Annotated in this window: 36 protein-coding genes, 1 tRNA gene, 1 pseudogene and 1 riboswitch; of the genes and pseudogenes, 30 read left to right on the top strand and 8 right to left on the bottom strand. The window is 62.3% G+C overall.

The genetic code is table 11. The annotated features are described in order from the left end of the window. Positions 1-145, top strand: a pseudogene (locus IFO71_RS13825) (ISL3 family transposase); the annotation flags it as partial. Between the two features lie 220 nt (positions 146-365). On the opposite strand, the gene IFO71_RS13820 reads toward IFO71_RS13825, so the two are convergent. Further along, positions 366-1379, bottom strand: coding sequence for a LacI family DNA-binding transcriptional regulator (locus IFO71_RS13820; protein ID WP_192030228.1), 1014 nt, complete (start codon positions 1377-1379; stop codon positions 366-368). Positions 1380-1526: 147 nt separating this feature from the next. Between IFO71_RS13820 and IFO71_RS13815 the strand changes: the two genes are divergently transcribed. The 3 genes from IFO71_RS13815 (at position 1527) to IFO71_RS13805 (ending at position 4585) form a co-directional block, all read left to right on the top strand. Continuing rightward, positions 1527-2825 (top strand): sugar MFS transporter, encoded by a 1299-nt coding sequence (locus tag IFO71_RS13815; protein WP_225444639.1) that lies wholly within the window; start codon positions 1527-1529, stop codon positions 2823-2825. Positions 2826-2835: 10 nt separating this feature from the next. Continuing rightward, positions 2836-4164 carry a glycoside hydrolase family 2 TIM barrel-domain containing protein gene (locus IFO71_RS13810; protein ID WP_192030227.1) on the top strand — a complete coding sequence of 443 codons (1329 nt, stop codon included), beginning with the start codon at positions 2836-2838 and terminating at the stop codon, positions 4162-4164. A 106-nt stretch (positions 4165-4270) separates the two neighbouring features. Then, the gene (locus tag IFO71_RS13805; RefSeq protein ID WP_192030226.1) at positions 4271-4585 is read left to right on the top strand and encodes a hypothetical protein; all 315 of its coding nucleotides are present in this window, start codon (positions 4271-4273) and stop codon (positions 4583-4585) included. Positions 4586-4842: 257 nt separating this feature from the next. On the opposite strand, the gene glk is transcribed toward IFO71_RS13805, so the two are convergent. Beyond that, complete coding sequence (gene glk / locus IFO71_RS13800; protein ID WP_192030225.1) at positions 4843-5865, bottom strand: glucokinase; 1023 nt, start codon at positions 5863-5865, stop codon at positions 4843-4845. 143 nt (positions 5866-6008) lie between these two features. On the opposite strand from glk, the gene IFO71_RS13795 reads away from it, so the two are divergent. The 6 genes from IFO71_RS13795 to IFO71_RS13770 all read left to right on the top strand — a co-directional run bounded on the left by IFO71_RS13795 (position 6009) and on the right by IFO71_RS13770 (position 16690). Then, positions 6009-8582: a glycoside hydrolase family 3 protein gene (locus IFO71_RS13795; protein ID WP_225444638.1), complete on the top strand. Its 2574-nt coding sequence runs from the start codon at positions 6009-6011 to the stop codon at positions 8580-8582. A gap of 176 nt (positions 8583-8758) precedes the next feature. After that, positions 8759-11749 (top strand): TonB-dependent receptor, encoded by a 2991-nt coding sequence (locus tag IFO71_RS13790; RefSeq protein ID WP_192030224.1) that lies wholly within the window; start codon positions 8759-8761, stop codon positions 11747-11749. Positions 11750-11898: 149 nt separating this feature from the next. After that, positions 11899-13431 (top strand): tryptophan halogenase family protein, encoded by a 1533-nt coding sequence (locus tag IFO71_RS13785; protein WP_192030223.1) that lies wholly within the window; start codon positions 11899-11901, stop codon positions 13429-13431. Positions 13432-13438: 7 nt separating this feature from the next. After that, positions 13439-14143: a SapC family protein gene (locus IFO71_RS13780; protein WP_192030222.1), complete on the top strand. Its 705-nt coding sequence runs from the start codon at positions 13439-13441 to the stop codon at positions 14141-14143. Positions 14144-14177: 34 nt separating this feature from the next. Next, a complete protein-coding gene (locus IFO71_RS13775) occupies positions 14178-15170 on the top strand; it encodes a cupin-like domain-containing protein (protein WP_332309378.1) in 993 nt (330 codons plus the stop codon). 8 nt (positions 15171-15178) lie between these two features. Beyond that, a complete protein-coding gene (locus tag IFO71_RS13770; protein WP_192030221.1) occupies positions 15179-16690 on the top strand; it encodes a tryptophan halogenase family protein in 1512 nt (503 codons plus the stop codon). A 232-nt stretch (positions 16691-16922) separates the two neighbouring features. Here IFO71_RS13770 and IFO71_RS13765 read toward each other — a convergent pair whose 3' ends face one another. The 3 genes from IFO71_RS13765 to IFO71_RS13755 form a co-directional block, all read right to left on the bottom strand. Next, the gene (locus IFO71_RS13765; RefSeq protein WP_192030220.1) at positions 16923-17312 is read right to left on the bottom strand and encodes a GFA family protein; all 390 of its coding nucleotides are present in this window, start codon (positions 17310-17312) and stop codon (positions 16923-16925) included. A gap of 146 nt (positions 17313-17458) precedes the next feature. Beyond that, positions 17459-20332, bottom strand: coding sequence for an aminomethyl-transferring glycine dehydrogenase (gene gcvP, locus IFO71_RS13760; protein WP_192030219.1), 2874 nt, complete (start codon positions 20330-20332; stop codon positions 17459-17461). Positions 20333-20369: 37 nt separating this feature from the next. Beyond that, positions 20370-20471, bottom strand: a riboswitch (glycine riboswitch). Between the two features lie 128 nt (positions 20472-20599). Then, positions 20600-21832, bottom strand: a complete 1233-nt coding sequence (locus IFO71_RS13755; RefSeq protein ID WP_192030234.1) for an MFS transporter — start codon at positions 21830-21832, stop codon at positions 20600-20602. Positions 21833-22088: 256 nt separating this feature from the next. On the opposite strand from IFO71_RS13755, the gene pgi reads away from it, so the two are divergent. Together pgi and IFO71_RS13745 are read left to right on the top strand one after the other, a co-directional pair. Then, positions 22089-23615 (top strand): glucose-6-phosphate isomerase, encoded by a 1527-nt coding sequence (gene pgi / locus IFO71_RS13750; RefSeq protein WP_192030218.1) that lies wholly within the window; start codon positions 22089-22091, stop codon positions 23613-23615. Positions 23616-24140: 525 nt separating this feature from the next. Beyond that, on the top strand, positions 24141-24452 hold the full coding sequence (locus IFO71_RS13745; protein ID WP_192030217.1) for a hypothetical protein: 312 nt from the start codon (positions 24141-24143) through the stop codon (positions 24450-24452). A gap of 516 nt (positions 24453-24968) precedes the next feature. Here the strand turns inward: IFO71_RS13745 and IFO71_RS13740 are convergent. Both IFO71_RS13740 and queG read right to left on the bottom strand, forming a co-directional pair. Then, positions 24969-27533, bottom strand: a complete 2565-nt coding sequence (locus IFO71_RS13740; RefSeq protein ID WP_192030216.1) for an FG-GAP repeat protein — start codon at positions 27531-27533, stop codon at positions 24969-24971. 171 nt (positions 27534-27704) lie between these two features. Next, a complete protein-coding gene (gene queG / locus IFO71_RS13735) occupies positions 27705-28811 on the bottom strand; it encodes a tRNA epoxyqueuosine(34) reductase QueG (RefSeq protein WP_425502897.1) in 1107 nt (368 codons plus the stop codon). A 69-nt stretch (positions 28812-28880) separates the two neighbouring features. Here queG and IFO71_RS13730 point away from each other — a divergent pair, with 69 nt between their 5' ends. From IFO71_RS13730 to IFO71_RS13700, 7 genes are all read left to right on the top strand, one after another. Beyond that, on the top strand, positions 28881-30359 hold the full coding sequence (locus IFO71_RS13730) for an NAD(P)H-hydrate dehydratase (protein ID WP_192030215.1): 1479 nt from the start codon (positions 28881-28883) through the stop codon (positions 30357-30359). Continuing rightward, a complete protein-coding gene (tsaE, locus tag IFO71_RS13725) occupies positions 30356-30841 on the top strand; it encodes a tRNA (adenosine(37)-N6)-threonylcarbamoyltransferase complex ATPase subunit type 1 TsaE (protein WP_192030214.1) in 486 nt (161 codons plus the stop codon). The genes IFO71_RS13730 and tsaE overlap by 4 nt, the downstream gene beginning before the upstream one ends. Positions 30842-31016: 175 nt before the next feature. Further along, entirely contained in the window at positions 31017-32342 is a 1326-nt protein-coding gene (locus tag IFO71_RS13720; RefSeq protein WP_192030213.1) for an N-acetylmuramoyl-L-alanine amidase, read from the top strand. Positions 32343-32679: 337 nt separating this feature from the next. Beyond that, positions 32680-34491 (top strand): DNA mismatch repair endonuclease MutL, encoded by a 1812-nt coding sequence (gene mutL, locus IFO71_RS13715; protein ID WP_192030212.1) that lies wholly within the window; start codon positions 32680-32682, stop codon positions 34489-34491. A gap of 44 nt (positions 34492-34535) precedes the next feature. Then, entirely contained in the window at positions 34536-35435 is a 900-nt protein-coding gene (locus tag IFO71_RS13710) for a DUF1684 domain-containing protein (protein WP_225444637.1), read from the top strand. A 100-nt stretch (positions 35436-35535) separates the two neighbouring features. Then, on the top strand, positions 35536-36993 hold the full coding sequence (locus tag IFO71_RS13705; protein WP_225444636.1) for a right-handed parallel beta-helix repeat-containing protein: 1458 nt from the start codon (positions 35536-35538) through the stop codon (positions 36991-36993). A 90-nt stretch (positions 36994-37083) separates the two neighbouring features. Continuing rightward, entirely contained in the window at positions 37084-37992 is a 909-nt protein-coding gene (locus tag IFO71_RS13700) for a DUF2785 domain-containing protein (protein WP_192030210.1), read from the top strand. Positions 37993-38010: 18 nt separating this feature from the next. Here IFO71_RS13700 and IFO71_RS13695 read toward each other — a convergent pair whose 3' ends face one another. Then, positions 38011-38535, bottom strand: coding sequence for a GspH/FimT family pseudopilin (locus IFO71_RS13695; protein WP_192030209.1), 525 nt, complete (start codon positions 38533-38535; stop codon positions 38011-38013). A gap of 175 nt (positions 38536-38710) precedes the next feature. Between IFO71_RS13695 and uvrB the strand changes: the two genes are divergently transcribed. From uvrB to IFO71_RS13640, 11 genes are all read left to right on the top strand, one after another. Then, positions 38711-40744: an excinuclease ABC subunit UvrB gene (gene uvrB, locus IFO71_RS13690; protein WP_192030231.1), complete on the top strand. Its 2034-nt coding sequence runs from the start codon at positions 38711-38713 to the stop codon at positions 40742-40744. A 483-nt stretch (positions 40745-41227) separates the two neighbouring features. Beyond that, the gene (locus IFO71_RS13685) at positions 41228-41962 is read left to right on the top strand and encodes a hypothetical protein (protein WP_192030208.1); all 735 of its coding nucleotides are present in this window, start codon (positions 41228-41230) and stop codon (positions 41960-41962) included. Positions 41963-42052: 90 nt separating this feature from the next. Beyond that, positions 42053-42127: transfer RNA gene (locus tag IFO71_RS13680), tRNA-Val, on the top strand. A 305-nt stretch (positions 42128-42432) separates the two neighbouring features. Next, a complete protein-coding gene (gene thrS, locus IFO71_RS13675; protein WP_192030207.1) occupies positions 42433-44340 on the top strand; it encodes a threonine--tRNA ligase in 1908 nt (635 codons plus the stop codon). A 43-nt stretch (positions 44341-44383) separates the two neighbouring features. Next, a complete protein-coding gene (gene infC / locus IFO71_RS13670; protein WP_192030230.1) occupies positions 44384-44902 on the top strand; it encodes a translation initiation factor IF-3 in 519 nt (172 codons plus the stop codon). 305 nt (positions 44903-45207) lie between these two features. Further along, positions 45208-45405, top strand: a complete 198-nt coding sequence (gene rpmI / locus IFO71_RS13665) for a 50S ribosomal protein L35 (protein WP_192030206.1) — start codon at positions 45208-45210, stop codon at positions 45403-45405. 13 nt (positions 45406-45418) lie between these two features. Beyond that, positions 45419-45778: a 50S ribosomal protein L20 gene (rplT, locus tag IFO71_RS13660; RefSeq protein ID WP_192030205.1), complete on the top strand. Its 360-nt coding sequence runs from the start codon at positions 45419-45421 to the stop codon at positions 45776-45778. Between the two features lie 272 nt (positions 45779-46050). After that, positions 46051-47049, top strand: coding sequence for a phenylalanine--tRNA ligase subunit alpha (pheS, locus tag IFO71_RS13655; RefSeq protein ID WP_192030204.1), 999 nt, complete (start codon positions 46051-46053; stop codon positions 47047-47049). A gap of 165 nt (positions 47050-47214) precedes the next feature. Next, the gene (gene pheT / locus IFO71_RS13650) at positions 47215-49608 is read left to right on the top strand and encodes a phenylalanine--tRNA ligase subunit beta (RefSeq protein WP_192030203.1); all 2394 of its coding nucleotides are present in this window, start codon (positions 47215-47217) and stop codon (positions 49606-49608) included. Positions 49609-49634: 26 nt separating this feature from the next. Then, positions 49635-49934 (top strand): integration host factor subunit alpha, encoded by a 300-nt coding sequence (locus IFO71_RS13645; protein ID WP_192030202.1) that lies wholly within the window; start codon positions 49635-49637, stop codon positions 49932-49934. Continuing rightward, positions 49915-50271: a MerR family transcriptional regulator gene (locus IFO71_RS13640; protein WP_192030201.1), complete on the top strand. Its 357-nt coding sequence runs from the start codon at positions 49915-49917 to the stop codon at positions 50269-50271. Before IFO71_RS13645 ends, IFO71_RS13640 begins: the two co-directional genes overlap by 20 nt. Positions 50272-50532: the final 261 nt, after the last annotated feature.

Below are 50532 nucleotides of genomic sequence, written 5' to 3'. Positions count from 1 at the left end.
CGGCTTTCTCGAAGCCCTCAACGGACTCTTCCAAGCTGCCAAACGCCGGGCTCGCGGATTCTCTCGTTTCGACACGATCCGCACCGTCATCTTCTTGATCGCGGGCAAGCTCAACTTCCGAGCTGTTAACCCGCATGCTACCTAACTTACCCACTCAGAATTCAACAGAGCCTGAAATATCCGGGTTAGGCCTGTGCCGCCTCTTCCTTGAAGGCATCAACTGGGACGCGGTTGCAGAACACGTTCTTGTCATCGCAGCGAGTTCTTGGCAATTGATCAGCATCTGTACCCTCAAGCATGAGGGGGATGATCCGGCACGACCCTTCAGGCAAAGGCCGGCGACCGCGGGCCACGTGTGTCGAAGGTTAACCCGGAACCGGACCGCTCGATTGCCTGAGCCGCAGGGTGTGCGGCACACGCAACGAAGCGGGCGGCTCGCTATGGCGGAGCGAGGAGAGCAGGGCGATCGTTGCCAGGCGCCCCATTTCATCGGTGGGCTGATGAATCGTGGTCATCGATGGAAACACCTGTTCAGACATTGGGGTGTCGTCAAAGCCGCATACCGACAGGTCTTGAGGGATGCGCAGACCGCGCTGCAGAGCGACTTGAATGACACCCGCCGCCATGTCGTCGTTGGCGGCAAAGATTGCCGTTGGCGGCGTCGGCAGGTCCAGCAGTGTTCGCGCGGCTGCCACTCCCGACTCGAAGGAGAACTCGCCTGGTACGGCGAGTTCAGGGTCGACGGCGATACCGGCTTCTTCCAGGCCCCGTCGATAGCCTTGCAGGCGCCAGTCGCTGGCACCGTGGGCAGGGTGGCCGATGATGTGGGCAATCCGCCGGTGACCCAGCTGTACCAGATGGCGCACCATTTCCTGTGCCGCCAGTGGCTCGTCCATCGCCACGCAGATGCAGTCCTGCTGATTGCGCGGCGATATGCTGGCATAAGGGATGTCGAGCTGTTTCAAGCGCTCAAGCAAGGCCGGACTGTCGGTCAGCGGAGGGGTCAGGATGACGCCGTCTGGCTGCGACCGGGCGACCAGTGACTCGACGCCGCGCAGCAGGCGGTCATCCTCCAATTCTGCTGGGCACAGCAGCATGTTGTATTGCTGAGTTTCGCAGCCTGCCAACACGCCGGAGATAACCCCCATCATGTAGTTGGCCGAAGGGTTGTTGTATAGCAGGGCGATCAGGTAGGTGCGATTGCCGGCCAGGCTGCGGGCGAACATGTGTGGCGAATAGTTCAAGGCCTCGACCGCCTGCATCACGCGGTCGCGCGTCTGCTCGCGCACATTCGGCTCGCAATTCAGCACGCGAGAGACGGTCTTCATCGATACCCCAGCCGCCTCGGCGACGTCCTCAATCCGTACCCGCGGTGCCATGGCGCTCCCGTGCAAAGGCGGTGGTGTCCCTGGGGGCAAATTATTTCACAAACTCAGACTCGTGTGACAACGCTGTCATTTGACTCTGGCTTGGCGCAGAATGGAGCGCCAGTCAGGCTTGAACACCGCAACAGAGGGAGGCAGTGCATGGCGCAGTTCTCGGCAGCCGCACCCACGGGCATGGCCCAGGGGGCGGATCAAAGCAATGTCCGATCGCTGGTGATCGTGACCATTCTGTTCTTCATGTGGGGGATGCTCACCTCGCTGAATGACATTCTGATTCCACATCTAAAGAGCGTCTACACACTGAGTTACGTGCAGGCGATGCTGGTGCAGTTCTGCTTTTTTGGCGCCTATTTCGTCGTGTCGGTGCCGGCCGGTGGCCTGGTCAAACGGATCGGCTACCAGAGCGGCGCGGTTACCGGCCTGCTGATCGCCGCCAGCGGCTGTGGCATGTTCTACTTCGCCGCGACCAGTGGCTATGCGGTGTTCCTGCTGGCCTTCTTCGTGCTGGCTGCGGGCATCACCATCCTGCAGGTCGCCGCCAATCCGTTCGTTACCTTGCTGGGCAATCCAAGCACGGCATCGAGTCGACTGACACTGACGCAGGCCTTCAATTCCCTGGGAACCACGGTGGGGCCGCTGTTTGGCGGGCTGCTGATTCTAGGCGGCACCGCTGTTGTTACCCATGAACAACTCCAGCTGATGACTGAAGCCGAGCGCCTGACGCACCGTGCAGCTGAAGCCGCCGCCGTGCAGGGCCCTTATTTGCTGCTGGCCGGTACGCTGCTGATTCTGGCGCTGTTGTTTGCATTCGCCCGCCTGCCGAAAGTCGAACATGCCGCCGAATCGGCGCTGACCGCACCCACCGGCTCGATCTTCGCCCATCGAAACCTGCTGTTGGGTGCGATAGCGATCTTCCTCTATGTCGGCGGCGAAGTGTCGATCGGCAGCTTCCTGGTCAATTTCATTGAAGAGCCGCACATCGGTGCGATGCCGGCGGCGCAGGCGGCCACCTATGTCAGCTACTACTGGGGCTTGGCGATGGTCGGCCGCTTCATCGGCTTTGCGGTGATGCGCTATGCCTCGCCGGGTAAGATTCTGGCCTTCAATGCCAGTGGTGCCATCGCCCTGATCCTGCTCACCGTGCTCTCCGAAGGCAAGGTGGCGATGTGGGCGATCCTGTTTGTTGGCCTGTTCAACTCGATCATGTTTCCAACCATCTTCTCGATGGCCGTGCATGGCCTGGGCGTGCGCACCGGGCAGGGGTCGGGCGTGTTGTGCATGGCGATCGTCGGCGGCGCGATCGTGCCGTTTGCACAGGGCGCACTGGCGGACCGGTTCGGCGTGCAGATGTCGTTCTATCTGCCGATCGTCTGCTATGCCTTCATTCTCTATTTTGGCTACACCTACCGCCGTCTGTTCCTGAAAGACCCGGCGACCTGAGCATCCGGTGATGAGCAAGGTCTACCCAGGCTGGTGGTCGGCCGCTGCGGCGATGTTGGCAAGCTTGTGCGGCGCGCTCGCGGCGCAGGCCGGCGCTCGTCAGCAAGACACTGCGGGCCCGTCGAAGGTCGAGATTCGGCAAGTTGACGGGCGTTCTCGCCTTTGGGTCAACGGCGTGCCATTCCATGTTCAAGGCGCCGGGCTTGAGCACGGTGACGTCGGGGCGCTGGCCGCCCGGGGTGGAAACGCGTTTCGCACCTGGCGAGTCGACAACGGTCGCGAGCGCGGCGAGGCAGTTCTCGATCGCGCGCAACGAAACGGCCTGTTCGTGGCGATGGGAATCGACGTTGCACGTGAACGCCACGGATTCGACTACGATGACGCGAAGGCGGTGGCTCGGCAGAAGGCGCGGGTTCGACGCGAGGTTGAGCGACTGAAGCATCACCCGGCGCTGCTGCTGTGGCTGGTTGGCAACGAGCTCAACCTCGAAGCCACCAACCCGCGAGTATGGAACGCGGTCGACGAGATCGCTCAGATGATCCACGAGCTTGATCCGCATCATCCGGTGCTCACGCCATTGGCCGGTTTTGACGCAACGCTGATAGAGCAGCTGAAAACGCGGGCGCCGCATCTCGATGCGATCGCGGTGCAGTTGTATGGCGATATCGAAGCGATGCCGGATTCGCTGCGTCAGGCAGGCTGGACTGGGCCGTATCTCATCACCGAGTGGGGCACTACGGGGCATTGGGAAGTGCCGAAGACCGCGTGGGGCGCGCCGATTGAGCCCGATAGCTCGGTCAAGGCGGCCCTGCTGCGATCACGCTACATCCGCAATATTCTGGCCGATAGCCGAAATGGCTTGGGCTCGTTCGTATTCCTGTGGGGGCAGAAGCAGGAACGAACGCCGAGTTGGTACGGCCTCTTCACGCCGGATGGCGAGGCCACCGAGGCCGTGGACGTGATGCAGATGCTGTGGACCGGGGCGCCGGCCAGCAATCTCAGCCCAACGATTGCCGACCTGCGGGTCAACGGCGGAACGGCTGGCAACAGCGTTCGCCTGCGGTCGAGTGAGACCTATCCGGTCAGCGTGCGGGCGGTCGATCCGGAACGCGGCGACCTGACCTTCAAGTGGGAGTTGCGGCACGAAAGTCAGGCACGCTCGACCGGCGGCGATCGGGAAACTCAGCCTGCGCCGGTGCGCGGCGCAGTACGTGCCACAACGCCGGGTTCCGCCTCCTTGCGCGCACCGAAGCGTGGAGGGCCGTATCGGCTGTTCGTTTGGGTGGTCGACGGAAACCGGAACGCCGCTCACGCCAACATTCCGTTGTGGGTTGAATAGGTAGGGAGGGCTTTCTTGAGCAGAACCCTTCGGCGCCTTGCTGGCGCCGGTTTGGCTGTTTACCCAATTCTCCGATGTGCTGTGGATCGGTCTGTTGCTTTGCCTGTTGCTGCTGCTCGCCTATCGCGGCGGATGGAGCACGATGTTCAGGGGTACCTCGGCGGTGGTGAAGGCGGGTGTCCTGACGGTCGTGACTGCCGCGCTGCTCAGCCAGGTGTTCAACCTGTCGCAGTGGGCATCGCCGGTTCGGTGTGCCGGCAGCATTGCGGGCGATGGCGTGATCACCATGGCGTTCACCCTGTTCGCGCTGGGCGCGACCTTCCTGCTGATCTTGATCATTGGGGTGATCGTCTTGATCGTGCTGGCAATCATGCTGAAGCGCCAGCTGCTCGGTGAGCGAGCCTCGTCGGCAGGCGACTGAGATGACCGAATCCGGCGTGTGACGCCGCATTTTTGCGCGCTAGTGTCCTGTCGCAGAAATACGTTTCGCAAGGCGCGCGATCTTTTGCAAGATTGAGTCGGCGGTGGCGATCCACTGGAAAGGGGTTGCGTCAGCGTTGTATCGGGTTACGAAGAGCTCAATCTCACCATCCGCGCGCAATCGGCCCATCAGCGTTTCCCGCAACCAAGCCCGGAAAAGTATACGTCATTTATGAATGTAATTTATGCGACATTACACTAGGCGCTGGCAGCTGTCGTGTGCATCGCTACCGATTCGTCACGAATCGCCCAGCCTGCGGCGCCCAACAAGCCTGCTTGAGGATGCAGCACGGCAAGGGTCGGAACTCTGGCGAGTGATTCAGAAAAACGGCCCTTGGCCTCGAATGCAGTGCGAAAGTCTGGTTCGCACAGCTCTTCAAGCAGCTTTGGAACTAAGCCGCCCGTTAAGTACACGCCATCCCAGGCGCCGAGCGTCAGCACCAGATCGCCGGCAAACGCGCCGAACACTGAGCAGAACACCTGCACGGCGCGCGAAGCGAGGGCGTTGCCATCCCGTGACGCGAGGCGAATCTGTCGCGGCTCCTCAAGGCTGCCAGTTGGGCGGCCATGAAGCTGCGACAAGGCTTGGTAGATGTTCACGAGGCCGCTGCCGCTCAACAGTCGCTCATAGGACACTCGCCCAAAGCGCTCGGCGAGCAGGTCGCGAATGGCCACTTCTTCGGCGTTGGACGGGGCAAAGGCCGCATGCCCACCCTCTGTTACCAGCGGAAGGCTGACCCCGTGGCGACGCAGCAGCGCGCTCACGCCCAGTCCCGTGCCGGGCCCAAGCACGGCAAACGTGGCGTTGGGCTCACGCGTTGCCACGCCCGGCGGTTGACCCACCTGGGCAAGGTCCGAGGCTTGCATCCATTCCACGGCAAGGGCTTGGGCGCTGAAATCATTGATCAGCTGCACCGAGCGCAGGCTCAGGTCAGAGGCGAACGCGCGCCCATCGATGCGCCAGCGGTGATTGGTCATCTGCGCGATGTCGCCCTCGACGCGCCCGGCCACCGCAAGGACGGCCGTGCCAGGGCGCTCAGAAATGCCCAGTCCCGTTTCGGCGAAGTAAAACTCGGCGGCCTGCGACAGCGATTCGAAGTTGCCGATGGTGAGCTGACGAACGCTGTCGGCCAACAGCGGCGGCCTCGCGCCAGCCTGGGTCAACCCGAAGCGGACGTAGGTTCCGCCAATGTCTGCAACCAGGGCGAGAGGTGAGCGCATTCGAATGCACCTTCGATCGGGCCAAGTGGGAGCAGAGTAGGCCTGACAATTGACAACGCTGTCAATATGGGTGCAATAATCCACTCCGGCCGGTGCAACTGCACCGACCAGGTACGAATCCAACACGCTTGGGAGAGGGCACAATGCGGTTTTGGAACCAGTCGTGCGGCGCCAATGCATTGAATTCATTGGGATCGAACCGGGTACGTTCGGCCGCGCTGGTGGCTTGCACCGCATTCGTGGTTTGCACCGGCGCCCAGGCGGCCGATCAGGGGCCGCGCCCCGAGTCGACCGCCAATCCAGAGGCGTGGCCAGCATTGAAGTCGCCGATTGCGGCCGATGCGGCACTGGAAGCACGCATTGACTCGCTGCTGCAACGGATGTCCTTGGAAGACAAAGTGGGGCAGGTGGTGCAGGGCGACCTGGACAGCCTGAGCCCTGCTGATCTGCAGCTCTACCGGCTCGGTTCGGTGTTGGCCGGTGGCAACTCCGAGCCGGGCAAGCGTTACAACGCGTCGGCCAAAGAATGGCTGGATCTGGCCGATGCGCTGTACCAGGCGTCGGTGAACCGCAACGACGGCGGCCCGGTGATTCCGGTGCTGCTCGGAATCGATGCCGTGCATGGCCACAACAACGTGGTGGGCGCGACCCTGTTTCCGCATAACATCGGTCTTGGCGCGATCAATGACGCCGAGCTGGTTGGGAGAATCGCCGCAGCCACGGCCGAAGAGCTGCGCAGCACCGGATTCGAATGGACCTTTGCGCCGACCGTGACCGTGCCACGGGATGATCGCTGGGGCCGGACCTACGAGGGCTATTCCGAAGACGGCGCGTTGGTCGCGCGCTACGCCACAGCGGTAGTGCAGGGATTGCAGGGCAGCATCGGCGACGATGGGTTCCTGGATCAAAAACACGTCATTGCGTCGTCCAAGCACTTCATCGGCGATGGCGGCACGTTCGAAGGCCATGACAAGGGCGATACCCGCGTCAGCGAAGCGGAGCTGCGCGATATCCACGGCGCCGGCCACATCGCTGCGCTGCAGGCCGGCACTCAAACCGTGATGGCCTCGTTTTCCAGTTGGAACGGCCAGAAGATGCATGGCAACTACAGCCTGCTGACTGAGGTGCTGAAGCAGCGGCTGGGCTTCGATGGCTTCGTCGTGGGGGACTGGAACGGCCATGGAGAGGTCAAAGGCTGCAGCAATCAAAGCTGCGCTGCTTCGTTCAATGCAGGCGTTGACATGTTCATGGCGCCGGACAGCTGGCGCGACGTCTATGACAACACGCTTTCCCAGGTGCGTTCCGGGGCGATTGCGATAGCGCGGCTGGATGACGCCGTGCGGCGTATTCTGCGTGTTAAGTTGCGCCTCGGTCTGTTCGAGGCCGGGGCGCCCTCGTCGCGCGCGCTGGGCGGCAAGTTTGATTTGCTGGGCAGCGACAAGAACCGCGCGCTGGCTCGCGAGGCGGTTCGACGCTCGCTGGTGCTGTTGAAGAACAACGGCGGACTGCTGCCGGTGTCGCCAAGGCAGCGCGTGCTGGTCGCCGGTGACGGTGCTGACAACATCGGCAAGCAGTCCGGTGGTTGGACGCTGACCTGGCAAGGCACCGGCACCAAGACCGAAGATTTTCCGAATGCCGAGTCGATCTGGCAGGGCATTCGCTCCGCGGTCAAAGCGGCCGGCGGCGAGGCCGAGCTGTCGGTCGAGGGGCGCTACGAGCAACGCCCGGACGTCGCCGTGGTGGTGTTTGGCGAAGACCCCTATGCCGAGTTCATCGGCGATGTGCCGCATCTTGGTTATCAGCTCGATGCGCCAAAAGATCTGCAGTTGCTGCGGTCGCTGAAATCCGCGGGTATCCCGGTGGTGGCCGTGTTTCTCAGCGGCCGACCGATGTGGGTGAATCCGCATCTGAACGCGTCAAATGCGTTCGTGGCCGCCTGGCTGCCCGGTTCGGAAGGCGGCGGCATTGCCGATGTGCTGTTCTCCGACGGCGATGGAAAGCCACGTTATGCCTTCGAAGGCAGACTGCCGTTCTCCTGGCCGCGCAGCGCGGCGCAGTCGCCGCTCAATGCGGGTCAAGACGATTACGATCCGCTGTTCCCGCTGGGTTTCGGCCTGTCCTACGGGCAGACCGCGGACTTGCCTGAACTCAGCGAACTCCCAGGCGTCAGTGCTGCCGCCAGCCAGTCGGGCCTGTTCTTTGCGCGCGGTGCCGAGGCCGATGGATTGCGCTGGTGGCTGGCGAATTCGGAAGGCGAATCGTTGGCGGTGGCGCAGCTGCCCAGCCTCGATCTGGTCGCCGGAGTGCGCATGTTGGCGACGGATCACACCGCCCAGGAAGACGCTCGACGCTTTGTGTTTCGCTCGCAGGGCGGCAGCGCCGAACTTCGGTCCACGACGGCCATTGCCCTGTCAGCGCTCAGCAAGGAATCGCCATTTCTGGTGGTCACCCTGAAGGTGTCAGAGGCGCCGCAAGGTGCCCTGCGCGTGGGCATCGGTCAGCAAACTATCGATATCAGCGCCGAGCTGCGCGGCTTCAAGCCGAATGAGTGGCTAAGTATTGCGGTGCCCGTCCATTGCCCTGCAACGGCGCCGATCGTCGACGACGTCACCACCGTGTTTCACATTCAAAGCAGCGGCGCTACCGACCTGGCGCTGTCGCGTATCGCTCTCGGCGTCGGCGCTGACCGCGTCGTGAAGTGTCCGTCGGCGCCCTGAGTCATTGGCATGAACGGTCGAGTCTCAATCATGAGCCTTGTCGAGAGCGGTTTTTTTCAACCGCAGTTGACAACGCTGTCATCAAAGCGTGCAATGCCCCCACGCGGCGATCTTGGGTCAGGGGCTAAGTCTGCACAACCCGCATGCAGCACACGTACGCGAGGGGAGGAAATCGCATGAAGGCACGACAAACGCCACCGAAACGGCATCTGCTCACCGCAGCTCTGCTGTTTGCCATGGCACAGCCCGGCTGGGCGCAAGACCAGGCCGACAACAGCAAGTCCGATGACGAGGCCACCGAACTCGACGCGGTCGAGGTCAAGGGCATCCTCGGCAGTCTTGCGTCATCAATGAATCTGAAGCGCGATTCTCAGGGCGTGGTCGACGGCATCGTGGCTGAGGACATGGGCAAGTTCCCGGATACCAACCTCGCCGAATCGCTGCAGCGCATCAGCGGTGTGTCGATCGATCGCTCGATCGGTGAGGGTGCGCGGGTCACGGTGCGCGGTGTTGGGCCGGACTTCAACCTGGTGCTGTTGAACGGCCGGCAGATGCCGGCCTCCAGCATTCAGGAAACTGGCCCGTCCAATTCGCGTGCGTTCGATTTCGCCAACCTGGCCTCCGAGGCCATTGCCGAAATCGAGGTCTACAAGACCAGTCGCGCCAGCACACCGACCGGTGGCATTGGCGCCACGATCAATATCAAGACCGCCAAGCCGCTGGAGAACCCGGGCCTGCATGCCAACATCGGCCTGAAAGGCGTAATGGATACCTCGGTCGATAACCTGCCGGACGCCCTGCAAGGTGACACCTGGACGCCGGAAGTGTCGGGCATTTTCAGCAACACATTCGCCGACGGGCGCTTCGGTATTGCCGTAACCGGCAGCTACCAGGAGCGTGATCTTGGCTACAACCAGGCGGCTGTTCCGAACGGCTGGCGAGCCTTCCGCGGCGACGAGAACAATTGGGGCACCATTCCGCAGCCGGGCACTCCAGGTTCGGAGAACATCACCAACAGGCCGGGTCCCACCGACATCTACTCGGTGCCGCAGAACCTCGTGTATAGCGTCAACGGGCTGCAGCGCGAACGCACCAATGGTCAGTTGGTGCTGCAATACCAGCCGGTCGACAATGTGACCGCAACGCTCGACTACACCTACTCTGAGCTCAAGCTGGCGCAGCAGCGCAATGAGCTGTCGGTGTGGTTCAACTACGGGCCCTCGGCCAGTTCCTGGACCAATGGGCCGGTTGCAGCGCCCAATGTCTACTCCGAAATCATCGTGCCGGCCACCAGTGACCTGGCAATGGGGGGCGCCGATTTCGCCACCAGGAACGAGAACGACTCACTTGGATTCAACCTCGACTGGGACGTGACCGATCAGCTTAGCCTGGCGTTTGATGTTCACAAGTCGACCGCTGAGTCTGGCGCCGACAGCCCGTTCGGCAGCAATAGCGTGATCGGCACGGCCGGCTTCTTCCGCGGCACGACCACGGTCGATTTCACTCAGGACTTCCCGGTGCTGAGCGTGGATCTGCCGCCCGGTATGACCGCGATTGATCCGGCTGGCATGCTGGTCACCGGTTCCTCGTTCCGCAACAGCTATATGAAGGCGGAGGTGGAGCAGTATCAGACGCGCGGCACGTTCCAGTTCGAGGACTATTCGCGGCTCGACTTCGGCGTGTCGCTTACCGACGTCGACAATCGCTCGGCGTTCTCCAACGTGCAGCGGGACACCTGGGGGGGCGCCACCAATGCCGGCGATTACCCTGACAGCGTCTGGATTCCGGATTCGATCCGGCACTACTTCCGTAGCATGAACGGCAGTGGTAACCCCAACCTCTTCAACCAGTTCTTCACCTGGGATTTCCGTACGGTGCGTGATCTGGCGGCGCAGGCGGCCGGCGACGGTTCGCTGTATCTGGTCTCGCCGGACTTCACCACTGACCGCCGCGTCAACGAAGAGTCGAAGAGCGCCTATCTGCAGTGGAGCACCACCTGGGAAATGGCCATGCCGCTGGATATCGCGTTAGGCGTGCGCTACGAGGAGACCGACGTCACCTCGACCGCGCTGGTGCCGACGGCGACGTCGATTACCTGGGTGGCCAACAACGAGTTCTCAGTGCAATTTGCCGATCCGGACTTCACCACTCTGACCGGCAAGTATGATTACCTCCTGCCCAACCTCGACCTCGCGCTGCATCTCAATGACCAGATGCTGCTGCGCGGCAGCTATGGCGAGAGCATCGGACGTCCGGGCTGGGGTGATATCCAGGGCGGGCAGACCATCAACCAGTTGGTTCGCATCGACGGTGGCGGTGGCGCGCAGGGCAATCCTGGGCTCAAGCCGCTGGAGTCGCAGAACTTCGATCTCAGCTTTGAGTGGTACTACGCCGAGTCGAGCTATCTGGCGGTGGGTTACTTCCGCAAGAACATCGACAACTACATCGGTGTGACCACCATTGATGCCACGCCGTTCAACTTGAATACGCCGGCAGGTGGCGCCTACTTCAACGCCGCTGTTCAGTCCGGTTGCGCGACCAGCGACCTGACCTGCATTCGCAACTACATCTTCCTCAATTTCAACGGTCAGCCCGGCGTGACCCGCGGGCCGGATGATGCCAACGGCAACCAGACCGGCACGATTGTCGGTCAGCCAGGCGATCCGATTGCCAACTTCCGCATCACCGTGCCGGCCAATCAGCAGTCCGCGTCACTCGACGGCTGGGAGTTCAACATCCAGCACGCTTTCGGCGATTCGGGTTTTGGCGTCGCTGCCAATTACACCATCGTTGACTCGGGTTTGACCTACGACAACTACAGCCTGGGCGAGCAGTTTGCCCTGGAAGGCCTCAGCGACTCGGCCAACCTGGTGCTGTTCTATGACAAGGGACCGTGGCAGGCGCGTGCCGCCTACAACTGGCGCGATGAATTCCTGGCTGGCCGATTCGACGGCACCGGGCTGCCCAACCCAGTCTACGTGGAGGCCTACGGTCAGCTTGATATGAACGTCAGCTATCAGTGGAACGAAAAGCTCTCGCTGAGCCTCGAAGCGATAAACCTGACCGACGAAACGACGCGTTCGCACGGCCGGCATCCGAATCAGGTGCTGTACGCCACGCAGACCGGCCCGCGCTACATGCTGGGTTTGCGCTATCGGTTCCGTTGATCAAAGGGAAACAAGGTGCAGTGAGGGGCGACCGACGCGAAATGCGTGCCGGCGCCCCCAGCCAACAGAGCGTCGTGGGGCGGGTTACCATGGAAGGCAACCCGTCCTTTTTTTGACACCCGGCAGCGCCCGACGGCCGATTTGGGAATATGAGCGAGCAGCTTAGACAGGTTCTGATCTTAGGCGGTGGCTCGGCCGGTTGGTTGACAGCTGGACTGCTGGCGGCCGAGTTCAAGCGAAAGCGCGTTGCGGTCGAAGTCACCGTGCTGGAATCGCCTGACGTGCCGACCATAGGCGTCGGTGAGGGCACCTGGCCGACCATGCGCGATACCCTGCGCCGAATTGAGGTCAGCGAGTCCGACTTCATTCGCGAGTGCGATGCGGCATTCAAGCAGGGATCGAAATTCGTCGGCTGGGCCCGCGATGATGGCGCTGATGCCTACTATCATCCCTTCCTGTTGCCGCACGGTTTTGGCGATGCGCCGCTGGCTGCGGGCTGGCTGGCCGCAGCCGATGATCAGCCCTTCGCCGAACTTGTCTGTCCGCAGCCGCACATCTGTGAAGCCGGTCTCGCGCCCAAGCAGATCACCACACCCGAGTTCGCCGCCGTGGCGAATTACGCCTATCACCTGAATGCCGGCAAGCTGGGTGAGTTCCTGCGCCGACACTGTGTTGAGCGGCTTGGCGTGCGCCATCTGCGCGATCACATGCTGGAGATTCAATCGAAGGACAATGGCGATGTCGCTGCCTTGGTGACCCGCGAGCATGGCGCACTGGTGGCGGATCTTTTCATCGACTGCAGCGGCACGCGCTCACTGCTGCTGGGCCAGCATCTGGCTACGCCCTGGGTCGATGCATCGACGGTGCTGTTCAACGATCGAGCCATGGCGGTTCAAGCTGCGTACCCGACCCCAGAGGCGCCGATTCCGTGTCAGACGGTGTCCACCGCTCACGACAGCGGCTGGATCTGGGATATCGCATTGAGCAGTCGGCGCGGTATCGGCGTGGTCTACTCCAGTGCTCACTGCAGCGACGAGCAGGCCGAGATCGAGCTGCGCCGCTACGTGCAGCGGCAATTGCCCGACGCCGAGGTGTCGACGACCAATCGGATTGCCTTTGCGCCTGGCTACCGCCAGCGCGCCTTTGTCGGCAACTGTGTGGCCATCGGCCTGGCTGCCGGGTTTGTTGAACCGCTCGAGGCTTCGTCGCTGGTGCTGGTGGAGTTGGCGGCCACCGCCTTGGCGGAACAATGGCCGAACGATCGCAGCGAGATCGACATGCTGGCGCGGCGATTCAACGAGATGTTCAGTTATCGCTGGCAGCGGGTGATCGATTTTCTCAAGTTGCACTATCTGCTGTCCTCGCGCGCGGCCAGCCCATACTGGCGAGAGCACCGCGAGGCGGCTTCGGTGCCCGAATCCTTGGCCGAGCGAATGCGCTGGTGGCACCATCATGCGCCCTCGCGCTATGACCTCGGTCGAGTCGACGAAGTGTTTCCTTCGGCAAGCTATCAATATGTGCTGTACGGCATGGGCTTCCGCCCGTGTCTGCCGGACGCACCGGGAGGGGCTGTGGACTACTTCAAACAGAACGCCGCGCTCACCCGCCGATTGCTGGCCGGCCTCCCGCAACACCGCAGTCTGATCGAACAGATCAAGGCGCGCGGCCTGCCCACCGATTGAGGAAGTCATGACGCGAGCGGCACTGCTGAACAATATCGATCACCGCGATCTGCGGATCATCACCACCCGCAGCGCGGAGTATGGCGACGACATCAGTGTCGCGCTGACCTTTCCGGCCGAGTTTCGCAATTGTCAGGCGCACTATCCGATCGTGTTTCAGAAGACCGGCGACGCCGAGTTTCAGCCGGTGCTGCTGCTGGGGCTGCGGCCGGAAGAAAACCTGTTTCTCAAGCCGCACGGCTGGGATGCCCACTATCTGCCGCTGTCGGTCGAGCGTCAGCCGTTCATGATTGGCAGCAGCGGCGATCAGCTGGTCATGCATATCGATATTGATCATCCGCGTGTCTCCAAGCGCGAGGGAGAACCGCTATTCCGAGAGCACGGCGGTACCACCGAATACCTTGAGCGGATGAACTCGGTGCTATTGAGCCTGCATGAAGGGCTGCAGCATTCGAAGGACTTGTCCGCCGCACTGACCCGGCTGGAGCTGCTGGAGTCGTTCGTACTCGATGTGACCCTGGATGACGGTTCGGAAAATCGGCTGTCCGGTTACTACACGATCAACGAGGAGCGGCTACGGCAGCTTGCACCGCAAGCTGTCGCTGAGCTGCACGCACAGGGCTTGCTGGAGCCGGTCTACATGACGCTGGCCTCGCTATCGCAGTTCCGCGGCCTGATCGAGCGTCTGCGCCGACGCCTGCGCCGTGACTGAGCTGGCTGAGGTCATCAGGCGTCAGGCGAGGTCGGTGCGCGAGCTGAGCGGGCCGTGCGCAGACGCACTCGGAAATGAACTGCTGTTGGCGACCGAGCCGGCGGTGGTGCGCGGTTTGGTCGGCGACTGGCCGGCGGTGCAGGCCGCAGGGCAGTCTGCGGCCGCAGCCATCGATTACCTGCGCCGGTTTGATCGCGGCATGCAGGTGGTGGCGCAAGTGGCGCCGCCCGAGGCAGACGGTCGAATCTTCTATAACGCCGACTTCAGCGGGTTCAACTTTCAGCCACAGCGGGTGACGTTTGCTGCAGTGTTGGATCAGCTGCAGGCCTGGCTGGATCAATCGCCGACGCCGCTGCTGTATATGGGGTCGACCACCATCGATACCGCGCTGGCCGGCTTTCGTGTGCAAAACGATCTGGCGATTGATGGTCATACGCCGCTGGCAAGCATCTGGATCGGCAATCGCAGCCGAATCGCCGCGCATCAGGATCTGCCCGACAACATCGCCTGCGTGGTGGCGGGGCGTCGACGGGTCACCCTGTTTCCGCCCGATCAGCTGAAGAATCTGTACATCGGTCCGCTGGATTTCACGCCGGCCGGGCAGGCGATCAGTCTGGTCGACTTCGCTGCTCCCGATTTTGAGCGCTTCCCGCGCTTCGCTGAGGCGCTGCAGCAGGCGCAGGTGGCAGAGCTCGAGCCGGGCGATGCGCTGTTCATTCCCAGTCTGTGGTGGCATCACATCGAGGCCCTCGAGGCCTTCAATGTATTGGTGAACTACTGGTGGCGGAGCTCGCCGGCGTTTATGGATTCGCCGATGAACACCCTGATGCTGGCCTTGATGACGATGCGTGATCTGCCCGCCGAGCAGCGCCGGCACTGGCAGGAGATCTTCCGTCACTATGTGTTCGAGGCCAACGATGGCACCGCGGCGCATATTCCAGAACCGGCACGCCGAGTGCTCGGCCCGCTGGATGACAACATCGCGCGCGAACTGCGGGCGCGCCTACTGCAACGACTCAATCGCTGAGCCTGCTGATGAATCACACCACTGATACCTCCACCGAGGTCAAGCCCGTACGCCGAGTGGTGATCGCCGGCGGCGGCACCGCCGGCTGGATGGCCGCCGCGGCGATCTCCAAGACGCTGGGCAAGCGGCTCGAGATCACCCTGGTCGAATCGGAAGAAATCGGTACCGTTGGCGTGGGTGAGGCGACCATCCCGACCCTGGTCACCTTCCATCGCCTGATCGACCTCAACGAGCAAGCCTTCATGGCCGCGACCCAGGCCACGATCAAGCTCGGCATCCAATTCGAAAATTGGAAGGATGTCGGCCAGCACTACATCCATTCCTTCGGTACCACTGGCAAGGATCACTGGAGCGCCGGCTTCCAGCACTTCTGGTTGAAGGGCTGGGCGCGCGGTTTGGCCCGCGACTACGGCGATTACTGTCTGGAATTGCGCGCCGCAGAGGAAAGTCGCTTTGCTCATCTGCCGCGAACCGGTCTTAACTATGCCTTCCATCTCGATGCCGGCCTGTATGCGCGCTTCCTGCGCCAGTTCAGCGAGCACTATGGCACCAGGCGGGTCGAGGGCAAGATTCGCCAGGTACACACCGATCCGGCCAATGGCTTTATCAGCGCGCTGGAGCTGGAGAACGGCGAGTGCATCGAGGGCGATCTGTTTATCGACTGCACCGGCTTTCGCAGCCTGCTGCTGGGCCAGACCCTGGGTGTCGAGTTCGAGGACTGGTCGCACTGGCTGTTCAGCGACAGCGCGTTTGCGGTGCAGACCGGCTCGGTCAAGCCGGCGATCCCTTATACGCGCTCGATCGCCGGCGAGTCGGGCTGGCAGTGGCGTATCCCGCTGCAGCATCGGGTTGGCAATGGCCACGTCTTCGCCAGCCGTTTCATCGATGCCGAACAGGCCAAACAGCAGTTGCTGAGCACGCTGGAAGGCGAAGTACTGACCGAGCCGCGCTTGCTGCGTTTCACTCCGGGCCAGCGACGCAAGGTATGGGCCAAGAACTGCATTGCGCTGGGCCTAGCCAGCGGTTTTCTGGAGCCGCTGGAATCGACCAATATCCATCTGATCCAGCGCGGTATCACCCGCCTGATGCAGAGCTTCCCGGCGGTCATCAATCAGGTCGATATCGACGAGTACAACGCGCAGACCGAGTGGGAAATCACCCACATCCGCGACTTCATCATCCTGCACTACCACGTCACCAACCGTCGCGACACGCCGTTCTGGCGCGCCTGCGCCGAAATGTCGATCCCCGACTCGCTGCAGCATCGAATCGACCTGTTCAGAGAAACCGCACGGGTATTCCGGGTGCCGAATGAGCTGTTTGCAGAGAACTCCTGGATCCAGGTCATGCTCGGGCAGGGCATCGAGCCCCGAAGCTATCATCCGGTCGCCGATCTGATGGGCGACCAGGAGTTGAACGGCTTCCTGGAGGGCATTCGTGGCGGCGTCGAGCGGATGCTGCGGCAGCTGCCGCAGCACCATGCCTATCTGCAGAGCTATTGTCCGGCCAAGGCGATGTGATGGCGCGGAGCACTATGCCTGCCGATGCTGCTGGTGGCGATCTATGTCTACCGAGCCTAACCCGCAAAAGCGGTGGGCCACAGGCCCACCCTACGAGTTGATCGCGAACAACACTCAGTTCGAAGCAACGTAGGGTGGGCGTGTCGCCCACCATGAACGCCCTTGTATCGGAATTCGCGCCTTCGATGAGTCGGGCGCCGCGAAGCTGGGCTTCGGACCGATCAGCGCTGGCCTACTCGGAGCGAGATGCCTCGCCGCGATCCTTTTCATAGCGACGGCGGGTGGGAAACTCCGGTAACCAGGCCTCGCGCCGAATCGTCCATAACTCATAGCTTGGCTGCATCTGATCAATGCCGTCCAGGCTGCCGAGATTGACGTTGATCTCGTCGCCGCTGCGCGAGAACAGCGGTGAACCGCAGCGTGGGCAGAAGCAGCGACCCTGGTACTCACCGAATTCGCCCTCAATGCTCACGTTGGCTTCGGGAAACACCGCTGAGGCATGAAACAGAGCACCATGATGCTTTCGGCAGTCCAGGCAATGGCAGATGCCGACGCGACAGGGCTGGCCGGTGGCCGCGAGGCGCAGGGCGCCGCAGAGGCAGGTGGCGGTGAAAATAGACATGGTGACCCCATTGCACCGACCGGTGCGTTCGGAGCGCGTCCAGACGCGCCCTATAAGTTTCTGTGCCCGCAAACAACAACGCCCCGGCCAACACATAGGTTTGCCGGGGCGTTGGCACATCCGTGTCGTAGCAGGGAAACCTCCTGTTAGCCTGCCACCTCTTCCTTGAAAGCATCAACCGGGATGCAGCTGCAGAACACATTCTTGTCGCCGTAGACGTTGTCGACCCGGGCTACGGGCGACCAGTATTTCTGCAGTTTCAAGCTGGGCAGAGGGAAGGCGGCCAGTTCTCGGCTATACCCATGCTTCCACTGCTCGGCCATCACCATGGTGGCGGTATGGGGGGCATTCTTCAGCGGGTTGTCTTCGCGGTCGAGCTTGCCTTCTTCCACCGCGCGAATTTCGTCGCGGATCTGGATCATGGCGTCAATAAAGCGATCCAGCTCATGCAGCGATTCTGATTCGGTCGGCTCCACCATCAAGGTGCCGGCAACCGGGAAGCTCAGGGTCGGGGCGTGGAAGCCAAAATCGATCAGACGCTTGGCCACGTCTTCGGCGCTGATGCCGGTGCTGTCCTTCAGCGGCCGAAGGTCGAGGATGCACTCATGCGCGACGAGGCCATTGCGACCGGTGTACAGGGTGTCGTAGTGCTGAGCCAGACGTTTCGACACGTAGTTGGCATTCAGCAGGGCGATCTGCGTAGCGCGACGCAGACCAGCCGCGCCCATCAGGGTGATGTACATCCAGCTGATTGGCAGGATCGAGGCGCTGCCAAAGCTGGCCGCGCTGACCATACCGACCGTTCCCTCACCACCCAGCGTCTTGGGCAGGTAGGGCGCGAGGTGTGCCTTCACCGCGCAGGGGCCGACACCGGGGCCGCCGCCGCCGTGCGGAATGCAGAAGGTCTTGTGCAGATTCAGATGCGACACATCCGAACCCCACTTACCCGGTTTGGCGACGCCGACCAGGGCATTCATGTTGGCGCCGTCGGTGTACACCTGACCGCCGTGCTGATGCACGATCTCGCAGATCTTGACGATCTCTTCCTCGAACACGCCATGGGTCGAGGGGTAGGTGATCATCAGCGCGGCGAGACGATCGGAATACTTCTCGGCCTTGGCCTGAATGTCTTCGACGTCGACATTGCCATTGGCATCGCATTTGGTCACCACCACGGTCATGCCGCACATCTGCGCGCTGGCCGGGTTGGTGCCGTGCGCCGATTCCGGAATCAGACAGATATCGCGCTCGGCCTGACCGTTGGCGCGGTGATAGGCGCGAATGGCCAGCAGGCCGGCGTATTCGCCCTGGGCGCCGGAGTTCGGCTGCAGGCTGACGGCGTCATAGCCGGTGCACTCGACCAGCATGGCCTCCAATTCATTGATCAGCTGCACATAGCCAGTCGTTTGATCGGCGGGCGCCAGCGGGTGAATCAGGCTGAACTCGGGCCAGGTGACCGGAATCATCTCAGCGGTGGCATTCAACTTCATGGTGCAGGAGCCGAGCGGGATCATGCTGCGGTCGAGCGCCAGATCCTTGTCCATCAGCGCGCGCAGATAACGCAGCATCTCGTGCTCGCTGTGATGGGTATTGAACACCGGGTGGCTGAGGAAATCCGACTCGCGCAGCAGAGCGGTCGGCAGGGCATCGCCCGCCTCGGCATCGGCGGCATCGACATCGAGATCGATATCGAACAACCAGGCCAGGGCGGTGAGGTTCTCACGGGTGGTGGTCTCGTCCAGGCTGATGCCGAGCGAGCTGCCATCGATATGACGCAAATTGATCTTGGCTGCCCGCGCCTTGGCATGAATGGCCTCGGCATCGATGCCGCACACGTGCAGGGTGTCGAAGAAATCCGTGCCGACGTCGATGCCCTTGGCGCGCAGCGCGTCGGCCAGGATCGAGGCCATCCGATGCACCCGGCGGGCGATCCGGATCAGGCCGTCGCGGCCGTGATACACCGCATAGAAGCTGGCCATCACCGCCAGCAGCACCTGGGCGGTACAGATGTTCGAGGTCGCCTTCTCGCGGCGGATATGCTGCTCGCGGGTTTGCAGTGTTAAGCGATAAGCCGGCTTGCCTTCGGCATCGATCGATACGCCGATCAGGCGACCCGGCATCGAGCGCTTGTAACTATCGCGGCAGGCCATGAAGGCTGCATGCGGGCCACCAAAGCCGAACGGCACGCCAAAGCGTTGACTGTTGCCGACCACGATGTCGGCGCCCCATTCGCCCGGTGCCTTGAGCAAGGTCAAGGCCAGAAGATCGGTGGCCACCGCGACCAGACCCTGCTTGGCGTGGATGGCCTCGGCCAGAGCGGCATAGTCGCGCGCCTCACCAAAGGTGTTGGGATACTGCAGCAGCACACCGAATACATCGGCCGAACCGGCCTCACGCTCGTCGCCAATGATCAGTTCGATACCCAGCGGCTCGGCGCGGGTCTTCAGGCATTCGATGGTCTGCGGGTGGCAGCCCGAGGACACGAAGAAGCGCATGGATTTTGACTTCGACGAGCGCAGCGCCAGGGTCATCGCTTCGGCGGCGGCGGTGCCTTCGTCCAGCAGGGAGGCATTGGCGATTTCCATGGCGGTGAGATCACGCACCATGGTCTGGAAGTTGATCAGCGCTTCCATCCGGCCCTGTGAGATCTCCGCCTGGTACGGCGTGTAGGCGGTGTACCAGCCCGGATTTTCCAGCACATTGCGCAAGATCACGTTCGGCGTGTGGGTGCCGTAGTAGCCCTGGCCGATGTACGACTTGAACACCTGGTTGCGTTGCGCAATGGCGCGGATCTTGGCCAGCGCCTCTTCCTCATTGATCGCCCCGGCCATGGCCAGCGGCTCGGTGCTCTTGATCGAGCGCGGCACGATGGCGTCGGTCATCGCCTCCAGCGACGGCTGGCCGATGGCCTCGAGCATATGGGCAATCTCGGCATCATTGGGGCCGATATGACGCTCGATAAAGGCGCCGTGGTGTTCCAGATCACGCAGGGCCAGATGACGCGGGGAGGTATTCGACATGGCAGGAGTGTCCGCTGACACGTGCGGGCCGCACGCGAGGCACCCCTCTGTCCTTTTGCCTGAGAGTTTGAAGTGCAGTGTCGCTGCACCCCGTGCCCCTTCGGCGCCGGCACCGGCCGGTCTCTCCAGAGTTGCTCGCGCGTGGCGGTACGGGGGCCTGAGCGATTACGGGTATTGCGCCTTCGGCAGCGCGGCTCGGCTTGAAACCGGCGCGCTTCTCCCACCACGAGCGTAGAGCGCGGCGATTATAGCTCAAGCCGCGCGCGCTCACTCCGCTGCTTCGGGTTGTGCCTCGGGCAGCATCTCCATCGCGGTCGGTGAGGTGCGCACCATCGGCATGAAATGGCCCGGATGCACCACCCGACTGTCGCGCAGCTGCAGGCGTCGGGCGATAAAGGCGCTGAGTAGCAGCAAGGCGGCGGCGGAGAAGTACATCAGGCTGGCCGGCCCCAGCGCCTTCATACTGGCCCCGGCCAGAATCGGGCCGAGGGTGGCGCCGGCCCCGTATAGCAGCAGTACCCGGCCGCTGCCGGCCAGCAAAGTCTCGGCCTCCAGCCGATCCATCAAATGCGCCACCGAAATCGGATACAGACTGAACACGAAACCGCCGTAGACGAATAGCAGACCAAAGCGCAGCTCGCCCACATCCTGCAATAGGCCGAGCAAGCCGGCGCTGAGCGCGCCGAGAAGGGCCACCGCCGCCAGCACCCGCCGCCGATCGGCGCGATCCGACCAGCGGCCCAGCGGCCACTGCAGCAAGGCGCCCGCCGCGATCGCCGTGATCATCCAGTACGCCACGCCGCCGCTGTCGAGGCCGATGCCAGAGGCGAACAGCGGCATCAGGCCCCAGAACGCGCCCATCACGATGCCGCTGACAAAGGCGCCGGCCGCCGCCGAAGGCGCATCGCGCCACAGTTGTGCCAGCGGCAGGGGGGCGGCGCCGGTGATCTCCGGTTGCGCGACCCGGGTCCAGGTCACCGGCATCAGGGCCAGGCAGGTCAACAAGGCCACCAGGGAAAACGGCACGAAACTGTCGATCGGCGCCAGCGGCAGCAATAGTTGGCCGATCCCGATCGCCACCAGGTTTACCACCATGTAGGCGGCGAATAGCCGACCGCGTTCCTGCATGCTGGCCTGAGCCCCGAGCCAGCTCTCGATGACGGCATACAGACAGACAAAGGCCACGCCGGTGATGATGCGCAACAGGCCCCAGGCCCAGGGATCGATCAGGATCGGATGCAGCAATACCGCCGCCGCGGCCGCGGCAGCACAGAAGGCAAAGCTTCGAATATGGCCGAGCCGTCGAATCAATGGCATCGACAGATAGGTGCCAAGCACGAAGCCGAAAAAGTAGCCCGACATGATCCAGCCCAGGGTGCCGGCGTCGAAGCCCGCCAGGTCACCGCGCAAGGCCAGCAAGGTGCCGAGCAAGCCAGCACCGCATACCAGCAAGCCCACACCCAACAACAAGGCCGATGCCGAGCCGACCAGCCTTAGCATCATGCTTCACTCAAAATCTGATTCATGGGAGACACTATACGCGGCCCGACCGAACGGGGCAGGGCGGTGGCCTGCTCCGTTGGTGCGAGGCGGCAGGGGCGTTCGATACCCTCAACCCACGTGCGTTGACGCATACGTTGCCAGTCTTGCGGCGGCGCAGCATTGCACGGCTATACTCAGCAATTCCGGTTCGCAGTGTGGCGTCACCGATGGGTGGCGAAACTGCGGCCTCATCAAGCTGAACATGGAGCTCCGCATGCATACGCAGGGATGGCTACAAGGGCTGACCGAACACGCCTCGCGCCTGGTCGACGAGCCACTACGCGAGACCATTGCCCGCGAGCCGGATCGAGTCGTCCGCGACACCATCGCGGCCGGCCCCTTAACCCTGTGTCTGGCGCGACAACGCCTGGATGCCGCGGCCTGGGACGCGCTGTATCGGCTGGCGCTGCGTACCGAGAGTCAAGCCGCCCTGCGTCATATGCTGGATGGCGCCGAGGTTAACCGCTCGGAAGGCCGCCCGGCCCTGCACACGGCGCTGCGTACCGACCTCGGCCGCGGTGCGGCGGCGGTGAATGGGTTCCGGCAAGCGGGCGAGGCGAGGCGTGAGATGGCGCGTCTGGCCGAACGGCTGTGGGCCGAGGGCGTCACCGATCTGGTCAACATCGGTATCGGCGGCTCGGATTTCGGCCCGCGGCTGGCTATCGATGCATTGGCCGCGGGTCAGGCAGCGAAACTGCGCATTCACTTCCTGAGTGCGCCCGATGGTCATACGGTTGAAGCCCTGTGTCGTCAGCTCGACCCGAACAGCACCGCCTTGCTGCTGGTATCGAAGAGCTTTTCCACCGAAGAAACCCTGCTCAATGGTCGGGTGATGGTCGACTGGTTGAGCGGCCGGGGGCCGGTGCTGGCGGCAACCTCCAAGGTCGACAAGGCGGCCGAGTACGGCGTGCAGCCGGATGCCATCCTGCCCATGTGGGATTGGGTCGGCGGCCGCTACTCGCTGTGGTCGGCGGTTGGCTTTTCGATCATGGCGGCTTACGGCGTCGAGGTATTTCAGCGCTTGCTGCAAGGCGCGGCTACGCTTGATCGCCATGCGCTCGAGGTTGAGCCCGCCCTTAACCTGCCGTTGCGCCACGCGCTGGTGCAGGTCTGGAATCGCAATGCGTTGGGTTATGACTCGCTGGCCGTATTGCCTTACGACCAGCGCCTGCGCTTGCTGCCGACCTACTTGCAGCAATTGATCATGGAGAGCCTGGGCAAGTCGGTCAGCGCCGACGGCAGCCGGCTGCTCGACGTGTCGACCGCGCCGGTGATCTGGGGCGGGCCCGGCACCGACTGTCAACACAGCTATTTCCAGGCCCTGCATCAGGGTACGGACACCGTGCCAACCGAGTTCATCGGCGTGTGTCAGCCGGCCCACGGCCATCGCGCCATGCATCAAAGCCTGTGGGCCAATTTGCTGGCGCAAAGTGAAGCCTTGGCCAATGGCGTGGCCAACGACGACAAGCATCGGCGCTATGTTGGCAACCGACCAAGCTCGGTGTTAATGCTTGATGAGTTGAGCCCGGAAGCATTGGGCAGTCTGATTGCGTTTTACGAGCATTCGGTGTTCCTGCAATCCGTGTTATGGGGCATCAATGCGTTTGACCAGTGGGGCGTAGAGCTCGGCAAGGTCACCGCCAAACGCATTGCGCCCGCCGTTGCCGATCCCACCGTCAGCGCCGACGATCCGGTCACCGCCAGCCTGCTCGGGCATCTGCATAGGAAAAATACCGAATAGGCTGCGGCTGGGCCGCAACAATGCGCGGTGGATATCGCCAGCGCGGTTCGGATCGGGCCTACCGGCGGAGGTGATGAAGCGCGGTGCGGTAAACCGCACCCTATGTTATCGAAGCGACCGGCTGGGGCCGGATAGGGTGCGGCTTGGCCGCGCCAACGGGCGGTTGATCTGGGCCGACCGCGTCACGCGGGGTTGCGATGCAACGCGGTGCGGTAAACCGCACCCTATTTGGCCAAAGGCGATTACACACCGACTTTGATCGAATTGGTTGCCGTCGAAACGAGTTTTCGCTTTGGCGCGGCCTGTTCGCGTTTGATCGCAGGATTGGCTGAACGCTTCCAAACCCGACAGAAAATTGCCGCGACCACCGCCACGGGTTGAGCCGTCCTATCAATGGGAACCTGATCCCGCCGCCAGAACACGCCCTCCCCACGACGTGATCTCGGAACAGCGATAGCAGGCAACTCCGCCTGCTGCGTCCGTAGCCCTAAGGCGGCAGCCAACCAAGAACGATGGGAGTCGATCATGAAGAAGTCTGTCCTGTTTTCCGCCCTAGTCGCCATTGCCCTGAGTCCAGCTGCGTTTGCTGGCAATGACAATCTGACCGTCGATGAACTGGTCAATATCACCGGAATGAAGCGCGATGCCGTGCTGCTGATGGTCGGACCGAAATCGAACAATATTCTGTACCGTACCGCCAATATCCGCACCGAGCGCCAATGGGAAGCCGCCGTAGAGAAGCACGGCTTGCTGGTGCAGCGGGTTCGTGACGTTACCGGTCAGGAAACGCTGGTTGTTCGCCGCGTCAGCGACGAGCAAGCAGACGACCAAGCCTAGCAGTCTGCTGAAACAAGTCTCAGCAGCCTGCTAGTGGCGCCAGCTTGATGGGACGCTGCGTGATCTGACTCGCGCGGCCTAGGCCGGGTGGACTGGGGGCTCAGGAAGAGCCTCCGGCCCTCGTTGCAGTCGAGCCAGCGCCCGCTTGATATGAGTACGCAAGACATCGTCCAGTGGCTGCGAGAGCCGGTCGCGAAGCGCTGTGATGACGCTCGGGTCCGCCGGGCCATTGCCGAGTGCAATGGCGATGTTGCGTTGCCAGCGCCGCCAGCCGATGCGGCGGGTCGCCGGGCCTGCAGTCTTAGCCAGGAATTTCGCTTCGTTCCAGGAGAAAAGCAGCAGCGCGAAGGCGTCTAACTGGTGGCGAATCCGAAAATCTCACAGGCCCACTGCGTTAATGGCGAAGGCAATCTTGAGTCGATCCTGGTTTCGATCAGGCGCGGCTCTCGCCCTTGCTCTTGTTGTCATCACCTGCGGTTTCACTTCTCAAAGTAGCTGCCGCCGGCTTCATCGGTTTCAAGGTTGTTCGAATCCGTCACTAAAGATGCTGTCGCCGAGTAAGCTTGCGAAAACATAGGCTGCTCCCTGGTCGATTCCATCGGGAGCAAACTGGTCGACTAAGAGCGCGCCAATCAGGGTCGTGTTGGCTTCCATGGCTACGGAGTAGCCAAACTGATCGTTGGCCTTGCTGTTGGCTGCAGTTAGTCTGGATTGCTGACTCCAGATCCCGTCGTTGCGAACAAACAGATAGGCCGAGCCTTGGTCGAGAGCCGGGGCGTCGTCGAGATATGCGCCGACCACCGCGCGGTTGCTGTGAATCGCGACTGCGATGCCGAAGGCATCGCTCGAAGTGCCGTCGGAAGCGACCAGCTTGGCTTGCTGTGTCCAGACGCCTGCGTCACGGGTGAATACATAGGCAGCGCCCTGCGCCGTGCCGAGCGCCCCGATCACCGCATCGTCTCCAGACAGAGCTACAGAAACTCCGAAGAAATCGTCGGTCGCGCCGTCGTCCGAGGTCAGCTTGATCGGCGCAGACCAAGAGCTGCCGGCGCCAGTGAAGACGTAGGCCGAACCCTGGTTGCTCGTTGCGCCGACATCATGCGCGTATGCGCCAGCCAGGGCGGTGTCGCCATTCAGGGCGACGGAAATTCCAAAGCGGTCGTCGGTTGCGCCATCGGGCGCGGTCAGCTTGGCCTGCTGCGTCCAGGCGGAACCCGAACGGGTGAATACGTAAGCCGACCCCTGATCGACGCCGACTACATCGTCACGATTCGCCCCGACTAGGGCGGTGTCGCCATCCATGGCCACCGCGATGCCGAAACGGTCGCCAGCGGCACCGTCTGCGGAAACGAGCTTTTGTTGCTGTTCCCAAGCGTTGGATTCGCGCACAAAGACGTAGGCCGAACCCTGACTTGCGTTGGCTCCAATCTGATCCAGGTAGGCTCCCACCAGGGCGGTATCGCCCGAGACGGCCACCGCATGTCCGAAACGGTCACCTGCGGCGCCATCCAAAGCAGAGAGTTTGTCCTCGAACACCCAGCTATCACCAACACGAGCGAATACGTAGGCCGCACCCCGATCCACATCCCCATTGATGTCATCAAATAGGGCGCCGATGATCGCTGTGTCGCTTGAGATCGCAACTGCATAGCCGAACCAGTCACCTTCGGTTCCGTCGCTGGCGGTGAGCTTTTTCTGCGCAGCCCAGTTGCCCGCGCTACGTTTGAAAACGTGTGCTGACCCCTGGTTAGCCACGGTCAAGATGTCGTCGAGCGGAACGCCGGCTAATGCAATGTCTCCGTCGAGATCGACGTCACGACCAAACAGGTCGCTGGGTGCCCCATCGATAGCACTAAGCTTGGTTTGCTGGGACCAGATGCCCACGCTGCGACTGAACACGTAGGCAGAACCCGAAGAGGCGCCCACCGCATTGTCGAGGTAGGCACCGACTACGGCCGTATCGACATCGATCGCAACTGAGCGCCCGAAGCGCGCACTTGCAAGCCCATCCGAAGCGGTGAGTCTTGCCTGTTGGGACCATGTTTCGATGTTGCGAACGAACACGTAGGCCGAGCCTTGTTCAGTGTTCGCACCAACATCGTCAAAATACGCCCCGATAAGTGCGGTGTCGTCGTCGAGTGCAACGCTGAAGCCAAAGCGGTCGCCGGTCTCGCCATCCGATGCAGACAGTTTCGCTTGCTGTGACCAGGCACCCACTTCCCGGGTGAACACATAGGTTGATCCGCTGCCGTCGTCGTGAGCGCCAACCAGAGCGGTGTCGCCGTCCACAGCAACAGCGCAGCCGAATCGGTCGTTCGACGAACCGTCGGCAGCGAAGAGCCTGGCCTGTTGCGTCCACACGCCGGAACTTCGAGTGAATATGTAGGCGGATCCTTGATCCTCGCCAGGTGCAACGTCGGCAAACTCTGCCCCTACAGCCACGGTATCACCGGCAATGGCAACATCCCTGCCAAAATTGGATCCTACCGTTGCATCGGAGGCGATGAGTTTGGATTGCTGAGTCCAGATCCCAGCACTGCGCACGAAAACGTAGGCTGCGCCCTGATCTACAAGCGAACCATCATCGAACGAGGCCCCAACAACGGCGGTATCGCCATCCAGTGCCACAGAGATTCCGAACAAGTCGTTCGCCGCGCCATCATTTGCAGTGAGCTTCGCTTCGACGGACCAGGTGTCGGCGTTGCGGGTAAACACGTAGACCGAACCCTGATTCGCGTTGGCTAGGATGTCGTCTCGGTAAGCGCCGATCAGTACCGTATCGCCTGAAATCGCGACTGACTCTCCGAATTGCTGCTCCGTCTGGCCCTCTCCGGCATCGCTGCTCGGCCGCAACATGGCCTGTTGGCCCAGGGTCTTGCCCACCGCTAGACGCAAGCTTGCCCACGACGCATCGCTTATTTCGGCAGGCTCGGTGGGCGACTCGGCGCGTTGGCCTAGCACTGCGGTAGGCAGCAATAAGCAACCGAGGACCATCGCCATAGCGCCAGAGCAAGTCTCGGCACGCGGGCCGAGCGAGTAACCGCTCTTGCACCTTTTCAGCGCTGCAGATTCGTCGGGCATGGACCTGCTCCCCGCTGCTGTCTGTCAGCTCATCATCATCCGCACCAAGCGTACTCCTACAGCCCAGGTCTCGCACCATTCAGTGTTGCCGAAACGTTCCGAGAGGGGCTGAGTTGCTCGCGGCCTTGCGCTGCCCGCGAGTGTCCCCAACCGTCGGCCGAACTGCGGCGGTCAAGTGCGCGAGTCGTCGCTTTGCCGGTATCGAGCCAGCGCCCGCTCGATATGAGTACGCAAGACATCGTCCAGTGGCTGCGAGAGCCGGTCGCGAAGCGCTGTGATGACGCTCGGGTCCGCCGGGCCATTGCCGAGTGCAATGGCGATGTTGCGTTGCCAGCGCCGCCAGCCGATTCGCCGAATGGCCGAGCCCTCGGTGTGGGCGAGAAATTCCGCCTCGCTCCAGGCAAACAGGGCCAGCAGGTCGGGGCGGTCAAGTTGATGTCGAACACGAAAATCTGACTCGGCGCTGATGCGCGCGAACTTGTTCCATGGACACACCAACTGGCAGTCATCGCAGCCATAGATGCGATTGCCCATGGCGTCAGCCAGTGCTGGGTCAATGATACCGTCGTACTCAATGGTTAAATAGGAAATGCAGCGCCGCGCATCGACTTGATAAGGCGCCACGATGGCAGCCGTCGGGCAGGCACTGAGACAGCGGGTGCAGGTGCCGCAATGATTGCTTGCGGGCTGATCGATCGGCAGCTCGAGAGTGGTGTAGATCTCGCCGAGGAAGAAATACGAGCCGCTTCGCTTGTCGATCAGGTTACTGTGCTTGCCGATCCAGCCGAGCCCGGCGTTGCGGGCCAGGGCCTTTTCCAGCACCGGCGCGGAATCGGTGAACACGCGGTAGCCAAAATCGCCGATCTGCCGTTGCAGCCAATCACATAGCGCCTGCATGCGCTGGCGCAGCACCTTGTGATAGTCGCGGCCAAGGGCATAGCGAGACACGTAGGCGCTCCGCGTATCGGCCATCACAGCCCAGGGGGCGGCCGCATCATCGGGCCAGTAATCCATCCGCAAGGAAATCACCCGCAGCGTGCCGGGTACCAACTCGTCGGGCCTGAAGCGCTTGCTGCCGTGACGCGCCATATAGTCCATCTCGCCATGGCGGCCTTGTTCCAGCCAATGCAGCAGATGCTGGGCGTCTTCGCCCAACTCGATGCCGGCCACGCCCAGGGCTTGAAAGCCCTGCCGTTGCGCTTCCTGCCGCAGCGCTTCGAGCAAGGCCGTCGCTTGCTCGGCACTCAAAGCTGAGGTGGATTGGGTGGACGTGCTCACAGTGATCTGAGGGTCTAGGTGGAAACGCTGGCTGCAGCCAATCTGCGGGTGACGTACTAAGATGTGGTCATGCAAGATCACCCACTTTACCGCAGCGACAGCGTTCGAGAACTTGATCGGTTGACGATAGCCTCGGGCGTCGCTGCGATTGAGCTGATGCGGCGTGCGGGCTGGGCTGCTTTCAACTGGTTGCAGCGACGTTATCCCGAAGCACGACGAATTTGTGTGTTGTGTGGCCCCGGCAACAATGGCGGCGATGGGTATGTGGTGGCACGTCTGGCCCGGGAAGCGGGGTTGGAGGTGCAGCTGGCCGCCCTGGCTGAGCCCAGATCGGATGAAGCGCGGGCGGTGGCGGCGGAATGGCAGCGGATCGGCGGTTCATCACGGTCTCGGTTGCCCGATGATCTGGATCGAGCTGACCTGATCGTTGATGCGCTGTTTGGCATTGGTATTCAAAGCGCCTTGCGCGAGCCGGCGGCCTCCTGGGTTCGCGCCGTGAACGACAGCGGTCGGCCGGTGCTGGCGCTCGACGTTCCGTCCGGCCTGGATGCCGATCGTGGCTGCGCCGTTGGGGCGGCCGTGCAGGCGGACAGCACGATCAGCTTTGTCGGGCGTAAGCAGGGACTGTACACCGGCCGCGGGCGTGCCTTGGCCGGAGAACGGCAGTTTGACGATCTCGGCGCAGGGTCCGCTGCGCAGTCAGGCATCAGCGCTTCGGCCATCGCGATCGATCGGCGCTCGCTGTCAGCCGCGCTGCCCAAGCGTGCCGACGATGCGCACAAAGGGGCTGCTGGCCACGTGCTGGCGCTGGGCGGCGATCTCGGAATGGGCGGTGCGATCCGGCTCGCGGCCGAGGCCGCGCTGCGCTGCGGTGCCGGGCTGGTCAGTGTCGCCACGCGTCCCGAACACGTGGGCGCGCTGCTGGCCGGGCGGCCTGAGTGCATGGCACATGCTGTTCCTGAGCATGAAGTTCCGCCGGCAGACCTGCTGGCGCGCGCCACGGTGTTGGCGATCGGGCCTGGGTTGGGTCGCGGCGGCTGGGGGCTTTCGATGCTGGAAGCGGGTCTGTCTGCTGGCAAGCCGAGCGTGCTGGATGCCGATGCGCTATGGCATGTTGCTCAGGGCGCACGGCCGCCGAAGCGTGCCGTCATCACTCCGCATCCCGGGGAGGCAGCACGGCTGCTGGAGTGCAGCGTGGAGGACATTCAGTCCGATCGATTCGCGGCCTTGCGCCTGCTGGCTGAGCGATTTCGCTGCGTGGTGCTGCTCAAGGGCAATGGCAGTCTGATTGCCGATGGCAGCACCCAGGACCCAACACCCAGTTATGTGGTGGACGCGGGTAATCCCGGACTTGCCGTGGGCGGTAGCGGTGATGTGCTGACGGGTGTGATTGCCGCTTTGCTGGCGCAAGGGTTGGCGCCGCTGCAAGCGGCCCGGATCGGGGCACTGCTGCACGCGACTGCCGGTGATGTGGCGGCCGAACAGGGTCAGCGTGGCCTGTTGCCCAGCGATCTGATGTCGCCGCTGCGCCAGTTGATCAACGCATGACGGCCGCGCCCGCCGCGGCCGTGAGCAGAGCGCTGGCGGATGCCGCTGCAACCGAGGCGGTCGCAGCTGCTCTGGCCAGCTGCCTGCAGATCGATGCCCGGCCAGTGGTTTGTTACCTGCACGGTGACCTCGGCGCGGGTAAGTCGACCTTTGCCCGGGCTCTGCTGCGTGCCTTGGGGGTGGAAGGGGCAATTCGCAGCCCGACCTACACCCTGGTCGAGCGCTACTTGACGGCCGTGGGTGAATGCCTGCATCTCGATCTTTACCGCGTGGCCGATCCGGAAGAGCTCGACTATTTTGGCCTGGACGAAAACGCCGATCGCGTATCGCTATGGCTGGTGGAATGGCCCGAGCGTGGCCATGGGCGATTGCCCGCCGCTGATCTGATTGTCCATCTGGCGCATGTCGAGAAGGGTCGGCAGATGCTGGTTGACATGCTCAGTGATCGGGGCCGGCAGCTCGGCGCAGCTTGGCTTTCCTAGGTTGATGCCATATCAATCAATGGCTTGAGCTCCTTGGTCGGGACCGTCGCTGTGCGGGGCGGGATGGCGTCGGTTGCAGTTCCTTCCTGAAGTGAGTTTGAGGATCTCGCTGCAGGCGTCGGATTTATAAGGAAATTTGCTTGCATTCCTTGGCGGGCTGCGGTTCAATCGCGGTATGAGCCGCCCCCTCCGCCGCATGCTGTCTGTTTTTGCAGGCCTGAGCTTGGCCGGTGCGTTGTCGGCTGCCGAGGTGTCGGCCGTGCGGGTGTGGGACGGCCCCGAAGTTACCCGCGCCGTTTTCGATCTTAGCGGGCCGGTGGAATACACCGTATTCACCCTGGACAACCCGAACCGACTGGTACTGGATCTGCAGGCATCCAAGCTGGGCCCGGCCTTCGAGCCGGAGTCCGACAAGGGCCTGGTCCAGGGGCTTCGCAGCGGCAAGCTGGAAAAAGACGGACTGCGCCTGGTGTTCGATCTGGGAGCCAAGGTCAAGCCGCGTACCTTTCTGCTCGACCCTGCCGAAGACAAGGGGCACCGTCTGGTGGTCGACATGCAGGCGGCCGACAAGCCGGCCGAGCCGGTGCGCACCATGGCCAGTCTGAGCATGACCAGCGCGCTGGATCGCAAGATCGTGGTCGCGGTTGACGCCGGACACGGTGGTGAAGATCCGGGCGCGAAGGGGCCAAGCGGCACCTGGGAGAAGAACATCACCTTGTCCGTGGCGCGTGAACTGGCCAAGCAGATCAATGCCGAGCCCGGTTTTGAAGCGTATCTGGTGCGGGACGGCGATTACTTCATACCGCTGGCCGATCGTTACAAGAAAGCGCGCAAGGCCCAGGCCGATCTGTTCATCTCGATTCATGCCGACGCCTTCCACAAGAGCACGGTGGCCGGTGCGTCGGTGTTTATGCTGTCGCAGCGTGGTGCATCGAGTGAGGCCGCGCGCTGGTTGGCCAGCAAGGAAAACCAGTCCGATCTGGTCGGCGGCGTGAGTCTTGAGGACAAGGACAATACCCTGGCTGCTGTCCTGCTTGACCTGGCGCAGAGCGCCACCCTGAAAGCCTCGTCGGATGTAGCAAACAGTGTGTTAAGTGGTCTGAAGCGCGTGGGCAAGACCCACAAGCCGCAGGTCGAGCAGGCCAACTTCGTCGTGCTGCGCTCGCCGGATGTGCCGTCGATCCTGGTCGAGACTGCTTTCATCAGCAATCCGACCGAAGAAAAGAAGCTCAACGACCCCAACTATCGGCGCAGGCTGGCCGGTGCCATCGTCGATGGCGTGCGCGACTATTTCCAGACCCAGCCACCGCCGGGCACCTGGCTGGCCGCCAATATCAGCGCTCGCCCTCGCGAGCACGTGGTGGCGCGCGGCGAAACCCTGAGCCAGATCGCCGTCCGGCATGGTGTCGGCCTCAGCGAGTTGCGCCAGGCGAATGGCATTCGTGGCGACCTGGTGCAAGTGGGTGCGCGTTTGCGCATTCCGGGAATGGGGCCGGGTTGAGTCGCTGAGATGCGGACTTTGGCCGGCCAGGGCCCGACCCGGCCGGCGTCGGGAGATCAAACGCCCGTTGGTGCCGCGCCCTATTCGGGGCTGCGTCGGGACATCAACCGCCCGTTGGTGCGGCGCTCGGAAAGCAAACCCGTAAGTGTTTGATTTCCGGCCTGTTGAGAATCAAGATGGATCCCGTCACTTTGGCGAGCTCAGTGCATCGCTTGCGACGGGATGACGGTGTTTCCAAATCCGAGTCTCACGCGTCGGATGCTTGCCCTCGCTGCGGCACCCCCACTCCACCGCCACCCGCGCTACACTCCGGCGCTTTCCCCCGAAGCCCTGCCGCGTGCCGATTCAGCAACTGCCCGATGTCCTGGTCAATCAGATCGCCGCAGGTGAGGTGATCGAGCGTCCGGCGTCGGTGGTCAAGGAACTGGTCGAGAACGCGCTCGATGCCGGCGCCACGCGCATCGATATCGATATCGAAGAGGGCGGGGCGCGGCTGATCCGTATTCGCGATGACGGCGGCGGCATTCCGCCGAATGAACTACCGCTGGCGCTGTCGCGCCATGCCACCAGCAAGATCGCCAACCTCGACGATCTGGAAGCGGTGGCCACCTTGGGATTTCGCGGCGAGGCCTTGCCTTCGATAGCCTCGGTGAGTCGCTTCGCTCTTACTTCCAGACCCAGCGATGCTGAACATGCGGTTCGACTGGAGGTCGATGGCGGCCGCATCGGTGCGCCGACGCCAGCGGCGCATCCGGCCGGGACCTCGGTGGAAGTGCGTGACTTGTTCTTCAACGTGCCGGCGCGACGACGCTTCCTGCGCGCCGAGCGCACCGAGTTCGGCCATATCGACGACTGGCTGCGTATGCTGTCGCTGGCCCGGCCGGAATGCCAGATCAAGTTACAGCACAACGGCAAGCAGGTGCGGCTGTATCGACCGGGGCTGGATGATGCCGGGCGCATGCGCCGTCTACTCGACGCCCTCGGCGACGGCTTTGCCAGCCAATGCCTGGCCATCGATCAGGAAGCCGCAGGGCTGCGCTTGTTCGGCTGGGTCGGTCTGCCCACCGCCTCGCGCTCGCAAGCCGATCAGCAGTACTTTTTCGTCAACGGTCGGGCGGTGCGCGATCGCGTGGTCAGTCATGCGGTGAAGCAAGCCTACGCTGACGTGCTGTTTCACGGTCGTCATCCAGCCTTCGTTCTGTTTCTGGAGATCGATCCGCGCCGGGTCGATGTCAATGTGCATCCGGCCAAACACGAAGTGCGGTTTCGTGATCAGCGCCTGGTGCACGATTTTCTTTACCGCACCTTGCATCAGGTGCTGGCCGAGACACGGGCCGGCGCGGCGGCGGCCCAGTCCCTGCCAGCTGAGTTCGCAACCCAGGATGCACACGATTCCGGATCGATCGTGGCGCGGCCCAACCACGGCTATGCGCCACACCAGCCGGCGATGCGCTTGCCGGTGGCCGAGACTCTTGCTGCCTACCGCAGCTTGTATTCCACGCCCGCCAGTCAAGCCGCAAGTTCAGCGCCGTCCGGCCTGCCGACGGCCGAGGCTGCCGAAGACATGCCGCCGTTGGGCTTCGCTCTGGCCCAGCTCAAGGGTATCTACGTATTGGCCGAAAATGCCCAGGGGCTGGTGCTGGTCGATATGCACGCCGCGCATGAGCGGATCAGCTATGAGCGTTTAAAGCAGGCGATGGACAGCGAAGGTATACGCAGCACGCCCTTGCTGGTGCCGATCAGCCTGGCGGTGAGCGAGCGCGAAGCCGAATTTGTCGAGCTGAACACGGAATCTCTGGCCGCACTCGGCTTTGCTATGCTGCGCAGCGGTCCACAGTCGATCAGCTTGCGCGAAGTGCCGGCGCTGCTGGAAGGTGTGGATGTGCGGCAATTGGCCTTGGATGTGGTAGCGGATCTGCTTGAACATGGCAGTACGCGCCGCATCGAAGAGCAGCGTAACGAGCTGTTGGCCACCATGGCCTGTCATGCCTCGGTGCGCGCCAATCGCAAGCTCAGCCTGGCCGAGATGAATGCCTTGCTGCGTGATATGGAGGCGACCGAACGATCTGCTCAGTGCAATCACGGTCGTCCTACCTGGACCCAACTCAGCTTGCAGGAACTTGACCGATTGTTCCTGCGCGGTCGATGACGACGCTCTGGATCGAGCGGCGCCTGTCTGTCGAGGAGATCTGAATGAAAGTGTGGGCTGTCTTGGTGCTTGGAGCGAGTGCGATGAGTGTGGGTTGTGCCGGACCTCAACCGCAGGAAAGCGAATACCGAGCCAGCATCAAGAAATGGCACGCCCAGCGTGCCGAACGCTTGATGCGTCCGGAAGGCTGGTTGTCTTTGGTGGGGCTGCACTGGATTGAACCAGGTCGCTGGACCCTGGGCTCCGATGAAGGCAGCGACATCGTGCTGGCCACCGGCCCGGGCAAGTTGGGGGTCATCGAGCGGCAGGGCGACGAGGTGTGGTTCAGCCCCTCGCCGGATGCAGGTATCAGCATCGACGGCGGCGCCGCAGCCGAACGTATTCTGCTGGCTGCAGATGTCAGCGGTGCCCCGACGGTGGTGCGCTTCAACGATGGCGCGGCCAGCTTCGTGCTGATCGAGCGCTCGGGCAAGCTGGGCCTGCGCGTTCGTGACGCCAATGCCCCGACTCGCACCGGCTTTATCGGTATCGACCACTTTCCGGTCGATTCGGGCTGGCGCTACGAGGCGAAGTTCACTCCGCATCCGCCCGGCAAAACCATTGAGATCGCTTCGGTGATCAATACCCTGGAGCCGATGGTGAACTCCGGGGTTATTGAATTCGAGCGCGAAGGTAAGCCGTATCGGCTCGAAGTGATCGACGAAGGCGATGGCGCCTTGTTTGTCATCTTTGCCGATCGAACCAATGGCAAGTCGACCTACGGTGCCGGGCGTTTCCTGTACGCCGAGTCGATCGATCCGGGGCATGTGGTGGTCGACTTCAACAAGGCCTACAACCCGCCCTGTGCGCTCAACAGCTATTCGACCTGCCCGCTGCCGCCGCCGGAAAATCGCCTGGACTTGGCAATCGACGCCGGCGAAAAGAACTATCTCGGGCCGCATTGAGCGACTCTCTGTCGCCAGCGGGGCATGACGCCGATCGGCGGGAAGTTTCAGCGACATGGAAGTGATACAAGAGGCGAAGTGAAGCGAGGTGAACTCGGCCATGGCCTTGGCGTATCGATCTGGACTACTGTTGCTGCTGCTGTGCCTGGCGCCCGCCGTTCATGCGCAGCAGACCTGGTACGTCGCCACCAACGGGGCTGACAGCCCGGGCCGCGGCAGCGAGGCCATGCCCTTCGCCACCATAACTTACGCCCTCGATCAGTCATCGGGCGGAGACGTGATCCTGGTCGAGCCGGGTGTCTACAACGGCAGAATTCGAATCCGCGGTCAGTTCACCCCGGACGTGACGATCAGGTCACGACAGCCGTATCGCGCCCAGCTTCGCCACAGTTCCACTGTGCTGACGATCTATGACGGCAGTGTCGGTGTGTCTGGCGTGGCGATCGAAGGTTTTGACATCGCCCATAGCGGTGCCGGAGCAGAGCCTCTGGTGGTGCAGATGCAAAGCGAGTCCACGCAAGTCACTGAGCGCATTACCCTGCGCGACAACATTCTGCATGACAGCTTCAACAACGACATTCTGAAGATCAACAACGGCGCGCGGCAGATTCGCATACTCGGGAACCTGTTCTACAACCAGACCGGTAGCGATGAGCATATCGACATCAATAGCGTCGAGGATGTGCTGGTTGAGGGCAATGTGTTCTTCAACGACTTCGCGGCATCGGGGCGGGTCAACGGCAACAACACATCGAGTTACATCGTGATCAAGGATTCCAATGCCGCTGGTGACGCCTATCTTGGGGCGCGCGACATACGCGTGCGGCGCAATGTCTTCCTCAATTGGCAAGGCTCCAGTGGCAGCAACTTTCTGCTCTGTGGCGAAGATGGCACGGCCAACTTCGAGGCTTTCGATCTGCTGATCGAGAACAACCTGATGCTGGGCAACGCGCCGAACACCATGCGTGCGGCGTTTGGTGCCAAGGGCTGCCGCGATGTGGTGTTTCGAAACAATACCGTGGTCGGGGATCTACCCTCGCTGGCTTTTGCCATGCGCCTGAATCGCGAGGGCAGCAATCCACAGCTGCAGAATATCCAGTTCTACAACAACATCTGGTCCGACCCTGGCGGCAGCATGGACGACTTCAGCGACACGCCGCCCGCCGATACCCAGAGTTTCACTCTCGATAACAACCTGTACTACAACGGCGGAAACGCGATACCGATGGATGGCAGCGAACTGGTCAACGTCGACGACGATAGCGCTGCGGTGCTCGGTGATCCCGAACTGCCCTTGCAGACCGGCCTGATCACGCCGGTGTGGAATGCGACCAGTCAGACGTTCGGCGGCGGCCACACCCGTATCGCCGATGCCTTCCAACATTTGGCTGCCAACTTCGGCCGACCAGCGCCAGGTGGAGCCGCGGTAGCGGCAGGCCGTGTCGATCAAACACCCGCAGACGATATCCTGGGCCTACCCCGAGGGGCAGGTCGTACCATTGGCGCTGCCGAACCGGCTAATGCCGATCGGGTTTTTTACAGCGGATTCGAGGGTTGAAGCGCCGCCCCTGGCGTTGCGGACGTTTTCTGGTGGCTGCCCGGTGCGGGTTTGCTTTGCAATTGCCCTGAGGAGTGGGTGGCACGCGTGATGAGCATTGGGTGTTCTGGTCGACTTGCCTTGTTGCTGGGGCTGGTCTTCGCTTTACACGGCGTACAGGCATCGGACTGCCGCTATCCTGCTGACTGGCCGACCTCTCTTAGCACTGAGTTGGCGCGTAAAGAGGGCGCGGTCGAGTCAATCATTGTGGATCAAATGCTGGCTTGCTTCGATCACCCGGATCCCTCCATTCGTGATCAATGGGTGTATGAGAGCCTCAGCCAGTTGCTGCGTGCTAGGCGTATCGCTTCGGTGGACATCGAGCGCGCGATCGCTCATCTGCAGCCGGTGCTGACGCGCGCTACAGATGAAGCCGGCTATGCCCAGCCGTTCGCAGCCCTGCTGCTGTCCGAGCTGGTGCGCGCCGATCGCCTGGATCCCGATCTCGATCCACGACGGCTGGCCGGGTTGGCACAGGATGCCTCACGTTACCTGCAGGGGGTGCGCGACTACCGTGCATTCGATCAGCAGCAGGGCTGGCGGCATGGTATTGCGCATGGCGCCGATTTGCTGCTGCAACTGGGAGTGCACCCGGCCGTGGATGCCGACCTGCAGCACGCGTTACTGCAGGCGCTGGGAAGCCAGGTTCGCAATCGCGAAATCGCCTATGCCTACGGCGAACCGGAGCGGTTGGCGCGAGTCGCGTTCTTCCTGCACCAGCGCAACGAGATCGATGACACGCAGTGGCGGCTGTGGCTGCAGACTATCGGCGAACCGGCCCCCATGAAGCGCTGGAGCGATGCATTCCAGCAGGAATCTACATTGCGCTTGCGTCACAACGTAATGGGCTTTTTCCATGCCCTCGGCTTTGCCGCGCGACAGGCTGAGGGCGATCGCGCGGCTGGCCTGCACGCTCTGTGCGATGCACAGCTGGCTCGGATCATGTCCGGCGCCGAGTAGGGTGAGGGAGCGACTTTCTCAGCCGTCGCAGCCGCCGCGAGGCGACTTGTCCAGCCGCGGTCTGCCGGCGTTGTTCATCACGATTGCCGAATGCGCGGTGTTGCCATTGCACAATCGAATGCTGAGATTGCTGCCGGTGCTCATGCCATTGGCCTTGTAGCGCACCCGCGGCCGATGGATGCTGGATACCAAACGCCAGCCCGGCGGCAGATCGGCGGCTTCCTGACTGATCACGGTCTCGTTGGCGTCGCGCTGCAAGTCGCCGTCGATATCGATGAAGACCAGCCATTGCTCGCTCCAGTCGCCGCCGTTGCGGCACTGCTGGGCATCCAGTGCACTGGGGCATACGACGGTAGTGGCGCGATGCACCACGGCCTGGGTACGGGCCATAGCGAGATGCGCCAGCAAGCGGTTGTTGAGACTCACCGCCTGCTGCCGATTCATGAAGTCGCGAAAGCCAGGTGCCACGCCGGCCAGCAGCACGCCGATCAAGGACAGGGTAACCATCAGTTCCACCAGGCTGAGACCACGCTGAGTGTGCATGTTGAACGTCCGTGAAAAGGTGCGTTCAGACTCGCAGTTCCGCGCTGGCACAAAAATCAGCGCGGGCCGCAATGTGGGGTAGGACTTTTTCCCGCCTTGGTTCAGACTTCGCAGAGTACGAGTAGTGATGAGTGGCACAATGGCGCTGCCGTTGCACATTGCCGACTCCCATCCCATGAATCGAATTGCCGAAGCCGCAGCCGCCCCGTTCCGTCTGGTATCCGAGTTCGCCCCCTCGGGAGATCAGCCGGCCGCGATCCAGGCGCTGGTGGGCAATTTCGAGGCTGGGCTGGCGCATCAGACCCTGCTGGGCGTCACCGGCTCGGGTAAGACCTTCACCATTGCCAACGTCGTGGCGCAAATACAGAAGCCGACCTTGATCCTGGCGCCGAACAAGACCCTGGCGGCGCAGCTGTACGGCGAATTCAAGGAGTTCTTCCCGTACAACGCGGTCGAGTACTTCGTCAGCTACTACGACTATTACCAGCCGGAAGCCTATGTGCCGGCCAGTGACACCTTCATTGAGAAGGATGCCTCGATCAATGACCACATCGAACAGATGCGGCTGTCGGCTACCAAGGCCCTGCTGGAGCGCCGCGATGCGCTGATCGTGGCGACGGTGTCGGCGATCTATGGACTGGGTGATCCGAACGAATATTTCCAGATGGTCTTGCATCTGGTCCGCGGGGAGCGCATCGATCAGCGCGAACTGATTCGGCGTCTTACCGAGCTGCAGTACAGTCGCAATGAGTTCGAGCTGCGGCGTAGCACGTTTCGCGTGCGCGGCGAGGTGATCGATGTGCATCCGGCGGAGAGTGAGTACGAGGGGCTGCGCATCGAGCTGTTCGACGGCGAGATCGAACAACTGACCTTGTTCGATCCGCTCACCGGCGAAGTGCGGCGCAAGGTGCAGCGCTACACCATCTATCCGAAGTCGCACTATGTGACCACCCGCCGCACCGTGCTGGAGGCGATCGACACCATCAAGGATGAACTGCGTGTTCGGCTGGAGCAGCTCTATGCTGAGAACAAGCTGGTGGAAGCCCAGCGCCTGCAGCAGCGCACTACTTTCGATCTGGAGATGATGCAGGAGATTGGCTATTGCCAGGGCATCGAAAATTACTCACGTCACTTGACCGGGCGCATGGCCGGAGAGCCGCCGCCCTGTCTGTTCGACTATTTGCCGCCCGATGCCCTGCTGGTGGTGGATGAGTCGCATGTGACCGTGCCGCAGCTCGGTGCCATGTACAAGGGCGATCGCTCACGCAAGCAGACCCTGGTCGACTTTGGCTTTCGTCTGCCCTCGGCGATGGACAACCGGCCGCTGAAGTTCGAGGAGTGGGAACTGCGTGCCCCGCGCACCGTGTTTGTCTCGGCCACGCCCGGCAAGTACGAAATGGGCAAGTCGGATGGGCCGACGGTGGAGCTGGTAGTTAGGCCGACCGGGCTGGTCGACCCGGAAGTTGAGATAAGACCCGTTGCAACCCAGGTTGACGACCTGATGTCCGAGGTCAGTCAGCGGGTAGCGCAGGGCGAGCGGGTGCTGGTGACCACCTTGACCAAGCGCATGGCAGAAAACCTCACCGACTATCTTGGTGATCACAAGATCAAGGTGCGCTACCTGCACTCCGATATTGAAACCGTCGAGCGGGTGGAGATCATTCGTGATCTGAGGCTGGGGGTGTTCGATGTATTGGTTGGAATCAACCTGCTGCGCGAAGGCCTGGACATGCCCGAGGTATCCCTGGTGGCGATATTGGATGCCGACAAGGAAGGCTTCTTGCGCTCCACTCAATCGCTGATTCAAACCATCGGGCGCGCAGCCCGCAATCTGAACGGCAAGGCCATCCTGTACGCTGACCGTGTGACCGACTCGATGCAGCGGGCGCTGGACGAAACCGGCCGCCGGCGCGACAAGCAGGTCGAGTACAACGCGAAGCACGGCATCACACCCAAGTCCATCGTCAAGAAAGTGATGGACGTGATGGAGGGCGCACGCGAATCGGCCGAGAAAGGGGCGGATGCGCGCAAACGACGCATTGCCGAAGCACGCAGCGACTACAGTGCCCTGTCACCGGATAAAGCACTGCAGAAAATCAGCAAGCTCGAACAGCAGATGTACCAGCATGCCCGTGATCTGGAGTTCGAAGAGGCAGCCCGGCTGCGCGACGAGATCCAGAAGATTCGCCAGCAGGCCTTGGTGGCGTAGGGCGGGTCTTGACCCGCCAAATGGGGATTCCCACTCCATAGCAGGCACCACCCGCGAACCAGTCCTGACGGATTGGGCAACCTTGGTGACGGTTGGCAGGTGCCCGCGGCGGGTCAAGACCCGCCCTACGTCTTGACTGTCGTTGAGCGATGAAGATTGAATGCAACGAAGCGCACGGCATAGCCTGCAAGTCCATCATCAACGGTGTAGAGTGCGCAGACCGCCGGCGGTTGGGCGGACCATCAATCGCGCACTGATGCTGCACTCGAGGCCGTGCCGCCGCGAACCTCATCGCTCGAAACTAAGGCAGCGAAATGAAAGCCCCGAGGGAGCAAACCCTGTCCGTTCGTTTCGGGTTTCTCGCACTGCTGCTGAGTTGGTCGATGCCAGCGCCAGCCTCTCAGGTCGTCAATCCGATTCCCGCCGAACTGGTGCGAGCGCTGTTGGGCTGCGCGATCGGCATCTGGGTCGGGGGGGGTGGAGGTGCTGTTCCACGCCAGTCGGCGGGCTCGCTTCTGGCGCTATGCGCTGGTGCTCAGCGGGCTGATCAGCGTGGCACTGGCGGGTGCGATGCTCGCCAATCCGACGGGTTTCGGCGGGCTCGCCAGCTGGCTCGCCCTGGTATGCGCCGTTGGCATGTATCTGCCGGCGGCGCACGCGCCGATCGCGCTGCCAAACTGGCAGCGTGGGCTGATCATCGCGCTGCTGGCGTTGCCGCTGTTCTATGCCTGGCGATTGCCGAAGCCGCACTTCGCGCTGCACATCGCCGCGCCTGCCATGCTGACTTGGGGCCTGATCGCCATGCTCGCGCCGGCCAGCCGCCCCGCGAACAGGCATTGGGTCGCAGCGCTTAGCTCCCGTTTGGCGGCACTGGCCCTGTGGCTCAAGAGTTGGGCCACTGCGCTGAAACGCGGTGCCCCATCGCTGACCACGGTGGGGAAACGCCTGCGAGTATCGCCAAGTCCATTGCTGCTGGTGATCATCACTTTCGCCGCCCTGCATATCGGCGCCTACGCGGTAATTGCCGGCGAATGGCAGCCCTTGGCGGGTGTGCTGTTGAGCCTGGCGACGCTGAACCCGCTTGCTGATGGGCCCCCGGCGGGTACTGGCGAGCCGGGCGCCGTCTATTGGCTGAGTTTCGGTCTGCTGCCCAGCGCCTTGGCGGCCGGGCTGATCGGATGGGTAGGGTTGCGCGTTTGGCCCAAACCCGCGCCATAACAGCGGAAGGCTGGGTCATTGTTCTCCCTCGGCAGCAGTGCTATAGTTCGCGCCCTTCACCGACCGGGTTTCGGCGGCGGAGCAGATTTTGGGCGGTTAGCTCAGCGGTAGAGCACTACCTTGACATGGTAGGGGTCACAGGTTCGATCCCTGTACCGCCCACCACCGACAAAGCGGCCAGGCAGCAATGTCTGGCCGTTTTTGTTTTGCGCCGTCGTTGTTGACAGCGGGCCGATGCTTGCTTAGCTTTTAAAGCTCCAGATCTAGCCAGAGGAAGCCGGCCGGTAAACGGCGGACCCGTGTGCGACATGAGCACCACAACCTACGCCCATAGCTGATCTGCGCCTTAGCGAAATCGAAAGGGCGCGCTGCGCCCTTTTTTGTTTTCCGCTGCCGGAATCCCCTCCGGTCTGCATCCACAGTTTGTAAGACACCGGCGCCGGGTGGCGCCGGTGGCAAGGAGTATTCCCATGGTCGCAATTACGCTCCCCGACGGCAGCAAACGCGAGTTCGAATCTGCCGTGACGGTGGCTGACGTGGCCGCCTCGATCGGTGCCGGTCTGGCCAAGGCCGCCCTGGCCGGCAAGGTCGATGGCAGGCTGGTCGACACCAGCCACTCGATCGATCAGGACGCCAGCCTGGAAATCGTCACCGACAAGCATCCCGATGCGCTGGAAATCCTGCGCCATTCGACCGCGCACTTGTTGGCCCAGGCGACGCAGCGTCTGTTCCCCGATACCCAGGTCACCATCGGTCCGGTGGTCGACAACGGCTTTTACTACGACTTTGCCCGCAAGCAGCCGTTCACGCCTGAGGATCTGGCCAAGATCGAAGACGAAATGGCCAAGATCGTCAAGGAGGACATCAAGGTCTCACGCTCACTGATGTCGCGCGACGAGGCAGTTAAGTTCTTCCTCGACAAGGGCGAGAAGTACAAGGCCGAGATCATCGAATCGATCCCGGCCAACGAAGATCTGTCGATGTACTCGCAGGGCGATTTCATTGATCTGTGCCGTGGCCCGCATGTGCCGAGCACCGGCAAGCTGCGCGCCTTCAAGCTGATGAAGGTGGCCGGCGCCTATTGGCGCGGCGATGCCAAGAACGAAATGCTGCAGCGCGTGTACGGCACGGCGTGGCTGAATGACAAAGAGCTGAAGGCCTACCTGCTGCAGCTGGAGGAAGCCGAGAAGCGCGATCACCGCAAGATCGGCAAGGCGATGGGTCTGTTCCATCAGCAGGAAGAGGCGCCGGGCATGATCTTTTGGCATCCCAAGGGCTGGTCGCTATGGCAGGTGGTCGAGCAGTACATGCGTGGCGTGTACAAGCAGAGCGGCTACCAGGAGGTGCGCGGGCCGCAGATCCTCGATGTGTCGCTGTGGAAGAAGTCCGGCCACTGGGACAACTATCAGAACAACATGTTCTTTACCGAATCGGAGAAGCGCGACTACGCGATCAAGCCGATGAACTGCCCAGGCCACGTGCAGATCTACAACGCCGGGCTGCACAGCTATCGCGACCTGCCGATTCGCTACGGCGAGTTTGGTGGTTGCCATCGCAATGAGCCATCCGGAGCACTGCACGGCATCATGCGCGTGCGCGCGTTCACCCAGGACGATGGCCACATCTTCTGCACCGAGGATCAGGTCGAGGCCGAGGTGACGGCGTTCCATGCGCAGGCCATGAAGGTCTACTCGGACTTCGGTTTCAAGGACATTGCCTTGAAGATCGCCCTGCGTCCGGAGCCGCGCCTGGGTGACGATGCGACCTGGGACAAGGCCGAAAATGCCCTGCGTGCCGCGCTGTCCTCGGCCGGTGTGGAATGGGAAGAGCTGCCCGGTGAGGGCGCGTTCTACGGCCCGAAGATCGAATACCACATGCGCGATTCGATCGGCCGCAGCTGGCAGGTCGGCACTATGCAGGTCGATTTCATGATGCCGCAGCGACTGGGTGCCGAGTATGTCGACGAACATTCCTCACGCCGCCATCCAGTGATGTTGCATCGGGCCATCGTCGGCTCGATGGAGCGCTTCATTGGTATTCTGATCGAGAATTTCGCCGGTCTGTTCCCGCTTTGGCTGGCGCCGATCCAGGTGGTGGTAGCGAATATCACCGACGCCCAGGCCGAGTACGTCAAAGAGGTCGAGAAAGCCCTTGCAAATCAAGGTTTCCGGGTACAGAGCGACTTGAGGAACGAAAAGATAGGCTATAAGATTCGCGAGCATACGCTGCAACGGGTGCCGTACCTGCTGGTGGTAGGAGACCGCGAGAAGGAAAACGGCCAGGTGGCAGTGCGCGCTCGCTCAGGGGAAGATCTCGGTAGTATGAGTGTGGCCGAGTTCGTTGAGCGGGTAGGTAAGGAACTTGCCCCGGGGGCCTGAGAATGCGCCCAGGGATCGAATTCACCAGGAAGAGGGTTGCCGAATTAGCAACGATAAACTGAATCGGAAAAACGAAGAGATCCGGGTCCCGCGCGTGCGCGTGATCGGCGACGACGGCGAAATGCTGGGCGTACTCTCTCGTGACGAAGCACTTCGCATGGCCGAAGACGCCGGGCTTGATCTGGTCGAGATCCAACCGAACGCCGATCCGCCGGTGTGTCGCGTCATGGATTTCGGTAAGTACCGCTTCGAAATGCAGAAAAAGGCCTCCGCGGCCAAGAAGAAGCAGAAGCAGGTCGAGATCAAGGAAGTGAAGTTCCGGCCGGTCACCGACGAAGGTGACTACCAGATCAAGCTGCGCAATATGCGCCGCTTCCTCGAGGAGGGCGACAAGATCAAGATCACCATTCGGTTCAAGGGGCGTGAAATGGCCCACACCGAACTGGGCATCCAGATGATCAATCGCCTGGAGGAAGATCTGAAAGACGAAGTCGTGATCGAATCACGGCCGCGCCTGGAAGGGCGGCAGATGGTCATGATGGTGGCCCCGAAGAAGAAATAGGGCGCGCGTCTTGGCGCGCCAACGGGCCTCCGGGTCCTGCGGGGTCGAAGTTGTTCAGGTTCGGCACAGCCCATTCACCAGCGGTGCGTCCAAGACGCACCCTATGAAAGTGGCGCGTGTTTCTAGTAGAATGCTGGCCCCCGGCCTTGCGGCTGGGGGTTGCTTTGCGGAGTGCCTTGCAATTAAGGCCTTCGATGATGGACCCGCCCAGGGGCAGCCCGGGCCTACAAGCCGATTCGAGCAGGAAGGAAAGTGCGGGCAACCGCCGCTCGGTTCAGTGACATAAACATTAATGAGTAGCAGTCATGCCCAAGATGAAGACCAATCGGGCGGCCGCCAAGCGCTTCCGGAAGACCGCTTCCGGCAAGTTCAAGTGCGGACACGCCTTCAAGAGCCACATCCTCACCAAGAAGGCCACCAAGCGTAAGCGCGGCCTGCGTGCCACCAACCACGTGCGCAAAGAAGACGCTGGTCGCGTCGCGCGCATGATGCCGTACGCATAAGGAGAGATGAACCATGGCTCGTGTTAAGCGTGGCGTTGTCGCCCGTCGTCGTCACAAGAAAATCCTCAGCCGTGCGAAGGGTTATTACAATGCCCGTCGCAAGGTGTTCCGCGTTGCCAAGCAGGCAGTAACCAAGGCTGATCAATACGCCTATATCGGCCGCAAGCAGCGCAAGCGTCAGTTCCGCGCCCTGTGGATTGTCCGCATCAATGCGGCGGCCCGTCAGTTCGGTCTGTCCTATTCGCGTCTGATGAATGGCCTGAAGAAGGCCGGTATCGAGCTCGACCGCAAGGCGCTGGCCGATATTGCGGTGCATGACATCAACGCGTTTGGTGCGATCGCCGAAAAAGCGAAAGGCGCACTCGCGGCTTGAAGTCGTGATGATTCGCGGTGTGCTTAACGCCGCGATCAATCTCCGCGAACCGCAAGGTTCGACCGATGGGGAAGGGCGCAGCTCTTCCCCATTTTGTTTTGTGCGGTTGAATTCTCGAATCACCGTAGCGAATGCTGCCCCTCTCCTCTCGCGGGAGAGGGTTGGGGAGAGGGGGTGTTAAGTTCGGTTCCCCCTTTCCCCCGACCCCTCCTCCGCCAGGGGGGAGGGGAAATTGATGCGGCGCTCGCCCTGCCTGGATTGAGACAAACTCCATGAGCGAACTGGATTCCCTGCAGCAACGTGCGCTGGCCGCGGTGGAAGCGGCTAACGGGCTCGACGCCCTCGACGCCGTGCGCGTTGGCATGCTTGGCAAGAGTGGCGAGATCACCGCCCAGCTAAAAACCCTGGGCAAGTTGCCGCCGGAAGAACGCAAGGCGCACGGCGAGGCGATCAATCGCGTCAAGGACGCGGTGGCCGAGGCCTTGTCCGCGCGCAAGCAGGCGCTGGAAAGCGCCGCCCTGGCCCAGCGCCTGGCCAGCGAGCGGATCGACATCACCCTGCCCGGACGCAATGCTCAGCGCGGCGCGGTGCATCCGATCACCCGTACGCTGGAGCGCATCACGGCGATTTTCTCTGGCCTGGGTTACCAGGTAGCCGATGGCCCGGAAATCGAAGACGACTGGCACAATTTCGAAGCGCTGAACTTTCCGCCGCACCACCCGGCGCGCGCCATGCATGACACCTTCTACACCGAGCAGGGGCATGTGCTACGCACCCACACCTCGCCGGTGCAGATTCGCGCCATGCTCGGCAAGCAGCCGCCGATCCGCATCATTGCCCCAGGCAAGGTGTATCGCTCGGACAGCGATCAAACCCATACCCCGATGTTCCATCAGGTGGAAGGCCTGTTAGTCGACGAAACCAGCAGTTTCGCCGACCTCAAAGGCACCCTGAAGCAGTTCGTCGACGCCTTCTTTGAGCGCGACTTTGAAATGCGCTTCCGCCCCAGCTACTTCCCGTTCACCGAACCCTCTGCCGAAGTCGATATCCGCTGGGATCGCGGCGACGGCAGCGAGCCCGGCTGGCTGGAAGTGCTCGGCTGCGGCATGGTCCATCCCAGGGTACTGCGCAACTGCGGCATCGACCCCGAACGCTACAGCGGCTTCGCCTTCGGCCTCGGTGTCGAACGCTTCGCCATGCTGCGCTACGGCGTCAATGATCTGCGTAGCTTCTTTGACAATGATCTGCGCTTCCTCAAGCAGTTTGCTTGAGGAAGCGTGTGATTGGTGATTCGTGATTGGTGATTCGTAAAGAGCCGCTGCGCTATCGCACGCTCAATGTCGCCGTCATTAATGAGGCGCATGCGCTGGTCACAGGTCACGAAAGCCCGCTTCTAACCAATCACAAATCACCAATCACAAACCACGGCTCTTAGTATGAAATTCCCCGAATCCTGGTTGCGCGAACACGTACAAGTCGAGGCCGACTCGGCTGCGTTGGCGGCGACGCTGACGGCGATTGGTCTGGAAGTTGAGGCCGCGGAAACGTTGGGTGGTGAGCTGCCTGGCGTGGTGGTAGCGGAAATTCTCAGTGCCGAGCGACATCCTGAGGCGGATCGCCTGCAGATCTGTCAGGTGTCGCTGGGTCAGGGCGAACCGGTGCAGATTGTGTGCGGTGCGCCGAATGCGCGCGCGGGACTGAAGGCGCCGTTGGCCACGGTGGGCAGCGAACTACCGGGCGGGATGAAGATCAAGCCGGCCAAGCTGCGCGGTGTCGAAAGTTTCGGCATGCTGTGTTCGGCCAAGGAGCTGGGCGTCGATGCCGACGCCAGCGGATTGATGGAACTGCCGGCCGACGCGCCGGTTGGGCAGCCTTTGTCGGCGTTCCTCGGCCTGCCGGACACCCAGCTTGAACTCAAACTTACGCCGAACCGCGCCGACTGCTTCTCGGTGCGTGGAATCGCTTTCGACGTCGCGGCGGCCCTAAATAGTCGAGTCAATCCGTTTGAGATTCCAGCAGTGCCGGCCACGCATGACAAGACCCTGCCGGTTACGCTGTCGGCGGGAGCTGATTGCCCGCGCTATTTCGGTCGCCTGATCGAAGGCGTTGACCCGAACGTGGAATCGCCGGTGTGGATGGCCGAGCGGCTGCGCCGCTGTGGGGTGCGGCCGATCAGCTTTCTGGTCGATGTTACCCAGTACGTGATGCTGGAAATCGGCCAGCCGATGCATGCCTTCGATGCCGACAAACTGCATGGGCCCATCGGCGTTCGCCGCGCGCGCGACGGCGAGAGTCTCAAACTTCTGGACGAACGTGAGGTTAAGGTTGATCCGCAATTCCTGTTGATCACCGACGCTGACCGCCCGGTCGCTTTGGGCGGCGTGATGGGCGGTTGGGATACTCGGGTTACCGACGCCACCACGCGTGTGTTCCTTGAGGCCGCGCATTTTGCTCCCGATAGCATCATCGGGCGAGCGCGCAAGCTCGGCATGCATACCGATGCGTCGCACCGCTTTGAACGCGGCGTTGATCCGACCCTGCCGGAGCAGGCGATTGAGCGCGCGACCCAGTTGATTGTGCAGATTGCCGGTGGCGCGCCGGGCCCGCTGACCCGCACCGAGCTCGGTGAGCATCTGCCCAAGCCGACTGAAGTCAGTCTGCGCAGAGATAGGCTGAAGCGCATTCTGGGGCTGAGCGTGGCGGATGAGGAGGTCACGCGTATCCTGCAGGCGCTGGGCATGTCGGCCGAAGTCACCTCGACGGGGTGGACGGTGATGTCACCGAGCCGACGCTTCGACATCGCGATCGAAGAGGACCTGATTGAAGAAGTCGCTCGCGTGCATGGCTACGACCGCATTCCGATGAGCGCGCCGACCGGCGAGGTGCCGCCCAGCCCGCACCCGGAGAACCGCATTCCGGTGGCGGCCTACCGACAACAGCTGGCGGCGCGGGATTACTTCGAAGCCGTTTGCTTTGCCTTCGTCGACGAAGACTTGCTCAGGACCTGGGGCATGCAGCAGCCGATGGTCAAGCTGGCCAATCCGCTGGCCTCGGACATGGGCATCATGCGCCCCAGTCTGCTGCCGGGTCTGGTAGAGGCGCTGAAGCGCAATCGCCACCGACAGCAGGACCGGGTGCGTCTATTCGAGCTGGGTCGGGTTTTTGCGCCGGATACGTCCGGCGCCGCCGGGGCCTTGACGCTGGAAACACCGCGCATCGCCGCCGTTGCGTGCGGCACGGCCCTGGCCGAGCAATGGAGCCAGAGCGATCGCGAAGTCGACTTCTATGATCTGAAGGGTGACGTCGAGTCTCTGCTGGCCCTGGCTGGGCAGGTGGGCGAGGTGGAATTCCGTGTCTCCTCCACCGCCTGGCTGCATCCGGGACGGTCCGCTGAGGTTTGGCGAGATGCTGCCTGTTTGGGCGTCGTCGGTCATCTGCATCCGCAACTGGTCAAAGCATTGGATCTCGATGACGAAGTGCTGGTGTTCGAGCTCGATCTTGAGCCTGCGCGTCAGCGTGCCTTGCCCTGGGCTGGCGACATTTCGAAGTTTCCCTCCGTGCGCCGCGATCTCGCGGTCGTGGTGAAGCAGGATCTCGACTGGGCCAGCCTTGAGACCTGTCTGCGCAACACCCTGGGGGGGCTGCTGAAAGACGTGTTCGTGTTCGATCAGTATCAGGGCAAGGGTCTAGAACCAGGATGCAAGAGCCTCGCTATGGGCTTGATTTTGCAGGACCAATCCCGCACTCTTGCTGAGCAGGATATTGAAAACGAAGTGGCTCGGGCGGTCGCCGCCTTGAGCGAACAGTGCGGGGCATCTCTCCGCTCGTAAGGCGCAGGGAGGCGATAGGGGGCGCGATGGCACTGACCAAGGCTGACATGGCCGATCGTTTGTTCGAGGATGTAGGCCTCAACAAGCGCGAAGCCAAAGAATTCGTCGACGCATTCTTCGATGCGTTGCGGGAGTCTCTGGAGCGTAATCAGCAGGTCAAGCTGTCGGGCTTTGGCAACTTCGACCTGCGCAAGAAGAATCAGCGTCCTGGCCGCAACCCCAAGACTGGCGAAGAGATTCCTATCTCTGCTCGTACCGTGGTCACCTTCCGTCCGGGGCAGAAGCTGAAGGAGCGCGTGGAAGCGTATGCTGGACCCGCGCAGTAACAGCGAGCTTCCGCCGATCCCGGCCAAGCGCTACTTCACCATCGGTGAGGTCAGCGAGCTGTGTGACGTGAAACCGCATGTGTTGCGCTACTGGGAGACCGAGTTTCCCAGCCTGAAGCCGGTCAAGCGGCGCGGCAATCGGCGCTACTACCAGCGCCACGATGTGCTCACCATCCGCCAGATCCGCTCCTTGCTGTATGACGAAGGCTTCACCATTACGGGTGCGCGTCAGCGTCTGGAAGGTGAGCAGGGCAAGGCCGATACCAGCATGACCCTGCAAGTGATCCGACAGGTTCGGATGGAACTGGAAGAAGTGCTGCAGCTGCTGAAGCGGTAGGCCGTCGGCGGCACCCTTCGACAAGCTCAGGGGCCGCCCTTCGACAAGCTCAGGGACCGCCCTTCGACAAGCTCAGGGACCGCCCTTCAATGCCCTGGCCCGGATATTTCATGAGGTCGCGCCGAAAGATCCGGCGATTTCCAAGCGGGGCGAGAGTTTCGACCGATGGTGTTGAGATAACAGAGTGTTGGCGATCTTTCGGCGCTGGCACGGCCCTCATTCGGCCGCTGCGCGGCTACGCAGGGCATTCGCCCTGAGGTC

This window comes from Pseudomarimonas arenosa (assembly GCF_014841215.1).
GTDB classification, from domain to species: domain Bacteria; phylum Pseudomonadota; class Gammaproteobacteria; order Xanthomonadales; family Xanthomonadaceae; genus Pseudomarimonas; species Pseudomarimonas arenosa.
The sequence above is the reverse complement of the archived record's forward strand: the minus strand, read 5'-3'. Positions and strand labels throughout refer to the sequence as shown.

Excerpts from the sequence above, each read along its gene's own strand:
- IFO71_RS13820 (WP_192030228.1), bottom strand. The coding sequence starts at position 1,379 with ATGGCACCGCGGGTACGGATTGAGGACGTCGCCGAGGCGGCTGGGGTA.
- IFO71_RS13815 (WP_225444639.1), top strand. The coding sequence starts at position 1,527 with ATGGCGCAGTTCTCGGCAGCCGCACCCACGGGCATGGCCCAGGGGGCG.
- IFO71_RS13810 (WP_192030227.1), top strand. The coding sequence starts at position 2,836 with ATGAGCAAGGTCTACCCAGGCTGGTGGTCGGCCGCTGCGGCGATGTTG.
- glk (WP_192030225.1), bottom strand. The coding sequence starts at position 5,865 with ATGCGCTCACCTCTCGCCCTGGTTGCAGACATTGGCGGAACCTACGTC.
- IFO71_RS13795 (WP_225444638.1), top strand. The coding sequence starts at position 6,009 with ATGCGGTTTTGGAACCAGTCGTGCGGCGCCAATGCATTGAATTCATTG.
- IFO71_RS13790 (WP_192030224.1), top strand. The coding sequence starts at position 8,759 with ATGAAGGCACGACAAACGCCACCGAAACGGCATCTGCTCACCGCAGCT.
- IFO71_RS13785 (WP_192030223.1), top strand. The coding sequence starts at position 11,899 with ATGAGCGAGCAGCTTAGACAGGTTCTGATCTTAGGCGGTGGCTCGGCC.
- IFO71_RS13780 (WP_192030222.1), top strand. The coding sequence starts at position 13,439 with ATGACGCGAGCGGCACTGCTGAACAATATCGATCACCGCGATCTGCGG.
- IFO71_RS13770 (WP_192030221.1), top strand. The coding sequence starts at position 15,179 with ATGAATCACACCACTGATACCTCCACCGAGGTCAAGCCCGTACGCCGA.
- IFO71_RS13765 (WP_192030220.1), bottom strand. The coding sequence starts at position 17,312 with ATGTCTATTTTCACCGCCACCTGCCTCTGCGGCGCCCTGCGCCTCGCG.
- gcvP (WP_192030219.1), bottom strand. The coding sequence starts at position 20,332 with ATGTCGAATACCTCCCCGCGTCATCTGGCCCTGCGTGATCTGGAACAC.
- IFO71_RS13755 (WP_192030234.1), bottom strand. The coding sequence starts at position 21,832 with ATGCTAAGGCTGGTCGGCTCGGCATCGGCCTTGTTGTTGGGTGTGGGC.
- pgi (WP_192030218.1), top strand. The coding sequence starts at position 22,089 with ATGCATACGCAGGGATGGCTACAAGGGCTGACCGAACACGCCTCGCGC.
- IFO71_RS13745 (WP_192030217.1), top strand. The coding sequence starts at position 24,141 with ATGAAGAAGTCTGTCCTGTTTTCCGCCCTAGTCGCCATTGCCCTGAGT.
- IFO71_RS13740 (WP_192030216.1), bottom strand. The coding sequence starts at position 27,533 with ATGCCCGACGAATCTGCAGCGCTGAAAAGGTGCAAGAGCGGTTACTCG.
- IFO71_RS13730 (WP_192030215.1), top strand. The coding sequence starts at position 28,881 with ATGCAAGATCACCCACTTTACCGCAGCGACAGCGTTCGAGAACTTGAT.
- tsaE (WP_192030214.1), top strand. The coding sequence starts at position 30,356 with ATGACGGCCGCGCCCGCCGCGGCCGTGAGCAGAGCGCTGGCGGATGCC.
- IFO71_RS13720 (WP_192030213.1), top strand. The coding sequence starts at position 31,017 with ATGAGCCGCCCCCTCCGCCGCATGCTGTCTGTTTTTGCAGGCCTGAGC.
- IFO71_RS13710 (WP_225444637.1), top strand. The coding sequence starts at position 34,536 with ATGAAAGTGTGGGCTGTCTTGGTGCTTGGAGCGAGTGCGATGAGTGTG.
- IFO71_RS13705 (WP_225444636.1), top strand. The coding sequence starts at position 35,536 with ATGGCCTTGGCGTATCGATCTGGACTACTGTTGCTGCTGCTGTGCCTG.
- IFO71_RS13700 (WP_192030210.1), top strand. The coding sequence starts at position 37,084 with ATGAGCATTGGGTGTTCTGGTCGACTTGCCTTGTTGCTGGGGCTGGTC.
- IFO71_RS13695 (WP_192030209.1), bottom strand. The coding sequence starts at position 38,535 with ATGCACACTCAGCGTGGTCTCAGCCTGGTGGAACTGATGGTTACCCTG.
- uvrB (WP_192030231.1), top strand. The coding sequence starts at position 38,711 with ATGAATCGAATTGCCGAAGCCGCAGCCGCCCCGTTCCGTCTGGTATCC.
- thrS (WP_192030207.1), top strand. The coding sequence starts at position 42,433 with ATGGTCGCAATTACGCTCCCCGACGGCAGCAAACGCGAGTTCGAATCT.
- rpmI (WP_192030206.1), top strand. The coding sequence starts at position 45,208 with ATGCCCAAGATGAAGACCAATCGGGCGGCCGCCAAGCGCTTCCGGAAG.
- rplT (WP_192030205.1), top strand. The coding sequence starts at position 45,419 with ATGGCTCGTGTTAAGCGTGGCGTTGTCGCCCGTCGTCGTCACAAGAAA.
- pheS (WP_192030204.1), top strand. The coding sequence starts at position 46,051 with ATGAGCGAACTGGATTCCCTGCAGCAACGTGCGCTGGCCGCGGTGGAA.
- pheT (WP_192030203.1), top strand. The coding sequence starts at position 47,215 with ATGAAATTCCCCGAATCCTGGTTGCGCGAACACGTACAAGTCGAGGCC.
- IFO71_RS13645 (WP_192030202.1), top strand. The coding sequence starts at position 49,635 with ATGGCACTGACCAAGGCTGACATGGCCGATCGTTTGTTCGAGGATGTA.
- IFO71_RS13640 (WP_192030201.1), top strand. The coding sequence starts at position 49,915 with ATGCTGGACCCGCGCAGTAACAGCGAGCTTCCGCCGATCCCGGCCAAG.